The 53,530-nt window shown below is 70.2% G+C and carries 52 protein-coding genes; 26 read left to right on the forward strand and 26 right to left on the reverse strand.

The window, feature by feature from the left end:
• Window positions 1-59: 59 nt before the first annotated feature.
• From ACN6LB_RS05680 to ACN6LB_RS05695, 4 genes are all read right to left on the reverse strand, one after another.
• On the reverse strand, window positions 60-536 hold the full coding sequence (locus ACN6LB_RS05680; protein WP_356145412.1) for a MarR family winged helix-turn-helix transcriptional regulator: 477 nt from the start codon (window positions 534-536) through the stop codon (window positions 60-62).
• A gap of 92 nt (window positions 537-628) precedes the next feature.
• Window positions 629-1,429, reverse strand: coding sequence for an AIM24 family protein (locus ACN6LB_RS05685; RefSeq protein ID WP_356145410.1), 801 nt, complete (start codon window positions 1,427-1,429; stop codon window positions 629-631).
• A complete protein-coding gene (locus tag ACN6LB_RS05690) occupies window positions 1,426-2,076 on the reverse strand; it encodes an AIM24 family protein (RefSeq protein WP_445024811.1) in 651 nt (216 codons plus the stop codon). Before ACN6LB_RS05690 ends, ACN6LB_RS05685 begins: the two co-directional genes overlap by 4 nt.
• A gap of 1 nt (window position 2,077) precedes the next feature.
• Complete coding sequence (locus ACN6LB_RS05695) at window positions 2,078-2,710, reverse strand: AIM24 family protein (RefSeq protein WP_445024848.1); 633 nt, start codon at window positions 2,708-2,710, stop codon at window positions 2,078-2,080.
• A 188-nt stretch (window positions 2,711-2,898) separates the two neighbouring features.
• Here ACN6LB_RS05695 and ACN6LB_RS05700 point away from each other — a divergent pair, with 188 nt between their 5' ends.
• From ACN6LB_RS05700 to glxA, 4 genes are all read left to right on the forward strand, one after another.
• Window positions 2,899-3,243: a DUF3817 domain-containing protein gene (locus ACN6LB_RS05700; protein WP_445024812.1), complete on the forward strand. Its 345-nt coding sequence runs from the start codon at window positions 2,899-2,901 to the stop codon at window positions 3,241-3,243.
• Window positions 3,240-3,533, forward strand: coding sequence for an MTH1187 family thiamine-binding protein (locus ACN6LB_RS05705; protein WP_356145402.1), 294 nt, complete (start codon window positions 3,240-3,242; stop codon window positions 3,531-3,533). Before ACN6LB_RS05700 ends, ACN6LB_RS05705 begins: the two co-directional genes overlap by 4 nt.
• Window positions 3,534-3,737: 204 nt before the next feature.
• Window positions 3,738-5,522 (forward strand): glycosyltransferase family 2 protein, encoded by a 1,785-nt coding sequence (locus ACN6LB_RS05710; RefSeq protein WP_445024813.1) that lies wholly within the window; start codon window positions 3,738-3,740, stop codon window positions 5,520-5,522.
• 3 nt (window positions 5,523-5,525) lie between these two features.
• Window positions 5,526-7,481, forward strand: a complete 1,956-nt coding sequence (gene glxA / locus ACN6LB_RS05715; RefSeq protein WP_445024814.1) for a radical copper oxidase GlxA — start codon at window positions 5,526-5,528, stop codon at window positions 7,479-7,481.
• Window positions 7,482-7,558: 77 nt separating this feature from the next.
• Here glxA and ACN6LB_RS05720 read toward each other — a convergent pair whose 3' ends face one another.
• Together ACN6LB_RS05720 and ACN6LB_RS05725 are read right to left on the reverse strand one after the other, a co-directional pair.
• Window positions 7,559-8,566 carry a glycoside hydrolase family 6 protein gene (locus ACN6LB_RS05720; protein ID WP_445024815.1) on the reverse strand — a complete coding sequence of 336 codons (1,008 nt, stop codon included), beginning with the start codon at window positions 8,564-8,566 and terminating at the stop codon, window positions 7,559-7,561.
• 135 nt (window positions 8,567-8,701) lie between these two features.
• Window positions 8,702-9,685, reverse strand: a complete 984-nt coding sequence (locus ACN6LB_RS05725; RefSeq protein ID WP_445024816.1) for a DUF5937 family protein — start codon at window positions 9,683-9,685, stop codon at window positions 8,702-8,704.
• 81 nt (window positions 9,686-9,766) lie between these two features.
• On the opposite strand from ACN6LB_RS05725, the gene ACN6LB_RS05730 reads away from it, so the two are divergent.
• The 4 genes from ACN6LB_RS05730 to ACN6LB_RS05745 all read left to right on the forward strand — a co-directional run bounded on the left by ACN6LB_RS05730 (window position 9,767) and on the right by ACN6LB_RS05745 (window position 13,811).
• Window positions 9,767-11,035 carry an MFS transporter gene (locus tag ACN6LB_RS05730; RefSeq protein WP_445024817.1) on the forward strand — a complete coding sequence of 423 codons (1,269 nt, stop codon included), beginning with the start codon at window positions 9,767-9,769 and terminating at the stop codon, window positions 11,033-11,035.
• A 43-nt stretch (window positions 11,036-11,078) separates the two neighbouring features.
• Window positions 11,079-11,588, forward strand: coding sequence for a MarR family winged helix-turn-helix transcriptional regulator (locus tag ACN6LB_RS05735; RefSeq protein ID WP_445024818.1), 510 nt, complete (start codon window positions 11,079-11,081; stop codon window positions 11,586-11,588).
• Between the two features lie 43 nt (window positions 11,589-11,631).
• Window positions 11,632-11,970, forward strand: coding sequence for a DUF3817 domain-containing protein (locus ACN6LB_RS05740; protein WP_356145388.1), 339 nt, complete (start codon window positions 11,632-11,634; stop codon window positions 11,968-11,970).
• 140 nt (window positions 11,971-12,110) lie between these two features.
• The gene (locus ACN6LB_RS05745) at window positions 12,111-13,811 is read left to right on the forward strand and encodes an acyl-CoA mutase large subunit family protein (protein ID WP_356145386.1); all 1,701 of its coding nucleotides are present in this window, start codon (window positions 12,111-12,113) and stop codon (window positions 13,809-13,811) included.
• 116 nt (window positions 13,812-13,927) lie between these two features.
• On the opposite strand, the gene ACN6LB_RS05750 is transcribed toward ACN6LB_RS05745, so the two are convergent.
• Window positions 13,928-14,572, reverse strand: a complete 645-nt coding sequence (locus ACN6LB_RS05750) for a TetR/AcrR family transcriptional regulator (protein ID WP_445024819.1) — start codon at window positions 14,570-14,572, stop codon at window positions 13,928-13,930.
• Between the two features lie 251 nt (window positions 14,573-14,823).
• On the opposite strand from ACN6LB_RS05750, the gene ACN6LB_RS05755 reads away from it, so the two are divergent.
• From ACN6LB_RS05755 to ACN6LB_RS05770, 4 genes are all read left to right on the forward strand, one after another.
• Window positions 14,824-15,801: a tetratricopeptide repeat protein gene (locus ACN6LB_RS05755; protein WP_356145381.1), complete on the forward strand. Its 978-nt coding sequence runs from the start codon at window positions 14,824-14,826 to the stop codon at window positions 15,799-15,801.
• A gap of 634 nt (window positions 15,802-16,435) precedes the next feature.
• Window positions 16,436-17,068 carry a DUF6230 family protein gene (locus ACN6LB_RS05760; RefSeq protein WP_356145379.1) on the forward strand — a complete coding sequence of 211 codons (633 nt, stop codon included), beginning with the start codon at window positions 16,436-16,438 and terminating at the stop codon, window positions 17,066-17,068.
• Window positions 17,069-17,172: 104 nt separating this feature from the next.
• A complete protein-coding gene (locus ACN6LB_RS05765; protein WP_445024820.1) occupies window positions 17,173-17,835 on the forward strand; it encodes a DUF6114 domain-containing protein in 663 nt (220 codons plus the stop codon).
• A complete protein-coding gene (locus tag ACN6LB_RS05770; RefSeq protein WP_445024821.1) occupies window positions 17,825-19,183 on the forward strand; it encodes a hypothetical protein in 1,359 nt (452 codons plus the stop codon). Before ACN6LB_RS05765 ends, ACN6LB_RS05770 begins: the two co-directional genes overlap by 11 nt.
• 97 nt (window positions 19,184-19,280) lie before the next feature.
• Here ACN6LB_RS05770 and pyk read toward each other — a convergent pair whose 3' ends face one another.
• From pyk to pta, 3 genes are all read right to left on the reverse strand, one after another.
• A complete protein-coding gene (pyk, locus tag ACN6LB_RS05775) occupies window positions 19,281-20,711 on the reverse strand; it encodes a pyruvate kinase (RefSeq protein ID WP_445024822.1) in 1,431 nt (476 codons plus the stop codon).
• Between the two features lie 73 nt (window positions 20,712-20,784).
• Window positions 20,785-22,002 carry an acetate kinase gene (locus tag ACN6LB_RS05780; protein WP_445024823.1) on the reverse strand — a complete coding sequence of 406 codons (1,218 nt, stop codon included), beginning with the start codon at window positions 22,000-22,002 and terminating at the stop codon, window positions 20,785-20,787.
• Window positions 21,999-24,089, reverse strand: coding sequence for a phosphate acetyltransferase (pta, locus tag ACN6LB_RS05785; RefSeq protein WP_445024824.1), 2,091 nt, complete (start codon window positions 24,087-24,089; stop codon window positions 21,999-22,001). The genes ACN6LB_RS05780 and pta overlap by 4 nt, the downstream gene beginning before the upstream one ends.
• A 249-nt stretch (window positions 24,090-24,338) precedes the next feature.
• On the opposite strand from pta, the gene ACN6LB_RS05790 reads away from it, so the two are divergent.
• Window positions 24,339-25,364, forward strand: a complete 1,026-nt coding sequence (locus ACN6LB_RS05790) for an ATP-dependent 6-phosphofructokinase (protein ID WP_356142410.1) — start codon at window positions 24,339-24,341, stop codon at window positions 25,362-25,364.
• A gap of 53 nt (window positions 25,365-25,417) precedes the next feature.
• Here the strand turns inward: ACN6LB_RS05790 and ACN6LB_RS05795 are convergent, their stop codons facing one another.
• Complete coding sequence (locus tag ACN6LB_RS05795; protein WP_445024849.1) at window positions 25,418-26,047, reverse strand: XRE family transcriptional regulator; 630 nt, start codon at window positions 26,045-26,047, stop codon at window positions 25,418-25,420.
• 273 nt (window positions 26,048-26,320) lie between these two features.
• Here ACN6LB_RS05795 and ACN6LB_RS05800 point away from each other — a divergent pair, with 273 nt between their 5' ends.
• Both ACN6LB_RS05800 and ACN6LB_RS05805 read left to right on the forward strand, forming a co-directional pair.
• The gene (locus ACN6LB_RS05800) at window positions 26,321-26,839 is read left to right on the forward strand and encodes a PPOX class F420-dependent oxidoreductase (RefSeq protein WP_445024825.1); all 519 of its coding nucleotides are present in this window, start codon (window positions 26,321-26,323) and stop codon (window positions 26,837-26,839) included.
• Window positions 26,722-27,384, forward strand: a complete 663-nt coding sequence (locus ACN6LB_RS05805; RefSeq protein ID WP_445024826.1) for a VanZ family protein — start codon at window positions 26,722-26,724, stop codon at window positions 27,382-27,384. Before ACN6LB_RS05800 ends, ACN6LB_RS05805 begins: the two co-directional genes overlap by 118 nt.
• 12 nt (window positions 27,385-27,396) lie before the next feature.
• Here the strand turns inward: ACN6LB_RS05805 and ACN6LB_RS05810 are convergent, their stop codons facing one another.
• Both ACN6LB_RS05810 and ACN6LB_RS05815 read right to left on the reverse strand, forming a co-directional pair.
• The gene (locus ACN6LB_RS05810; RefSeq protein ID WP_445024827.1) at window positions 27,397-28,503 is read right to left on the reverse strand and encodes a sensor histidine kinase; all 1,107 of its coding nucleotides are present in this window, start codon (window positions 28,501-28,503) and stop codon (window positions 27,397-27,399) included.
• Window positions 28,496-29,191, reverse strand: a complete 696-nt coding sequence (locus ACN6LB_RS05815; protein WP_445024828.1) for a response regulator transcription factor — start codon at window positions 29,189-29,191, stop codon at window positions 28,496-28,498. The genes ACN6LB_RS05810 and ACN6LB_RS05815 overlap by 8 nt, the downstream gene beginning before the upstream one ends.
• An 87-nt stretch (window positions 29,192-29,278) precedes the next feature.
• On the opposite strand from ACN6LB_RS05815, the gene ACN6LB_RS05820 reads away from it, so the two are divergent.
• Complete coding sequence (locus tag ACN6LB_RS05820) at window positions 29,279-29,938, forward strand: M15 family metallopeptidase (protein WP_445024829.1); 660 nt, start codon at window positions 29,279-29,281, stop codon at window positions 29,936-29,938.
• Window positions 29,939-30,005: 67 nt separating this feature from the next.
• Here ACN6LB_RS05820 and ACN6LB_RS05825 read toward each other — a convergent pair whose 3' ends face one another.
• Both ACN6LB_RS05825 and ACN6LB_RS05830 read right to left on the reverse strand, forming a co-directional pair.
• Window positions 30,006-31,940, reverse strand: a complete 1,935-nt coding sequence (locus ACN6LB_RS05825) for a tetratricopeptide repeat protein (RefSeq protein ID WP_445024850.1) — start codon at window positions 31,938-31,940, stop codon at window positions 30,006-30,008.
• A 163-nt stretch (window positions 31,941-32,103) separates the two neighbouring features.
• A complete protein-coding gene (locus tag ACN6LB_RS05830; RefSeq protein ID WP_445024830.1) occupies window positions 32,104-32,985 on the reverse strand; it encodes a 5'-methylthioadenosine/S-adenosylhomocysteine nucleosidase family protein in 882 nt (293 codons plus the stop codon).
• 108 nt (window positions 32,986-33,093) lie between these two features.
• On the opposite strand from ACN6LB_RS05830, the gene ACN6LB_RS05835 reads away from it, so the two are divergent.
• Window positions 33,094-35,421 carry a tetratricopeptide repeat protein gene (locus ACN6LB_RS05835; RefSeq protein WP_445024831.1) on the forward strand — a complete coding sequence of 776 codons (2,328 nt, stop codon included), beginning with the start codon at window positions 33,094-33,096 and terminating at the stop codon, window positions 35,419-35,421.
• A 34-nt stretch (window positions 35,422-35,455) separates the two neighbouring features.
• Here ACN6LB_RS05835 and ACN6LB_RS05840 read toward each other — a convergent pair whose 3' ends face one another.
• From ACN6LB_RS05840 to ACN6LB_RS05850, 3 genes are read right to left on the reverse strand one after another with little or no spacing between them, the layout of a single operon-like run.
• Entirely contained in the window at window positions 35,456-36,295 is an 840-nt protein-coding gene (locus tag ACN6LB_RS05840; RefSeq protein WP_356142424.1) for a carbohydrate ABC transporter permease, read from the reverse strand.
• Between the two features lie 5 nt (window positions 36,296-36,300).
• Window positions 36,301-37,200, reverse strand: a complete 900-nt coding sequence (locus ACN6LB_RS05845) for a carbohydrate ABC transporter permease (RefSeq protein ID WP_445024851.1) — start codon at window positions 37,198-37,200, stop codon at window positions 36,301-36,303.
• A 29-nt stretch (window positions 37,201-37,229) separates the two neighbouring features.
• A complete protein-coding gene (locus tag ACN6LB_RS05850; protein WP_445024832.1) occupies window positions 37,230-38,603 on the reverse strand; it encodes an extracellular solute-binding protein in 1,374 nt (457 codons plus the stop codon).
• A gap of 166 nt (window positions 38,604-38,769) precedes the next feature.
• Here ACN6LB_RS05850 and ACN6LB_RS05855 point away from each other — a divergent pair, with 166 nt between their 5' ends.
• Window positions 38,770-39,348 carry a hypothetical protein gene (locus tag ACN6LB_RS05855; RefSeq protein ID WP_445024833.1) on the forward strand — a complete coding sequence of 193 codons (579 nt, stop codon included), beginning with the start codon at window positions 38,770-38,772 and terminating at the stop codon, window positions 39,346-39,348.
• A gap of 47 nt (window positions 39,349-39,395) precedes the next feature.
• The gene (locus ACN6LB_RS05860; RefSeq protein ID WP_356142432.1) at window positions 39,396-39,809 is read left to right on the forward strand and encodes a hypothetical protein; all 414 of its coding nucleotides are present in this window, start codon (window positions 39,396-39,398) and stop codon (window positions 39,807-39,809) included.
• Window positions 39,810-39,839: 30 nt separating this feature from the next.
• On the opposite strand, the gene ACN6LB_RS05865 is transcribed toward ACN6LB_RS05860, so the two are convergent.
• Window positions 39,840-40,532, reverse strand: coding sequence for a response regulator (locus ACN6LB_RS05865; RefSeq protein ID WP_356142434.1), 693 nt, complete (start codon window positions 40,530-40,532; stop codon window positions 39,840-39,842).
• Window positions 40,529-42,235 carry a sensor histidine kinase gene (locus tag ACN6LB_RS05870; RefSeq protein WP_445024834.1) on the reverse strand — a complete coding sequence of 569 codons (1,707 nt, stop codon included), beginning with the start codon at window positions 42,233-42,235 and terminating at the stop codon, window positions 40,529-40,531. The genes ACN6LB_RS05865 and ACN6LB_RS05870 overlap by 4 nt, the downstream gene beginning before the upstream one ends.
• A 226-nt stretch (window positions 42,236-42,461) precedes the next feature.
• Between ACN6LB_RS05870 and ACN6LB_RS05875 the strand changes: the two genes are divergently transcribed.
• Window positions 42,462-43,847: a cation:dicarboxylate symporter family transporter gene (locus ACN6LB_RS05875; protein WP_356142438.1), complete on the forward strand. Its 1,386-nt coding sequence runs from the start codon at window positions 42,462-42,464 to the stop codon at window positions 43,845-43,847.
• A gap of 86 nt (window positions 43,848-43,933) precedes the next feature.
• Here the strand turns inward: ACN6LB_RS05875 and ACN6LB_RS05880 are convergent, their stop codons facing one another.
• Window positions 43,934-44,551, reverse strand: coding sequence for a TetR/AcrR family transcriptional regulator (locus ACN6LB_RS05880; protein WP_356142440.1), 618 nt, complete (start codon window positions 44,549-44,551; stop codon window positions 43,934-43,936).
• Between the two features lie 204 nt (window positions 44,552-44,755).
• Here ACN6LB_RS05880 and ACN6LB_RS05885 point away from each other — a divergent pair, with 204 nt between their 5' ends.
• Window positions 44,756-45,520, forward strand: coding sequence for a DUF2127 domain-containing protein (locus ACN6LB_RS05885; RefSeq protein ID WP_356142442.1), 765 nt, complete (start codon window positions 44,756-44,758; stop codon window positions 45,518-45,520).
• Window positions 45,521-45,560: 40 nt separating this feature from the next.
• On the opposite strand, the gene ACN6LB_RS05890 is transcribed toward ACN6LB_RS05885, so the two are convergent.
• The gene (locus ACN6LB_RS05890; protein WP_445024835.1) at window positions 45,561-46,001 is read right to left on the reverse strand and encodes a MarR family winged helix-turn-helix transcriptional regulator; all 441 of its coding nucleotides are present in this window, start codon (window positions 45,999-46,001) and stop codon (window positions 45,561-45,563) included.
• Between the two features lie 102 nt (window positions 46,002-46,103).
• Between ACN6LB_RS05890 and ACN6LB_RS05895 the strand changes: the two genes are divergently transcribed.
• Window positions 46,104-46,817, forward strand: a complete 714-nt coding sequence (locus ACN6LB_RS05895) for a maleylpyruvate isomerase family mycothiol-dependent enzyme (protein ID WP_445024836.1) — start codon at window positions 46,104-46,106, stop codon at window positions 46,815-46,817.
• Between the two features lie 222 nt (window positions 46,818-47,039).
• Here ACN6LB_RS05895 and ACN6LB_RS05900 read toward each other — a convergent pair whose 3' ends face one another.
• From ACN6LB_RS05900 to ACN6LB_RS05910, 3 genes are all read right to left on the reverse strand, one after another.
• Entirely contained in the window at window positions 47,040-47,405 is a 366-nt protein-coding gene (locus ACN6LB_RS05900) for an Lrp/AsnC family transcriptional regulator (protein ID WP_445024837.1), read from the reverse strand.
• A gap of 141 nt (window positions 47,406-47,546) precedes the next feature.
• Complete coding sequence (locus tag ACN6LB_RS05905; RefSeq protein WP_445024838.1) at window positions 47,547-48,437, reverse strand: aldo/keto reductase; 891 nt, start codon at window positions 48,435-48,437, stop codon at window positions 47,547-47,549.
• Window position 48,438: 1 nt separating this feature from the next.
• Window positions 48,439-49,341, reverse strand: a complete 903-nt coding sequence (locus ACN6LB_RS05910; protein ID WP_445024839.1) for an NAD-dependent epimerase/dehydratase family protein — start codon at window positions 49,339-49,341, stop codon at window positions 48,439-48,441.
• 87 nt (window positions 49,342-49,428) lie between these two features.
• On the opposite strand from ACN6LB_RS05910, the gene ACN6LB_RS05915 reads away from it, so the two are divergent.
• From ACN6LB_RS05915 to ACN6LB_RS05930, 4 genes are all read left to right on the forward strand, one after another.
• On the forward strand, window positions 49,429-49,947 hold the full coding sequence (locus tag ACN6LB_RS05915; RefSeq protein WP_356142450.1) for an Lrp/AsnC family transcriptional regulator: 519 nt from the start codon (window positions 49,429-49,431) through the stop codon (window positions 49,945-49,947).
• A gap of 28 nt (window positions 49,948-49,975) precedes the next feature.
• Window positions 49,976-50,404, forward strand: a complete 429-nt coding sequence (locus ACN6LB_RS05920; protein ID WP_445024840.1) for a MerR family transcriptional regulator — start codon at window positions 49,976-49,978, stop codon at window positions 50,402-50,404.
• Complete coding sequence (locus ACN6LB_RS05925; RefSeq protein WP_356142454.1) at window positions 50,377-50,733, forward strand: thioredoxin family protein; 357 nt, start codon at window positions 50,377-50,379, stop codon at window positions 50,731-50,733. The genes ACN6LB_RS05920 and ACN6LB_RS05925 overlap by 28 nt, the downstream gene beginning before the upstream one ends.
• A gap of 171 nt (window positions 50,734-50,904) precedes the next feature.
• A complete protein-coding gene (locus tag ACN6LB_RS05930) occupies window positions 50,905-53,124 on the forward strand; it encodes a HelD family protein (RefSeq protein ID WP_445024841.1) in 2,220 nt (739 codons plus the stop codon).
• Window positions 53,125-53,253: 129 nt separating this feature from the next.
• Here ACN6LB_RS05930 and ACN6LB_RS05935 read toward each other — a convergent pair.
• A partial coding sequence (locus tag ACN6LB_RS05935; RefSeq protein ID WP_445024842.1) for an alpha amylase C-terminal domain-containing protein occupies window positions 53,254-53,530 on the reverse strand: 277 nt, incomplete at its 5' end.

The raw sequence follows: 53,530 nt of genomic DNA on the forward strand, positions 1-53,530 counted from the left end.
CCCCCCCCCCCCCCCCCCCCCCCCCCCCCCCCCGCGCCCTCCCGCGACGGGAGAAGGGGTTACGGCCTGCCCCGCTGCCCGCGCAGGTGTTCCGCGATCGGGCGCAGCGACTTGTGGAGGTCTTCCATGGCCTCGGGTGAGAGCAGGTCGATGAAGTGCCTGCGGACGGACGCCACGTGGTGCGGGGCGACCTTCTGCATCGTCTCCAGGCCGTGCTCGGTGAGGACCGCGTACAGCCCTCGGCGGTCGGACTCGCAGTTCTCGCGACGGACCAGATCCGCGTTCTCCATACGGGTGATCTGGTGCGAGAGCCGGCTCTTGGACTGGAGGGTGGCGGACGCGAGGTCGCTCATCCGCATCCGTACGCCCTCCGACTCGGAGAGATTCACCAGGATCTCGTAGTCGTTCATCGTCAGTCCGAAGGGTTGCAAGTCCCTCTCGAGCTGGTGCGTCAACAGCCTGTTGACCTCCAGGTGGGTGCGCCAGGCGCACTGCTCCGCATCGGTCAGCCAGCGCGTGGCCGTCTCGGTCTCCATGAATGAAGTCTACCTAAAAGGTTGAAAGGCGAACTAGTGAGGGTTGTGTGACGGTGCGCACGCGTTCGATGTCACACTCCGCAGATTACCGCTCACAGCCCGAAGCGACGCTGGAGGTCCCCCAGCTGTCCGGGAAGGCGCGGTGCGCCCGCCTGCTGTCCCTGCTGACCCGGCACCCCGCCGCCGCCCGGTACTCCGGCCTGCTGCGGGACCGCCCCCGTGGCCTGCTCGGCCATGAGGGTCTCGGTCGACTGGAGCAGCACGGTACCCGCTCCCACGAACTCGAACTGGTGCTCCTCCCCGGAGGCCCCGCCGAGGCCCGTCATTGCACGTAGACCGCCCATTACGCCCGTCAGATACCCGTGGTCGTAGTGGTGGCACGGCGAGGGGCAGTCGGCCCAGCCGACCAGTGCCTGCGGGTCCACCCGGATCGGCGGCTCCATGAACACCACCGGCCCGTTAGATGCCGCTACGAACTTGCCGGTTCCGATCAGTGTCAGAAAGCCCGGCACGATCGACTGCTTGAGTGCGAGAGTTGGCTGAAAAGCGAGCAAGTTGCCCGAGCGAATGGTCAGGTTGCCGTCTTCGAGGTCGTACGAATTCACATCGAAGGCCCGGTCGGCGAGGAGCATCTTGCCCGAGCCCTCCGCGACGACCCAGTCGCTCGCGTGCAGAGGCGAATGGAACGACGTGCGCACCAAACCGTCGAGCCGGCCGTACCCGATGCCGTTGAAATCCATCGAGCCGTAGTACGCGATCATCTTGCCCTTCTGCAGGAACCACTGGCTCCCCTTGAGCTCCACGCAGAAGGTGTACTTGTTGACATTGTCGTCGACCGGCAGCGTCATCGGGTCATGGATCACCGGGCCGCCCGGGGTCCCGTACGCGCTCACAGCTTCTCCTCCGAGGCCTGGACGTACACCGCACCGCTGCCGCTCAGCTCCAGCTGGAACGCCTCGCCGGAGCCGCGGCCCACCATGTCGCGCCAACCGAGCGCCGTCGACAGCTTGTTGCGCACGTCGCCGTGATGCGCGACGTACGCCTGCGGGTCGACGTGCACCGGGCGCTGCGGGGTGATCGGGATCTCGAAGACGCCCCCGTGCGCCATGACGGCGACCGCGCCGTGGCCCTTGAGGGTGGTCGTGAACAGTCCCTGGCCGCTGACCTGGCCGCGGACCATGCCCATGACGCCGCCCTGCGAGCCCAGGAACATCGTGCCCTGCTCCAGCGTGCCGTCGAAGGCGAGCAGCCGGTCCGCCTCGACGTACAGGGTGTCGCCGCTCAGGTTGATCACCTCGATGTGGTGGCCGCCGTGCCCGAAGAACACCGTGCCGCTGCCCTCCACCGTCATCAGGGGCGTCGACTCGTTCGCCAGCCGGCGGCCGATCATCGACATGACCCCGCCCTGGCCGCCCTGGACGTTGGGCGTGAAGGACACCTCGCCCTTGTAGGCGAGCATCGCGCCGCGCTGACTGAACAGGCGCTGACCGGGGGCGACGGTCGCCTCGATCATCTTGGAGTTGATCTCACGGAAGGGCATGTCACACATCCCCCGCGATCGTGTTCCGCTCACTCGGCTGCACGTACACCAGCCCGTCCCCCTCGAACCGCATCTGGAAGGCCTCGCCGCCGCCCTCTCCCATGAACGTGCGGAACGTCACACCGGACTGGAGGGACTGGCGCACATTGCCCTGGTGCGCGATGTACGCGCCCGGGTCGACGGTCAGCGGGTACTGCGCACTGACGCGCAGCACCACCGCCGGGCCGTCGGACATGATCGCCGCCTGGCCGTGGCCCTCGACCGTGGTCGTGAACAGCCCGTTGCCCTGGGAGGCGCCGCGCAGTCCGGTGAAGGACGTGCCCGTGCGCAGTCCGGCGTCCGCCGCGAGGAGGTTGCTGGACTCGACGTACAGCTTGTCCCCCTGGAGGCTCACGAGGTTGATCTCGGACGCCCTGTCAGCGAACCAGCAGGTCCCCTGTCCCTTCACCTCCATCATGATCATCTGTTCGCCGGTGAGCCGCCGGGTCACCATTCCCCGGATCCCCTCGCCGCCGCCGCTGAGCTTCTTGAAGGCCATCTGCCCGTCGTACGCGACCATCGAGCCGTTCTTCGCCTTCACGGCGTCCCCGGTCATGTCGACGGCCAGGACCTTGCTGCCTTGGAGTCGGAACATCGCCACGTTGCGAAGGTAGCCGCAGGTCGGGTGGAGCCGACAGAGGTCCGGGGGTGGATCCCGACCCTGAGCGCACCCCTAGGGGCGTCGGATGCCACAATGGGATCCGCTTGTGCTTGCGTTCACAAAGCGCCGCCGAAGCACCGCCCCCGCCGAAAGCGAATCTCCCACCGAAGGTGACCCGTTCCGTGGACATAAAGACCGCCACCGCCCTCCGCCGCCTGCGCCTGGTCTCCGCCCCCGAGGCCGTCTCGTTCCTGCTCCTGCTCCTGTGCTCGGTGCTGAAGCGGACCACGGACTTCAACGCGGTGCCCGTGATGGGCGCGGTCCACGGCGTCCTCTTCATCCTGTACGTGATCTTCTGGGCGGACGCCTGGAACCGCACCAAGTGGGCCCCGAGGACGGCGGCCCTCTACTTCGTCCTCTCCGTCCTGCCCACCGGCGGCTTCTTCGCCGAGCGCAAGCTCAAGCGCGAGGCCGAGGACGCCGTCATCGCCTCCCGCGCCCGCCGCGAGGGCGTGGTGGCGTCGTGATCGTCGCCTTCTCCGTGACACCGCTGGGGGTCGGCGAGGACGTGGGGGAGTACGTCGCCGACGCCGTCCGGGTCGTGCGTGAATCGGGTCTGCCGAACCGCACGGACGCGATGTTCACCTCGATCGAGGGGGAGTGGGACGAGGTGATGGCGGTGGTCAAGCGTGCCGTCGCCGTCGTCGAGGAGCGGGCGCCGCGTGTCTCGGTGGTCCTCAAGGCGGACATCCGCCCCGGCGTGACGGACGGTCTCACCTCCAAGGTGGCGACGGTGGAGCGGCACCTCTCCGAGTAGGCCCGCGGCCGAGCCCGCCCCCTGCACCCCGCCCCCGACATCCCGGCCCCAACACCTGGGCCCCACACGCAAACCCCGGCCCGCGCAGGCCGGGGTTTCGTCGTTCCGCAACTCCTTCGGACGCGCCCAGTTCGACATGCCCATAAAACTCCATTTGTGTGTGGGTATAGACCATGTTCGGTCGGTTCGACCACTGGAGGCGCTGTGCGGCCGGAGGGCTACGACTACGACACCTACAGCCGACTCGCCGGACCGCTGACGCAGCCGTCCGGCGCGGCCTACCGGGTGCAGTACACCCAGCTCCTCTCGCGAGAGCCGCACCGAATACGCGCGGTCCTGCTGATGACGCTCGCCCCGATCCTCACCGGCGTACTCCTCGTCTACCTGGTGTGGCCGACCCACTGGGTGGAGCGCGAGGGCGGCGAACGCTGGCTGGTCGTGCTCGACATCACGATGCTCATAGCCATCGGCCTCATCGAGCTGTTCATGGTCGTCAACGTCATGAGCATCGCCCACGCCACCATGGTCGCCCGCGACCCCGTCCCGGTGACCCCGCAGCCCGGCACCCGCGTCGCCTTCCTCACCACGTACGTCCCCGGCAAGGAACCCCTCTCCATGGTCCGCGCCACCCTGGAGGGCGCGGTCGAGGTCACCCACACCGGCCCGCTGGACGTCTGGCTCCTCGACGAGGGCGACGACGCCCAGGCGAAGGCGCTCTGCGCGGAACTCGGCGTACACCACTTCACCCGGCTCGGCGTCCCGGAGTGGAACCGCCCCAAGGGCGTCCACAAGACCCGTACGAAGCACGGGAACTACAACGCGTGGCTGGCGATGCACGGCGACCGCTACGAGTTCTTCGCCTCCGTCGACACCGACCACGTCCCGCTCCCGAACTTCCTGGAGCGGATGATGGGCTACTTCCGCGACCCCGACATCGCGTTCGTCGTCGGCCCGCAGGTCTACGGCAACTACGAGAGCCCCGTCACCAAGGCGGCCGAGTCCCAGCAGTTCCTCTTCCACGCGCTGATCCAGCGTGCCGGCAACCGCTACCGCGCCCCCATGTTCGTCGGCACCAACAACGTCGTACGGATCTCCGCCCTCAAGCAGATCGGCGGGCTGTACGACTCGATCACCGAGGACATGGCCACCGGCTTCGAACTGCACCGCCACCGCAACCCGAGGACCAGGAAGCACTGGCGTTCCGTCTACACCCCCGACGTCCTCGCCGTCGGAGAGGGCCCGGCCTCCTGGACGGACTTCTTCACCCAGCAGATGCGCTGGTCGCGCGGCACGTACGAGACGCTCTTCAAGCAGTACTGGAAGGCGCCGTTCACCATGCCGCCCGGGCGTCTCTTCTCGTACACGTTGATGCTGGTCTACTACCCGATGACCGCGGTCAACTGGCTGCTGGGCATCCTCAGTTGCTTCCTCTTCCTCTGGTTCGGCGCGTCCGGCACGCAGGTCGCCGCCTCCGTCTGGCTGATGCTCTACAGCGACGCCGCGGCCCTCCAGATCGGGCTGTACCTGTGGAACCGGCGGCACAACGTCTCCCCGCACGAACCCGAGGGCTCCGGCGGGCTCGCCGGCATGGCGATGTCCGCGCTCTCGGCGCCCATCTACCTGAAGTCGCTGGGCGCCGCCCTGACCCGCAGGCCCAGCCGGTTCGTGGTCACCCCCAAGGGCGGCGACGCCAGCCCCGACCGTCTGATGACCTTCCGCATCCACCTGTTCTGGGCGGCTCTGCTCGCGGTCTCCCTCGGCGCGTCCTTCCACCTCGGCCACACGCACGCGGCCATGCGCACCTGGACGGTCCTGGCGATGGCGATCTCCCTGGCACCGGTCGCCGTGTGGATCGTGACGGTGGTCAGGGACCGCAGGGCCCAGGCGACGCTGCGCACCCCGGTACGCGTCACCGAGCCCGCGGAACCGGCGCTCGCGACCGGCGGCACCACGACCACGGTCACCAGCTCCCCGACAGGAGGCAACTAGGCGATGGCCTACCAGCCCTCGAAGAAGACCAAGAAGACCGTGCTCGGCATCGGCGGCATCGCGATACTCGCCGGCCTCAACGCCCCGGCCGTGGTGGGCTTCGCCGGCGAGCAGTACCACGAGTACAAGATCGCCCAACCCGGCTACATGGCGAAGTACGGCTCCTGGAGCAGCGTCGACATCCCCAGGAAGTACCGCACCAACGCCATCCACGCTGCCCTGCTGCACACCGGCAAGGTGCTGATTGTCGCGGGCTCCGGCAACGAGCAGAAGAAGTTCGACAAGGGGTCGTTCGACACCGTCCTGTGGGACCCGAGGGCCGACACCTTCAAGAAGATCCCCACCCCCGACGACTTCTTCTGCTCCGGGCACGCCCAACTCCCCAGCGGACGAATGCTGGTGGCCGGCGGCACCGCCCGCTACGAACTCCTCGACGGCGAGGTCAAACGCGCCGGCGGCGGCATGCGCGTGAAGAACGAGAACCCCGACAAGGCCATGGTGCTGAAGAAGGGCACCCGCTTCCGCTCGCCGGCCGGCGTCGAGTACGTCAGCCGCTTCGATGTGAAGATCCCCAAGGCCAAGCGCACCCAGTCGATCACGTACAACAGCCGGGGCGTCATGCAGCCCTGGAAGACCAAGGTCACCGCGAGCGAGGCCCGCGTCTTCGTCGAGGCCACCGAGGACGGCCCGCTGTCGGTCACCGACAAGCAGGCGCAGTACGAGATCGTCGGCCTGAAGGGCAAGGACGCCGACAACACCTACGGCCTCTCCGAGAAGATCACCCTGGACAAGCAGGACTTCCAAGGGATCAGGGCGGCCTACGAGTTCGACCCCGTCGCCGAGAAGTACATCCCCGTCGACCCCATGGAGAAGGCCCGCTGGTACCCGACCCTGGTCGGCCTCGACGACGGCCGCGTCCTCGCGGTCTCCGGCCTCGACGACGTCGGCATGATCGACCCCGGCGACAACGAGATCTACGACCCGAGCACCAAGAAGTGGACGCCCGGCCCCAAGCGCTACTTCCCCACCTACCCCGCCCTCTTCCTCACCCGCGGCGGCAAGCTCTTCTACCCGGCCTCCAACGCCGGTTACGGGCCCGCCGACCAGGGCCGTGAGGCGGGTCTGTGGGACCTGAAGACGAACAAGTTCGAGAAGGTCCCCGGACTGCGCGACGCGGACGAGACGGAGACCTCGGCCTCCCTCCTGCTCCCCCCGGCCCAGGACCAGAAGGTGATGATCCTCGGCGGCGGTGGTGTCGGCGAGTCCAAGAAGGCGACCCCGCGCACGGCCGTGGTCGACCTGAAGAAGGACAACCCCACCTTCGAGGACGGCCCCAACCTCCCCCAGGGCACGCGCTACCTGAACAGCGTGATCATGCCGGACGACTCCGTCTTCACCACCAACGGCTCCGCCGACTACCGCGGCCGCAGCGCCAGCAACATCCTCAAGGCGCAGTTCTACGACCCCAGATCCAACGCGTTCCACTCCGCAGCCTCACCCCGGGTGGGCCGCAACTACCACTCCGAGGCGCTGCTGCTGCCCGACGGACGCGTCGCCACCTTCGGCTCCGACCCGCTCTTCGACGACCAGCAGAACACCAAGCTGGGCCACTTCGAGCAGCGGATGGAGATCTTCACCCCGCCGGCCCTCCACAAGAACGGCAAGAACCGCCCGGTCCTGGGCAGCGGTCCGCAGGAACTCGACGCCCACCACCGCGCGACCTTCGCCACCGAGCATCCGGAACGGGTCGTCAAGGCCCGCCTGATGCGGCCCAGCGCGGTCACGCACACGACGGACGTCGAGCAGCGCTCCATCGAACTCGGTCTCACCAAGGCCGGGAACTCGGTCACCGTCGACGTACCGACGGACGGGGCACTGGTGCCGCCGGGCTGGTACATGCTCTTCGTGACCGACGGGCAGGGCACGCCGTCCGAGGCGAAGTGGATCCAGGTCAAGTGAGTCCGGGACCGATCGATCCGGGGCCGATCGATCCGGGGCCGATCGATCCGAGGCAGACGCCTCGCTGAACTCGTCGGTCACGCCTTGGAGTTGCGCGCCAGCCCCAGGGCGTAGTCCGGCCACCACTGGCCCGCCGCCGGTCCGCCCCGGCACTGTCCGTCCGACTCGCCGGGCCGCTTGATCCACAGGTAGGCGTCGAGGGAGGGTTCGCCGGTGGCCGTCGTCGGGCGGGTGCCGAGGGCCCGGCCCGGCGGGTTGCACCAGGCCTGGCTGCGGTCGCCGCGCAGGGGGCCGTTGCCGTTGCGGCTGGTGTCCACGACGAAGTGCTTGCCCCCGAGGTCCTGGGAGAGGTGGACGCCGTACTTCTTCGTGGCCGTGTCCGTCTGGAAGTTGGAGACGTTCAGCGAGAAGCCGTCGGCCTGCTCGACGCCCGCGCGCTTGAGGGGGTCGACGAGCTTCCAGGGGTCCTGGATCCAGGCGGGGTTGCCCGCGTCCAGGTACACCTTGGTGTGCGGCTGCCGCTTCAGCCGGACGATCGCGTCGGCGAGCAACTGCTCGCGCTCCTCGTGGTATTCGCCCGGGGTGCAGCCGTCCACCATGTGCGCGACGGCGTCGGGTTCGAGGACGACGAGGGCCTTGCTGTCACCTAGCGCGCTCGCGAACTTTCCGATCCAGTCAAGGTAGTTCGCGGCGTCGTACGCCCCGCCCGCCGAGTGCTGGCCGCAGTCCCGGTGCGGGATGTTGTAGGCGACGAACAGCGCCGTCCGCCCCTGCTGGGCCGCCGCCGCGGTCGCCGCCGTGATGGTCGGGGCGGGGTCGTCGCCGGCGGGCCACAGCGCGGCCGGCTGGTCCGCGATCCGCTTGAGGAACCGGGCGTCCTTAGTACGGCCCTGCCGCTGCCACATCTGGATCTGCTGGGCGGCGGAACTCGACGGGTCGACCCAGAAGGGCGACGGCCCGGCGGGCGTCGTCCTTCGTGCGCTGTCCCGGACGACGGAGGCCTCGTCGACGCCGGGCGCGGACGAGCAGCCCGCCGCGAGCCCGAGCGCCGCGAGCGTCGCGAAGGTACGGATCAGCCGGGACATCCTGCCCCCTTGGGCGAAGGTGACGGTTGTGACGGTTCGCCGTCAATCGTGACATAGCGCACTTAACGGGCGTCGGTACGACACCGGACGGCTGAGGGCCTGTGACGCAAGCTCGGGGTGACGGGTGAGGGGCCGTCAGCCGCCGCCCGAGGCCAGCGCGATGCCGAGCGGGGTCCGCTCGTACAGCACCTGGTGGCCGTACCGCCGTGAGGTGAGCAGGCCCGCGTCGCGCAGGGCCGCAAGGTGCGCCGACACCGACGAGGGTGCCAGCCGCAGCCGGTGCGCCAGGGCTGTGGTGCCGGCGGGTTCGTCGAGCGCCGTCAGCACGGCGGCCCGGCCGCGGCCCAGCAGCCGTACGAGTGCGTCGGGGGTGCGGTCGCCCGGCTCGGCCCACAGGCCGCCGATGCCGCGCGCCGGGTAGGCGACCGTGGGCTGCCACGGGGGCTCGAAGCCGCTGATCACGTCCGGCCAGGAGAAGACGCTCGGCATCAGGACCAGCCCCTGCCCGCCGAGGTGCCGCTCGTGCTCGCCGTTGCGCTCGACCGTCAGCGTCCGGGCGTTCCAGCCGAACCGCCGGTCGATCTCCGGCAGCAGCCCGCCTAGACCGACCTCGGCCAGCCGCCGCGAGTGGAAGGCGATGTCCGCCTCCAGCAGGGCGCGCAGCCGCGGCCAGTCCGGTTCGATCAGGGTGTGCCAGGCCTCCTCCATCAGGTCGGCCAGCTCCCTGATCATGCGTGGCGGGTCCGCGAGAAGGGCCCGGCCCTCAGGTGACTCGAGCGCTCCCGGGGTGTCCGCGAGGGAGAGCGCGGTGTCCTCGCGGGCGGCCTCCGGGTCGGCGGAGCGGACGGCCTGGATCTCCTCCTCGAACGTCGCCGCGGGGCCGATCGGGGGCGGGCCGAGCCAGTCGGGGGTGTGGCCCCGCTGCGGCATCAGCAGCCACAGGGGCGCGAGGTCGAGTCCGGCGGCCGCCGCGCGGATACGGCGCAGCCAGTGCGCGTGGTACCCGTGCCGCGCCGGGCGGTTGAGCGTGCGCACCGCCTCCTGGGTCTCCCACAGGGGCGACACCGCGAAGCGGCACTTGAGGAGGTCCTCCTCGCCGAAGTGCAGATGCGTGGGCAAGGGACCTCCTCGGCGGGCACAAGATTCGGCTGACGCCGAAACTCTACGGCGACCGGTACCCGCGCGTGCACGCTGCTGCGTATGCAGGAAACAAAGAAGGAACCGGGTACCTCGGGCACCCCGGACGCTCCGGGCATCCCGGCCGAGGAAGCCGGCTACGGCCGTGTCTTCGCCGTCCGCGAGTTCCGGGCCGTCTTCGCCGCGCACGCGTTCTCGCTGCTCGGGCTGATGATCAGTGAGATCGCGCTGTCGGTGCTCGTGTACCGCCTCACCGGCTCGCCGCTGATGAGTGCGCTGACGTTCGCCGTCGGATTCCTGCCCTACCTGATCGGCGGGACCCTGCTCTCGGGCATCGCCGACCGGTTCCCGGCCCGCCGGGTGCTGGTGGTGTGCGACCTGGTGTGCGCGGGGTTCGTGGCCGTGATGGTGCTGCCGGGCGCGGGCATCGCCGTACTGCTCGCCATGCGCTGCGCCCTTGCCGTGGTCGCACCCCTCTTCCAGGGGGCGCGGATGGCGACGCTCACCGATGTCCTCGGGGACGGCGACCTGTTCGTGCTGGGCCGCTCGCTGCTGCGCATCGTGTCGCAGAGCGCGCTGCTCGTCGGGTTCGGACTCGGCGGCCTGCTGCTGAGCGTCGTGTCGCCGCGCGGGGCGCTGCTCATCACCGTCGCCACGTTCCTGACCTCGGCCGCGCTGCTGCGGTTCGGTACCCGGCGGCGGCCCGCGCGCTCGGGGGCGCGGGCGCCGCTGGTGAAGGACTCGCTGAGCGGGGCCCGGCAGGTGCTCGCCGACCGGCGCGTGCGCGTGCTGCTCCTGCTGTTCTGGGTGCCGCCGATGTTCTCCGTCGCACCGGAGGCGCTGGCGGCGCCGTACGCGGACGGACTGGGCGTCGGGTCGGCCGGCCTCGGCCTGCTGATGTGCGCGCTGCCCGTCGGCACCATCGCGGGCGAGCTGTACGCGGGTTCGCGGCTGCGGCCGGAGGCGCGCGCCCGGCTCGCGCTGCCGCTGGTGTGCTGCACGCTGCTGCCCTACATCGGCTACGTCCTGCACCCCGGCCTCCTCTGGTCGCTGCTCCTGCTGACGCTGTCCGGCGCCGGATCCGCGTACTCCCTCGGCCTCGACCAGTGGTTCGTGCGAGCCGTGCCCCAGGAGCTGCGGGGCCGGGCGATGACGCTGAACACGGCGGGACTGATGACCGTCCAGGGCGTCGGCATGGCCCTGGCGGGCGTGGTCGCGGAGTTCGTCGGGGTGGCCGCGACGGTCACCGGGGCGGGGGTGCTGGGCACGGTGTGCTGCCTGCTCCTGGCGGTGGAGGCGCGGCGTACCGAGGGGTCCGCGGCCGAAAAGTGAGACGGGGCTGACCACGATGTGACCGGCCGGTAAGGTCTTTGCCGTGCCGAAGCCCCTCAGCCTTGCCTTCGATCCCATCGCGCGTGCCGACGAACTCTGGAAGCGACGCTGGGGGTCCGTGCCGTCCATGGCCGCGATCACCTCGATCATGCGGGCCCACCAGATCCTGCTGGCCGAGGTCGACGCGGTGGTCAAGCCCTACGGGCTGACGTTCGCCCGCTACGAGGCGCTGGTGCTGCTCACCTTCTCCAAGGAGGGCGAGCTGACGATGTCCAAGATCGGCGAGCGGCTGATGGTGCACCCCACGTCGGTCACCAACACCGTGGACCGTCTGGTGAGGTCCGGCCTCGTCGACAAGCGCCCCAACCCCAACGACGGCCGCGGCACCCTCGCCTCCATCACCGAGAAGGGCCGTGAGGTCTGCGACGCGGCCACCCGCGACCTGATGACCATGGACTTCGGCCTCGGTGCCTACGATGCCGAGGAGTGCGCGGAGATCTTCGCGATGCTGCGGCCGCTGCGGATCGCGGCGCACGACTTCGAGGAGCAGTAACCCCGGGCAAGATCCCCCGGAACGGGCGGTTACGCTCGACAGCATGAAAAAGAGCGTGCTGACCCGCTACCGCGTGATGGCCTACGTCACCGGTGTGCTGCTGGTCCTGCTGACCCTCGGCTGCCTCGCCAAGTACGGCTTCGAGATGGACGGGGCGGACAGCTTCGTCAAGGTCGTCGGCATCGCGCACGGCTGGCTGTACGTCGTCTACCTCGTCTTCGCCTTCGACCTGGGCTCCAAGGCGAAGTGGCCGGTCGGCAAGCAGCTGTGGGTGCTGCTGGCGGGCACGATCCCGACGGCCGCCTTCTTCGTGGAGCGCAAGGTCACCCACGAACTCGACGCCCAGGTCGCGGACGACGCGCCCGCGGTCGCCAAGGCCTAGGCCCGGTCCCCTTTACCCGGCTCGGGACCTGTCCGCGCTCTCGCGCGGCACTCGATCCGTACTCGTTTTCACGGCCGTGAGGGTGGCTCGCGGCCGTGGGGCATCGACATTTACTAGGACGTCCTAGTAAATTTGAGAGCATGGACGCTGACGCCATCGAGGAAGGCCGCCGACGCTGGCAGGCCCGCTACGACGCTTCGCGCAAGCGCGACGCCGACTTCACCACACTCTCCGGTGACCCCGTGGAGCCGGTGTACGGGCCGCGGCCCGGAGACACCTACGAGGGGTTCGAGCGGATCGGATGGCCCGGTGAGTACCCCTTCACCCGTGGGCTCCACGCGACCGGATACCGCGGGCGTACGTGGACCATCCGGCAGTTCGCCGGGTTCGGGAACGCCGAGCAGACCAACGAGCGCTACAAGATGATCCTCGCCAACGGCGGGGGCGGGCTCTCCGTGGCCTTCGACATGCCCACGCTCATGGGGCGCGACTCCGACGACCCGCGCGCGCTCGGGGAGGTAGGGCACTGCGGGGTCGCCATCGACTCGGCCGCCGACATGGAGGTGCTGTTCAAGGACATCCCGCTGGGCGATGTGACGACCTCCATGACCATCAGCGGGCCGGCCGTTCCCGTGTTCTGCATGTACCTCGTCGCCGCCGAGCGGCAGGGCGTCGACCCGGCCGTGCTCAACGGCACGCTCCAGACCGACATCTTCAAGGAGTACATCGCGCAGAAGGAGTGGCTCTTCCAGCCCGAGCCGCACCTGCGCCTCATCGGCGACCTGATGGAGCACTGCGCCGCCGAGATCCCCGCCTACAAGCCGCTGTCCGTCTCCGGCTACCACATCCGTGAGGCCGGCTCGACGGCCGCGCAGGAGCTGGCGTACACCCTCGCCGACGGCTTCGGGTACGTCGAGCTGGGCCTCTCGCGCGGACTGGACGTCGACGTCTTCGCGCCGGGCCTCTCCTTCTTCTTCGACGCGCACCTCGACTTCTTCGAGGAGATCGCCAAGTTCCGCGCGGCGCGCCGCATCTGGGCCCGCTGGATGCGGGACGTGTACGGGGCGCGGACCGACAAGGCCCAGTGGCTGCGGTTCCACACCCAGACCGCCGGTGTCTCGCTGACCGCGCAGCAGCCGTACAACAACGTCGTCCGTACGGCGGTGGAGGCGCTCGCCGCGGTCCTCGGCGGGACGAACTCGCTGCACACCAACGCGCTCGACGAGACCCTCGCGCTGCCGAGCGAGCAGGCGGCGGAGATCGCGCTGCGCACCCAGCAGGTGCTCATGGAGGAGACCGGGGTCGCCAACGTCGCCGACCCGCTGGGCGGTTCCTGGTACATCGAGCAGCTCACCGACCGTATCGAGGCCGACGCCGAGAAGATCTTCGAGCAGATCAAGGAGCGGGGGCTGCGGGCGCACCCCGACGGGCAGCACCCGATCGGGCCGGTCACGTCCGGCATTCTGCGGGGGATCGAGGACGGGTGGTTCACCGGCGAGATCGCCGAGTCGGCCTTCCAGTACCAGCGCTCCCTGGAGAAGGGCGACAAGCGGGTCGTGGGCGTCAATGTGCACCACGGGTCCGTGACGGGGGATCTGGAGATCCTGCGGGTCAGTCACGAGGTGGAGCGGGAGCAGGTGCGGGAGCTGGGTGCCCGGAGGACGGGGCGCGACGAAGCGCGGGTGCGCGGGGCGCTCGATGCGATGCTCGCTGCCGCGCGGGACGGCTCCAACATGATTGCGCCCATGCTGGACGCGGTGCGGGCGGAGGCCACGCTCGGGGAGATCTGCGGGGTGCTGCGGGACGAGTGGGGGGTCTACACGGAGCCGGCCGGGTTCTGAGGCGTGGGTGCGGCGGGGGCGGGCTCCAGGGTTCTCGCCCCCTCCGCCCCTGCCCTTCCCGTTGTCCTGGGGGCTGCGCCCCCTTTCCCCCCGCTTTCGGCCTGACGGCCTCGTCCTCAAACGCCGGACGGGCCGGAACCCTCACCCGCCGCGCCTGCCAGGCCCAGCAGCAACACCCGCGTGAAGCTGCGCGCCCACTCCTCGTCCGCCGGTTCCGCGCTCACCAGGGTGCGGTGGACGACCGCGCCGGCGACGATGTCGAAGATCAGGTCGACGGTGCGGGCCGCCGAGGCGGGGTCGGACTCCGGGGGGAGTTCGCCGCGGGCCGTCGCGCGGGCCCGGCCCTCCAGGACCAGGCGCTTTTGCCGGTCGACGATCGAGGCGCGGATGCGTTCGCGCAGGGCGTCGTCGTGGGTCGACTCCGCCACGACGGCCATCAGGCCGTTCTTCGCCTCGGGGAGCGTGAGGATCGTCGCGAACTGGAGGACCACGCCCTCGATGTCGGCGGCGAGGCTGCCGCGGTCGGGGAGCTCCAGTTCGTCGAAGAGGGCCGCCACCGCGTCGACGACCAGTTCGTTCTTGCCGGGCCAGCGGCGGTAGAGGGTCGTCTTGGCGACCCCGGCGCGCGTCGCCACGTCCCCCATCGTGAGTTTGGAACAGCCCAGTTCGACCAGAGCGGTGCGCGTCGCGGCCAGGATCGCGGCGTCCGCGGCGACGCTGCGCGGGCGACCCGTGCGAGCGGCGGGGGTGCGGCTGTCCATGTCGGCGACCATATCCGGTCGTTCTGTATCCGGCCGTTCTGTGAAGCCGTGAGGGAGATCACCGGGAGAGGGTTCACGGGGACTCGCCGGGACAGTTACGCTACGACTCGTAGCGAAAGCGCCTGGACGGTGTCCCTGCGCGAGCGACGACCACTGGCGCCAGGTGGGGACCCGGCGCCCAACACCACACAGCACGACCGACTTTCACAGGCCTTTTCACACGTGCGCGGATAACGGGGGAGGATAGACGCATGCAGCCACGGAACATGTCCATGAGCGGAGTCGTCGACCTCGCCGCGGTGAAGGCGGCCCAGGAGGCCAAGGCGAAGGCGGAGCAGGCGCGCGCCGAAGCGGCCAGGCAGGGCGGCGGAGGCGGAGCCGTATCTCCGTCGAGTCTCGTCATCGACGTCGACGAGGCGGGATTCGAGCGGGACGTCCTGCAGCGGTCCACCGAGGTGCCGGTCGTCATCGACTTCTGGGCCGAGTGGTGCGAGCCGTGCAAGCAGCTCAGCCCGATCCTGGAGCGGCTGGCCCACGAGTACAGCGGACGCTTCGTCCTCGCCAAGGTCGACGTCGACGCCAACCAGATGCTGATGCAGCAGTTCGGGATCCAGGGGATCCCGGCGGTGTTCGCGGTGGTCGCCGGGCAGGCGCTGCCGCTCTTCCAGGGCGCCGCGGGCGAGCAGCAGATCCGCGGGACCCTCGACCAGCTCGTCCAGGTCGCCGAGCAGCGCTTCGGCCTCACCGGTCTCGCGGTCGACCCGGACGCCGAGCCCGCCGCCGCCCCCGCGGCGCCCGAGATCCCGGTCGGCCCGTACGACGCGCTGCTCGAAGCCGCCGTGCAGGCTCTGGACGCGGGTGACTTCGGCGGAGCGGTGCAGGCGTACAAGAACGTGCTGGGCGACGACCCGGGCAACATGGAGGCCAAGCTCGGCCTCGCCCAGGCGGAGTTGCTGCAGCGCGTGCAGAACGCCGATCCGCAGCAGGTGCGCAGGGACGCCGCCGAGAAGCCGGCCGATGCGCAGGCGCAGATCGCCGCCGCCGACCTCGACCTCGTGGGCGGCCATGTCGAGGACGCTTTCGGTCGGCTCATCGACACGGTGGCGCGCACAGCGGGTGACGACCGCGATGCCGTACGAGTACGGCTGCTGGAGCTCTTCGAGGTCGTCGGAGCCGATGATCCGCGGGTGATCGCGGCCCGTCGCGCACTGGCCAGAGCCCTGTTCTGACAGGTCCGTTGACCTGTTCCTAAACGCCGGGGCTTGTGATGCCCGAGTGAAAGATTTGCCGACAGGGCGACAAGTGGCCGCGCTTTACCAAATCTTGGTAAACGCGGCCGCTGTTACTTGGAGTAAGTCTGAGGCGTTGATCTGTCGGATTCTGTCCAAGTGTCAACCGGTCTGTGACCACCCCCGACGCCACCCTGCGTCGTCGACCGATACCGGCGGGTCGTTGTTCGGTTATCCGCCCGTTACTAGCCAGTAACGAACCCCCTTGTGCGGGCGGCGAGAATGCACCACGATCGGCGACGCTCGGTCCATTCCCCCCAGTCCCGACAGCCAATCGGGTCAGGGGGTTTCTGGGTCCCCACCGAGCAGGGACGGCAGCAGTGGTGCCGCCCCTTGGACAGGGGGGTCTTCGCCAACCGGCGGAGCCTGTCCGGCAGGTTGTGCGTGATGTGTGTCAGGCGCGACCAGTGGTTGTCGCTCGGGGGTGATCGCCGGTGATCGGTGCGCAAGCTAGCGCCTCCGAGTACAGGCGCTCTCCTTCCCGAGGACGTAGCACTTCTCCCATCCCTGCCCGGTCGAGCCGCCCACATGGGGCAGCCAGGGCCAGGAGATGTACGTCCGAGAAGGAGGAAATATGATGTCCCAGGTGCGTGGCGGGACCAGATGGAAGCGGTTCGCCGTCGTAATGGTGCCCAGTGTGGCCGCCACGGCAGCGATAGGTGTCGCCCTCGCGCAGGGTGCTCTCGCCGCGTCGTTCAGCGTTTCCGGTCAGTCGTTCAAGGTGACGGCGGACAAGCTCGACGGTACGGGCTTCGTCCAGTACGGGGCGATTGACTCGGGTTACAACCTCGACGGCAGCAAGACGGCTCACCCCGTCGCTGTCTCGGGCTTCAAGACCGCGTCGCTGACCAACATGTGTCAGTCGGTGGTCACCCCGAACATCCCGTTGCTCGGTTCCGTCAGCCTGACGCTGAAGGCCGGCGGCGGCGGTACGCCGGTCCAGGCCGAGAACCTCTACGTCGACGTCGAGGACCTCGAAGCCGACGCGGTGTTCCACGGCATCGACATCGGTGTTGCCGCGAAGGACGCCAGCAAGGGTCCGGGTATCGCCAAGGGCGACCAGGCGAACCCCTACGGGTTCGCGCAGCAGGCCGACTCGGCCACGCTGACGGACGTGAAGCAGACGGCGTGGGCCACCACCGCCGGAACCTTCAAGCTCAGCGGTCTCAAGATGTCGCTGTCCAAGGGCGTCAAGGAGTGCTACTAGGCACTCCGTGACCGGGTGGGGGGAGCCGACGGCGCCCCCCACCCGTGCACCACCGCCCGCAGAACCACTCTCCACAGCAACGCCGTTCCAGGGAGCTGTTTTCCATGAGCGCCGAGTCGTCCCGTCAGGATGAGCACTACCTCACAGTCTTCCGACGGGTTTTCCGCGTCTGGAGGGGGCAGCGGCCGTTCTGGGCCGGTCTGTTCGTCATGCTGGGCGGATTCCCCATCGCCTACTTCCCCTACGCGCACCTCCAGATCGGTCACCTGACGCTGGCGATGGCGACCACCGCGGGCGCCGGGTCCCTGATCATCGGGGTCCTGCTCGTCGTGCTCGGGTTGAGCCTCTGGTTCCAGAAGCACGTACGGACCTTCGCCGGTGTCGCCGCGATCCTGCTGGCCCTGGTGTCCATCCCGGTGGCCAACCTCGGCGGCTTCCTCATCGGCTTCCTGTTCGCCCTGATCGGCGGCGCCATGGCCGTCTCCTGGATGCCGGGCGAGCCCGAGGCCGAGCCGGCCGCGACCGCGACGCGCGACGCGGACGACACCCCGGGCGGCCCGCCCGCCGACACCCCGGGCGGCCCGGACGGGCTGACCAAGTCCGACGAGTTCGGGCACGACCACGGACACGGGCCCATCGAGTCCGGCCGTCCCGGCGAGGCCCGCGGACTGGACGGTCAAAACGGGCTGCACCACCTGAGCGCGCCGCACGATCTGTCAGGAACGATCCCGGCGAACGGGGCGAACGGGAGGCACAGTGCCGGCTGACGAGGTGATCCACGGGACGGATGTGGACGAGTCCCGTGTGAGATCCGGGCCGCGCCACGCGGCCCCCAGGAAGCCGCTGTTCACCAGGTTCCACATGCCTGCCGGCAAGGCGATAGCCCTCGCCGCGATGCCGACCGCGGTCCTCATGGGAATGGGGCTGACGCCGACGCTCGCATCCGCCGACGACCACTCCTCCTCGAAGAGCCTCACGGCCGACGAGTACAAGGACTGCGTGGCGGCCGTGACCGGCTCCGACGCGAGCGCGAGCGCCTCGGCCACGCCGTCGCCCTCCGCCTCGACGAGCAGCTCCACGGACAAGTCGACGGACAAGTCCACCGACGACTCCAAGGACGAGCCGAGCCCGTCCGCGTCGAAGTCGTCGGACGCGTCGGACACGGACACCTCTTCGTCGGATTCAGGTTCCGACGACAAGGCCGAGCCCACGCCGACCCCCTCCGCCACGGCGGGCAAGTCCACGTCGACGTCGAGCGACTCCACGGCGACCCCGTCGGCGTCCGCGAGCGACGACAACGTGCTGAAGGACATCGGCGACGCGATCACCGGCATCTTCACGGGCGGCGACGACTCCTCGTCGAGCAGCACCGCCTCGCCGTCCGCCTCGCCCTCGCCGTCGGCGTCGGCGACCAAGGACTCCTCGGACTCCGCGGGCTCCTCCACGAGCGCCTCCGACACCGTCAAGGACACGACCGACAAGGTCACCGACACGGTCAAGGGCGCCACGGAGAAGACCGAGAAGACGGTCGAGGACACCACGAAGAAGGCCACGGACACCGCTGAGGCCGCGGCCGAGAAGGCCAAGGACGCCGCCGCGTCGGCGACCCCCAGCCCGTCCGCGAGCTCCACCACGAACCCGGACGACTGCCCGGTCGCCACGGACGACGTGGGCGGTGTCGACAACCCCGTCACCCTCCCTGACGACCCCTGGTACCTGAACGCCAGTTCGCTGCTCCTCAAGGGCGCGGACTACCAGGGCATCGTCAAGGTGCGGACGGCCAACGGCAGCGTCAAGAAGGTCCTGAAGTACGTCATCTCCGACGGCACCGACATCGGTGACCTGCACCAGACCGTCAAGGACAAGCAGTCGGGCAAGACGTACCACGTGCAGGCGGCCGCCGGTTCGACGTCGACCATCCGCAACGGCAAGACGGTCATGTACACCGAGAGCATCTCCGGCAATCTGCTCGGTCTGATCCCGGTGACGTTCAGCCCGGACAGCCCTCCGCCGCTGAACATCCCGCTGATCTACTTCACCAAGGTGAAGGTCGTCCAGGCCGGCCAGTTCGGCGGCGACCTCTCCATTCCGGGGCTGCACTCCTACCAGGACTGAGCCCCCCTCCGGAGCCCGTCCGGGAGCCGCACGAACCGAGGGCGCCCCCCGCATCAGCGGGGGGCGCCCTCGGCGTCGTACGACCGTGTGCGGCGGGTCAGTCGCGCTCGGCGCCGCCCAGGTGGTGCACCCGGACCATGTTGGTGGTGCCGGCCACGCCGGGGGGCGAACCGGCGGTGATGATCAGGGTGTCGCCCTGGTGGAAGCGGCCGAGCTTGAGGACCTCGCCGTCGACCAGGTCGACCATCTCGTCGGTGCTGTTGACGAACGGCACCACGTGCGGCTCCACGCCCCAGCTGAGCGTCAGCTGGTTGCGGGTGCTCTCCTCGGTGGTGAAGGCCAGGATCGGCTGGGCCGCGCGATAGCGGGACAGCCGGCGGGCGGTGTCACCGGACTTGGTGAAGGCCACCAGCCCCTTGCCGCCGAGGAAGTCGGCGATCTCGCAGGCGGCGCGGGCGACCGAACCACCCTGCGTACGAGGCTTCTTGCCCGGGACGAGCGGCTGGAGCCCCTTCGACAGCAGCTCCTCCTCGGCGGCCTGGACGATCTTCGACATCGTCTTGACCGTCTCGATCGGGTACGCGCCCACGCTCGACTCGGCGGACAGCATGACCGCGTCGGCGCCGTCGAGGATCGCGTTGGCGACGTCGGAGGCCTCGGCGCGCGTCGGGCGGGAGTTGGTGATCATCGACTCCATCATCTGGGTCGCGACGATCACCGGCTTGGCGTTGCGGCGGCACAGCTCCACGAGGCGCTTCTGCACCATCGGGACCTTCTCGAGCGGGTACTCCACGGCGAGGTCGCCGCGGGCCACCATGACCGCGTCGAACGCCGCGACGACGCCCTCCATGTGCTCGACCGCCTGCGGCTTCTCCACCTTGGCGATGACGGGGACCCGGCGGCCCTCCTCGTCCATCACCTTGTGGACGTCGTTGACGTCGTTGGCGTCGCGCACGAAGGAGAGGGCGACCATGTCGCAGCCCATCCGCAGGGCGAAGCGCAGGTCCTCGACGTCCTTCTCGGACAGTGCGGGCACGTTCACGGCCGCGCCGGGCAGGTTGATGCCCTTGTGGTCCGAGATGACGCCGCCCTCGATGACGACCGTCTTCACCCGGGGGCCCTCGACCGCGAGGACCTTCAGCTCGACGTTGCCGTCGTTGATCAGGATCGGGTCGCCCTCGGAGACGTCACCGGGCAGGCCCTTGTAGGTCGTGCCGCAGATCGTCTTGTCACCGGGGACGTCCTCGGCGGTGATGGTGAACTCGTCACCCCGCACCAGCTCGACGGGACCCTCGGCGAAGGTCTCCAGGCGGATCTTCGGGCCCTGGAGGTCGGCGAGCACACCGATGGGCTTGCCGGTCTCGGCGGCGGCGGCACGGACGCGGTCGTACCGGCCCTGGTGCTCTTCGTGCGAGCCGTGGCTGAAGTTGAAGCGGGCCACGTTCATGCCGGCCTCGATCAGCGCGACGAGCTGCTCATGGGAGTCGACCGCGGGGCCGAGAGTACAGACGATTTTCGAACGGCGCATGGGGCGATCCTATCGGTTTGTTTCGCTGCGGAATATTCCGTCTGGCGGAAGATACAAAAGGGCGGGATGCCGCTCAGGTGAGGTCGTGGGACGCGCCCACGAGTGCGTACGTCTGCGTGGCGATCTCCAGTTCCTCGTCGGTCGGCACCACGGCCACCGCGACCCGCGCGTACTCGGGCGAGATGAGCCTAGGCCCGTCGCCTCGTGCCGCGTTCAGGTCTCCGTCGACCGTCAGGCCCAGCTCCTCCAGACCGGCGACCGCGGCCTCGCGCACCGGGGCGGCGTTCTCGCCGACTCCGGCGGTGAAGGCGACCGCGTCCACGCGGCCGAGCACCGCGTAGTAGGCGCCGATGTACTTCTTCAGGCGGTGGATGTAGATGTCGAAGGCGAGCCGCGCCCGCTCGTCGCCCTCGTCGACACGGCGGCGGATCTCCCGCATGTCGTTGTCGCCGCACAGACCGATCAGGCCGCTCCTCTTGTTGAGAAGAGTGTCGATCTCGTCCGTGGACATCCCGCCAACGCGCTCCAAATGGAAGATGACGGCCGGGTCCATGTCACCGGAGCGCGTACCCATCACGAGCCCCTCCAAGGGCGTCAGCCCCATGGAGGTGTCCACGCACCTCCCGCCCCGTACGGCGGACGCGGACGCCCCGTTGCCGAGGTGCAGCACGATGACGTTCACGTCCTCGGGCGCCCTGCCCAGCAGCTTCGCCGTCTCGCGGGACACATACGCGTGGGAGGTGCCGTGGAAGCCGTAGCGCCGGATGCGGTGGGCGTCCGCCGTCTCCACGTCGATCGCGTAGCGCGCCGCCGACTCCGGCATCGTCGTGTGGAACGCGGTGTCGAAGACGGCCACCTGGGGGAGGTCCGGGCGCAGCGCCTGAGCCGTACGGATGCCGGTCAGGTTCGCCGGGTTGTGCAGTGGCGCCACCGGGATCAGGCGCTCGATCTCGGCGAGTACGGCGTCGTCGATGACCGTCGGCTCGGTGAAGGCCAGGCCGCCGTGCACCACCCGGTGGCCGATCGCGGCGAGCTCGGGGGAGTCCAGGCCGAGCCCGTCCCTGGCCAGCTCCTCGGCGACGGCCTTCAGGGCGGCCTCGTGGTCGGCGACGGGGCCGGTCGTCTCGCGCGCCCCGCCCCCGAGCAGGGGCGTGTGCCTGAGCCGTGAGGTCTCCTCGCCGATCCGCTCGACGAGGCCCACGGCGAGCCGGCTGCTGTCGCGCATGTCGAGCAGCTGGTACTTCACCGACGACGAGCCGGAGTTGAGAACGAGGACGCGGGACGCGGTCACTGCTGGAAAGCCTTCTGGTCGGAGGTCTGGGCCTGGATCGCCGTGATGGCGACGGTGTTGACGATGTCCTGGACGAGGGCGCCGCGGGACAGGTCGTTGACGGGCTTGCGCAGGCCCTGCAGGACCGGGCCGACGGCGATCGCGCCGGCCGAGCGCTGCACGGCCTTGTAGGTGTTGTTGCCGGTGTTGAGGTCCGGGAAGATCAGCACGGAGGCCTGCCCGGCGACGTCCGACTCCGGCAGCTTGGTCGCCGCGACGGACGGTTCGACCGCGGCGTCGTACTGGATCGGCCCCTCGATCTTCAGGTCGTCACGGCGCAGTCGTACGAGATCGGTCGCCTCCCGCACCTTGTCGACGTCCGCGCCCGTGCCGGAGGTTCCCGTCGAGTACGACAGCATCGCGATCCGCGGCTCGACGCCGAACTGCCGGGCGGTGGCGGCCGACTGGATGGCGATGTCGCAGAGCTGCTCGGCGTTCGGGTCGGGGTTCACGGCGCAGTCGCCGTAGACGAGGACCTTGTCGGCGAGGCACATGAAGAAGACGGACGACACGATCTTCGTGTCCGGCTTGGTCTTGATGATCTCGAAGGCGGGCCGGATGGTGGCGGCCGTGGAGTGCACGGACCCGGAGACCATCCCGTCGGCCAGGCCCTCCTGGACCATGAGGGTGCCGAAGTAGTTGACGTCCGCGACGACGTCATGGGCGAGTTCCACGGTCACACCCTTGTGAGCCCGCAGCTGTGCGTACTTCTCGGCGAACCGGTCGCGCAGCTCGGAGGTGGCCGGGTCGATCAACTGGCAGCCGACGAGGTCGATGCCGAGGTCGGCGGCCTTCTTGCGGATCTGGTCGACAGGACCGAGCAGCGTCAGCTCGCAGACGCCCCGGCGCAGCAGCACCTCGGCGGCGTGCAGCACGCGGGCCTCGGTGCCCTCGGGCAGCACGACGCGGCGCTTGTCGGTGCGGGCCTGCTCCAGGAGCTTGTGCTCGAACATCATCGGGGTCAGGCGGTCGCTGTTGGGGGCGGACACCCGCTTCAGCAGGTCGCCCGTGTCGACGCACCGCTCGAAGAGGCCGAGCGCGGTCTCCGCCTTGCGGGGCGTGGCCGCGTTCAACTTGCCTTCCAGGGCGAAGAGTTCGGCCGCGGTGGGGAAGCTGGTGCCGGGGACCGAGAGCACCGGGGTGCCGGGCGCGAGGCGCGCCGCGAGGGTGAGGACCTCGTCCGTGGGCCGCTCGTCGAGCGTGAGCAGCACGCCGGCTATCGGGGGAGTGCCGGCGCTGTGCGCGGCCAGCGCGCCCACCACCAGGTCGGCGCGGTCGCCAGGGGTCACCACCAGGCAGCCGGGGGTCAGCGCGGTCAGGAAGTTCGGCAGCATCGCACCGCCGAAGACGAAGTCGAGCGCGTCACGGGCCAGGCCCGCGTCGTCGCCGAGCAGTACCTTCGCGCCGAGGGCGTGGGTGATCTGCGAGACCGTCGGCGCGGAGAGCGCGGGCTCGTCCGGCAGCACGTAACAGGGCACCGGCAGGCGGGAGTCGAGCCGCTGGTGGATCTCGGCGCGGTCCTCGCGGGCCACCCGGTTCACGACCATGGCGAGCACGTCGCAGCCGAGCCCGTCGTAGGCGCGGTAGGCGTTGCGGGTCTCGGCGCGCACCGATTCCGAGGTCTGGCCGCGGCCGCCCACCACCGGGATGACGGAGGCGCCGAACTCGTTCGCCAGCCGGGCGTTGAGGGCCAGCTCGTCCGGCAGCTGGGTGGCGGCGAAGTCCGTACCGAGGACGAGGACGACGTCGTAGTCGTCCGCGACCCGGTGGAACCGCTCGACGAGGGTGGAGACCAGCTCGTCCGTGCCCTGCTCGGCCTGGAGGGCGGACGCCTCGTGGTAGTCCATGCCGTACACCGTCGCCGGGTCCTGCGCCAGCCGGTAGCGGGCGCGCAGCAGCTCGAAGAGCCGGTCCGGGCCGTCGTGGACGAGCGGGCGAAACACCCCCACCCGGTCGACCTGTCGGGTCAGGAGTTCCATGACTCCCAGCTCGACGACCTGACGGCCGTCGCCGCGGTCGATCCCGGTCACGTACACGCTGCGCGTCACGCGTGCTCTCCGTTTCCTCGTCTTCGTCTTTGTCGTCTTCTTCGTCGCCCGGATTCTCTGTCGTTCCTGGTGGCCCGGAACTCGCCCGCCGGGGTGACGAGAATCCTCTTGACAATACCTCCGGGGCTGGATAAGGCGCCCGTCAGCAGGTGGGAGGGGGTCGGGCGGGTGGAAGCGGCGGCGCTCCCCGTGCCGTGAAACAATCGGACCGGCTCATACGAACCAGCAGCGAGCAGGAGACACAGCGCGATGCGTATCGGAGTTCTCACCGCAGGCGGCGACTGCCCCGGCCTGAACGCAGTGATCCGGTCGGTCGTGCACCGGGCGGTCGACCATTTCGAGGACGAGGTCATCGGCTTCGAGGACGGCTTCGGCGGTCTGCTCGACGGCCGCTACCGCTCCCTCGACCTCAACGCGGTCAGCGGCATCCTGGCCCGCGGCGGCACCATCCTCGGCTCCTCCCGCCTGGAACGCACCCGGCTGCGCGAGGCCTGCGAGAACGCGCCCGACATCGCCCGCGAGTTCGGCATCGACGCGCTGATCCCGATCGGCGGCGAGGGCACGCTGACCGCGGCCCGCATGCTCTCGGACGCGGGCCTTCCCGTCGTCGGCGTCCCGAAGACGATCGACAACGACATCTCCGCGACGGACCGCACCTTCGGCTTCGACACGGCGGTCGGCGTGGCCACGGAGGCCATGGACCGTCTCAAGACCACCGCCGAGTCCCACCAGCGCGTGATGGTCGTCGAGGTCATGGGCCGGCACGCCGGCTGGATCGCCCTGGAGTCCGGCATGGCCGGCGGCGCCCACGGCATCTGCCTGCCCGAGCGCCCCTTCGACCCCGCCGACCTGGTCGCGATGGTCGAGGAGCGCTTCGCCCGCGGCAAGAAGTTCGCCGTCATCTGCGTGGCCGAGGGCGCCCACCCCATCGAGGGCACCATGGACTACGGCAAGGGTGACATCGACCAGTTCGGCCACGAGCGCTTCCAGGGCATCGGCACGGCCCTCGCGTACGAGCTGGAGCGCCGCCTCGGCAAGGAGGCGAAGCCGGTCATCCTCGGCCACGTCCAGCGCGGCGGCACGCCGACCGCGTACGACCGTGTGCTGGCCACCCGCTTCGGCTGGCACGCGGTGGAGGCCGCGCACCGCGGCGACTTCGGCCGCATGACCGCGCTGCGCGGCACCGACATCGTGATGGCGCCGCTCGCGGAGGCGGTCACGGAGCTGAAGACGGTGCCGAAGGACCGGATGGACGAGGCGGAGTCGGTTTTCTAGTCACCAGTCACCGGTTGCTGGTCACTGGTCAACGGGCCGGTCGATGCGTTTGCTCAGTACGTGTTCCTCTGGATCATCGACCAGAAGTGGTCGACGACCTGGTCCAGGAAGTCGCGTCCCGAGTCGCTGGAGTCGGCGGCGGCCGAGCCTCCGCCCCAGCTGAGGGTGGCCACCATCAGCCCGTGGTACTCCGTGTGCATCTCCAGGAGGGCGGCCTCCAGGAGCCGCCGGTCCAGGGGCACCATCTTCGCGACCGGTTTGACGTACGCCTGCCAGCGTGTCGTCATCGCGCTGCGCAGCAGCTCGGCGAGCTTGTCGTCGCGGCCGGTGACCGTGATGAAGTCGGGCAGCGAGAGCTCCAGTACGTCGGCGAGGGCGGCCGACTGCCGCTCGTTGCCGCGCCACTCGTCGGTCTCCTCCATCCGCTGGTAGGCGAGGAGTTCGAGGCCGACGGTACGGGCGACGTCCTCCGGGGCGAGGCCGCGCGAGATCCGGTGCTCGCGCAAGGTCCGCGGCGCGCCGATGAGTTCGCCCGGCGCACACCACAACACGCCCGCGAGCGCGGTCAGTTCGGGGCTGCTCGGCGTCATGGTGCCGCGCTCCCACGCGGTGACGAGATCGGGCGTGACGTACGGCATCCCGTACGAGGCGCGCATCCCGTACGCGACATGCTCGGGCCCCATGCCGAGCGCCGCCCTCAGTTTGCGCGCGGCCGGAGCGTTGAAGGGCGGGGTGGGCTGCTGGGCTTTCGGTCGGTGCACGCGCACAAGCTATGGGCGCGGGGCTGCGATGACTACGGTCTGTTCGGCCACAATCACGGATTGTAGGAACATACGGTTTCGGCCGGGGGTTGGGGCGGGGCGCGTGTGGCCGAAGATCGTCCGGCGATACGCGGGGCGCGGCGCCCAGCATGACGCGCGTGCGGCCCGAGCGGGCGGCCGGAAAGCGAGGACGCGGTGAATGGCAAGGTAGAGGGGCATATTCGCGCACGGCTACCGGCCCCGAACTTCTGGCACCTCGCCACGGTCGGCCCCGACGGCGCGCCCCAGGTCTCGCCCATGTGGGCGGACATCGAAGGTGAGTACGTCATGGTCAACACGTCGATCGGCCGCGTGAAGGAGGAGAACCTCCGGCGCAATCCGAACGTTTCGCTCTCGCACCACGACCCCGAGAACCCTTACGACCGTGCGGAGATCCGGGGGCGGGTGGTCCGCTTCCTGGAGGGCGAGGAGGCGAAGCGGTCCATGGACCGGCTCGCGCAGAAGCAGGTTGGCGCGGCTTGCGGCGATTGCGTGTATGGCGGGCGTATCGCAAACCGGATACGCCCGCGATACGGCCTTCCGCCTTCAATGCAGGCATGGATCACAGCGCATCACTGTCAGCCCCGGCCCGTCGTACGCGCAGGATCGTGCTCGTCGCTCTGGCGATCCTCAGTGCGGCGATCGCCGCGTTCGGCCCGCTCGACACGCCACTGAGGATGCTGGCCATGCCGCTGCACAGGCCGGGGTGGTACGTCTGGTTCTGCACGTTCAACGGGGTGGCGCTCATCACGGTGCTCGCACTGCCGCCGGCCGCACTGGCCGTGTGGGTTCTGGCGCGCCGTCGCAGGGCCGGCGGCGTCACGTCGCCGTGGCGGAGGTCGGTGGCCGAGGTCGGCATCGTCTACGGGACGATGCCGTGGGTCTGGATCATCCTGCTGCCGGGCGACGAGTCCGGCGCCGTCGTGAGCCTGGTACCGCTGCGCGACCTGCACACGATGGACACGGGCCAGGTCGTCGGCAACCTGCTGGTCTTCGCGGCGCTGGGGTTCCTCGTTCCGCTGCGGTACGCGTCGCTGGCGTCGATGCCCCGGGTCCTGGCGCTCGCGGCGGGCTGCTCGGTCCTGGTCGAGACCGCGCAGTACGTCCTGCGGCTGGACCGGGTGTCCTCGGTGGACGACGTACTGCTCAACACCGTCGGCGCCGGGCTGGCCGCACTGGCATCGCGCCCCTGGTGGCACGCCACGGCCGAAGCGGCGTAGCGACGGTGCCTGCTAGGAGGGTTCGGGGCTCGTGGGCAGTTCCACGGTGACGCGGATCCCGCCGGCGGGGCGCGGGGCGAGGGTGAGCGTGCCGTCGTGTGCCTGGGTGATGGTTTTTACGATGGCCAGGCCGAGGCCGACGCCTGCCTGGTCGGCGTGGATGCGCTCGGTGCCACGCCTGAACGGTTCGGTGAGGGTCGACACCAGCTGGGGGGTGAGCTTCTCGCCGGTGTTTTCGACAGTGAGCACCACCGCCGCGGGGCGGACGCCGGTATGCACCCGGACGGTGCCCTGTTCGGGCAGGTTGTGGACGATCGCGTTGTGCACGAGGTTCGTGGTCAGCTGCAGCAGAAGCGCCTGCGATCCGATCGTGGGGGTGATGCCGCCGGAGGTTTCGAGGGTGACGCCACGCTTCTCGGCGAGGGGGAGGAGCGTTTCGGTGGCCTCTTCCGCCAGCAGGGACAGGTCGACCTGTTCTCGGGTGAACGACCGCTGGTCGGCGCGGCTGAGCAGGAGCAGCGCTTCGACGAGGCCGATCGCGCGGGTGTTGACGGTGTGGAGGCGGTCGATGACTTCGCCGGTGTCGTGGGTCGGATCGGCGCGGGCCATGTCGAGCAGTGCCTTCGAGACCGCCAGCGGGGTGCGCAACTCGTGCGAGGCGTTGGCTGCGAATCTCCGCTGCTCGGCGACATGCGCTTCGAGCCGTACGAGCATCGCGTCGAAGGCGTCGGCGAGTTCGCGGAACTCGTCCTTGCGGCCCGGCAGTCGGATCCGGTGGGAGAGCGATCCGTTGGCGGCGGTGCGTGTGGCGTGGGTGATCCGGGTCAGCGGGGCGAGCATCCGGCCGGCCAGGATCCACCCTCCCACGAGGCCGAACACCAGCAGGAACGCCAGTACGGCGGCCGCTCTCGGAGCGAAAACGTCCAGGAGGGCGGACCGGACGGGAAAAACACTGTGCGTGGAGTTGTCGTCGCGGCTGATGAGCGTCGCTCGGTTGGGGACGTAGCGCAGGAGGAACACCCACACCGCCGTGAGCAGCAGAACACCGGCGATCATGAGGAATCCGGCGTAGCTGAGCGTGAGTTTGAGGCGAACGCTCAACCCGGGCTCCCTATCCACGGTCTCCTCCCTCGGTTCCGGCCTCTGGTTGCGTGTCGATGCGGTAGCCGACGCCTGGCACCGTGGCGATGATCCAGGGTTCGCCGAGACGCTTGCGCAGTGCCGAGACGGTGATGCGCACGGCGTTGGTGAACGGGTCGGCGTTCTCGTCCCACGCCCGTTCCAGTAGCTCTTCGGCGCTGACGACCCCGCCCTCGGCGGCGACGAGGACTTCGAGCACGGCGAACTGCTTCCGTGTCAGCGCGACATAGCGGTCGTCCCGGAAGACCTCTCTGCGGAACGGATCCAGCCGCAGCCCCGCGATCTCCTGCACCGGTGGCCTGTTGTGGGCACGCCTTCGGTCGAGTGCTCTGAGCCTGAGCGCGAGTTCTCGCAGTTCGAAGGGTTTCGTGAGGTAGTCGTCGGCCCCGAGTCCGAACCCGGAGGCCTTGTCGTCCAGGTGGTCGGCCGCGGTGAGCATGAGGATCGGCATGCCACTGCCGGAGGCGACGATGCGTTTGGCGACCTCGTCACCGGAAGGGCCGGGGATGTCGCGGTCGAGGACGGCGATGTCGTAGGCGTTGATGCTCAGCAGTTCCAGAGCGGTGTCGCCGTCACCGGCGAGGTCGACCGCGATCGCTTCCAGGCGCAGGCCGTCGCGGATGGCCTCTGCCAGAAAGGGCTCGTCCTCGACAATCAGCACACGCATGGTCCCGATGCTACGAGTCGCCACATATCGTCGGTATACCGAAAACCGCAGACGCACCGGCAACACCACGCTGCCTTGACTGGCGACATGACCCGAAACCCGCCATCAGCGCGAACCGCGTCCCGCCGGATTCACCGGCTCCTCGCCGTCGGCCTGGCAGCCGTCGTAGCGGCGATCGCGGCAGCCCTCGGCTACGAGTCGCAGAATGCCGCGTCCTCCTTCTCGGCCGACCCGCCGTCCTCCTCGGCCGCGCTTGTCCCGAACGCTCCGCGCACTGAGCACCCGGGTGCGCTCGGCGAGGCCGGCGGCGCCGTGCCCGAGGGCGTCACGGTCTTCGACGACGGCTATCCCGCCTTGACCAACCTCGACCCGGAGCTGCTCCAGGCCCTTCGCACAGCGGCGAAGGCCGCCGAGGGCGACGGCGTCACGTTCTACGTCAACAGCGGCTGGCGTTCCCCGGAGCGCCAGACCCAGCTTCTTCGTGAGGCGGTCTCGAAGTACGGCTCGGAAGACGAAGCCGCCCGATGGGTGGCCACCGCGGACACGTCCCCTCATGTGTCGGGGGACGCGATCGACATCGGACACTCCGACGCCACGGCATGGCTGTCCGAACACGGTGCCGAGTACGGCCTGTGCCGGATCTACCGCAACGAACCCTGGCACTACGAACTGCGCACCCCTGCGCCCGACCGCGGCTGCCCGCGCATGTATGCCGACCCCACCCAGGACCCGAGGATGCGGCAGTGACGGGCGGTGCTGTGCCTTTGGACTCAGGGGGTGGGTGTGCCACTCGGGCGGGGGTGAGGTGCGGGGCCTACGGCTGGTCCTGGGCTTCTGCGGTTTGTGTTTCTTGCGCCCGGGCGCGGGCCTCGGCGGCTTCTTCGGTGGCGCCGGCTTGCGTGAAGGCGTCGGCGGACTGGAGCCAGGCGGCGCGGGCCTCGGCGGGGCGGTAGGCGGCCTGGTGGGCGAGGGCGAGGTTGCCGACGATCTGGCCCGCCCCGTACCAGTCCTCGAATTCCCGACAGATCGTCAGGCCCTTGCTGTATGCCTTGATCGCCTCTTCCACCCGGCCCGCCTTCCGCAGGGTGCTGCCGAGGGAGTTCCACGACAGGCCCTCGCGGTGGCGGTCCCCCACGGCCTGAAGCAAGTCGCGGGCGCGGTTGTGGGCGTCGATTGCCTCCCCCGCCCGCCCTGCGTCCCGCAGGGCGACACCGAGGTTGTCCCACGCCACGCCCTCGCCCTGGCGATCCCCAGCCGCCTGGTACAGGTCGCGGGCCCGGGTGTGGGCGCCGATCGCCTCCTCCACCTGCCCCCCTCTCGCCAGGCCGATGCCGAGGTAGGCCCACGCCACGCCCTCGCGGTGGCGATTCCCGGCCGCCTGGTACAGGTCGCGGGCCCGGGTGTGGGCGCCGATCGCTTCCTCCAACTGCCCCGCGTTCTGCAGGGCGCTGCCGAGGCTGAGCAACGCCACTCCCTCGGCGTCGGGGTCCTCCCCACGGCGGGCCGCCTCACAGGCGGCCCGAGCGACGGCGACCCAGTCATCGAAGTACCGTCGCCACTCCAGATACACACCCAGACACATGGCCAGCCCCACCGCAGCACCCGCGTACCGCTCCTCCTCCGCCCACTGCACCGCCGCCACCAACCCCGCGCGCTCCCCGTCCAGCCACGCCAAAGCCTCCCCCCGCCCTGCGAACAGCTCCGGCCCCGGCCCATCCGGCAACCATCGCAACCAGTCATCAGCCGCATCCGCCCACCGCCAGTAGAACTCCAGCACCCGCCCCCGAGCGGCCGCCCCCTCCTCCACCAGCCCCGGCTCCCCAGCCACCACGCCGGCCCCATACGCGCACACCAAGTCATGCAACCGCCACCGCGGAACGGAACCCGGACCACCCACACCAGGAACCGCAGTAACCAGATGAGTTGCCGCCAGTTCCTCCAGGAGATCCAGGGCGGAGTCGGCATCGAGGTCGGTCAGGGCCGCCACCGCGTCCGTGCCGATCTCCGGAGCCGGGGCGAGGGCGAGCAGGCGCAGCATCCGGGCCTGGTCGGCCGGTAGGCGGCGGTAGGAGGCGTCCAGGACCGGGCGGAGGGCGAGGGAGCGGCCGTACTGGTCTGTCCCCAGGTTGCTGCGGTCGAACGCCGCCGTCGGGTCCTCCGCCTCCTTGATCTCGGTCACCAGTGAGCCGATGCCGCGATGGCGGCGCCTGCGCAGCATCGCCGCCGCGATCTGGAGAGCGAGGGGCAAATGGCAGCAGAGGGCGGCGAGTTCACTTAGCGCATCCGACTCGCGGGCCGGGCGGTCATCGCGTTCGTCGGCGTCGTGGAGGGCGCGGGTGATGAGGGCGACGGACTCGGCGGGGGCCAGCGCTTCGAGGTCGATGAGGCGCACCGGGAGCGCGTCCGGGCGGTCCCGGGAGGTGATCACGACCCGGTGGTGGTCCGTGCCCGGGAGGAGGGGGAGGAACTGGGCCGGGTCCGAGGCGTTGTCGAGGATCAGCAGCATCCGGTCCCGGCGCTCGGCGAGGAGCCGGCGGTACGCGTCGTACTGGCGTGCCGGAGTAAGTGGCAGATTCGGGCCGCGTACGCCGAGCGCGTCGAGGAGGGCGAGGACCGCCTGATCGGCGGTGACCGGGTTGTCGTCGTAGCCTCGCAGGTCGACGAAGAGTGTGCCACCGGGGAAGCAGCCCTTGGAAACCGCCTGGTGAGCGGCCTCCAGGGCCAGTGCCGTCTTGCCGATGCCGCCCATGCCGGTGACGGCGAAGATGAGGAGCGGGGGTGCGGCCGTACCGTTCGGAGCGGGTTCGAGGTGGGGCAGCAGGCGGCCCAGATCTGCCACTCGTCCCGTGAAACCGGCGGGGCGGGGCGGCAGGGCGGCGGTCGCTACCGGGACCGGGCCGTGGCTGCCGTGGCTACCGGTCGTCGTCCCGGCGTCCGTCGACCGACTTGGCCGTGAAGGGGCCGCTGAAGGTGCTGCCCCGGAAGTCGAGGTGGTCGCCGCCGTACGTGGAGGGGCGAAGGGGGCCCTCCTGGGAGTCGTCGGAGGCGGCCGGTGCGGGGGTCCCGCCCCTGGCAGCCCTGGTCGGCCGGTGTTTGCGGAGGATCGCGACCGCCGCCGCGGCTGCCGCGTCGGCCGCCTTCGGCTGGGACCCGGACGCGTCGGCCCTCGACTTCCCGGCGTCGGCGTAGTCGCTGATGCCCCGGATGACGAGGGCGTCCAACTGGCCGCTCAGCTGCGCCGCGTGGACGACTCCGGAGCCCTCCATCTCGATCGCGACGGCGTCGTTGTAGTGCTTCCGGAGGTGCTCGGCGATCTCCGACTTCGCGTCGGCCAGGACGATGTCGCCGACGGCGATCGGCTTGAAGTGGACCTGGCCCCGCAGGGCGAAGCGGGCGGCCTGCTCCAGGCGGTGCGAGGAGTGCCAGGCCTCCGGGCGGACCTGGAAGCCGTCAGGGGTCTGCTTGCCGCCGTGGATGCCGTACACCTTCGTACCCACCACGACGTCGCCGATCCTGATGTCCTTCTTCTTCAGGCTGCCCGCCACTCCGACGAACAACAGGACGTCAGGGCGCAGCCAGTTGACGATTCGCTCGGTGAGCACGGCGGCGTTCAGGGCGCCCGGACCGAGTTCGGCGACGGCGACGTGCCAGGGGGTGTCGGGGAGACGGCCCCATTCCACGTACGTCCCCTCGTCGTGCACGCGCTCCTCCGCGTCCGGGATGTGGGCCCGTACGGCGTCGTACTCCGACGGAAGCGCGGTCAGGATGACGACGGTGGGTTCTGTTTCCGGCACACCATTACGGTAGCGCCAAGTGGCCTGTCCAGAGCATGTGTTGGGTGTGCGACGGCGGCGTACTGTGAGGGCAGGCGAGGGTTCGCAGGCGGTACGGGGGACGACGCCATGGCCGAGGAGTACGACGGGGATCATCTCGATTTCCGGGGCGGTAGGTTCACGGGGTCCTTCACGGCGAAGGCCGAATACCACGAGCACGGGCCGGCGCCCACCGCGCTGGACGCGCTGCCGATGCGGGTCGGCGGGTTCACCGGCAGGGACGATGAACTGCGCATGCTGCTCGACGTTCTGGAGCCGTCCGCGTCCGGCGGTCCGGAGGCGGTGCTCGTCACGGCCGTGTCGGGGCTCGGCGGCATCGGCAAGACGGCGCTCGCGGTGGAGGCGGCGCACAGGGCGTGCGCACGGGGCTGGTTTCCCGGCGGGGTGCTCTTCGTCGACCTGCACGGATACGACTACAACGAGGACTCGGTCAGCGCGGAGCAGGCTCTGGAGGCCCTGCTGCGGGCCTTGGGTACCGCGTCCCAACACATCCCGACCAGAGTGGACGACCGGGCCGCGCTGTACCGCTCGACGCTCGCCCAGCGGGCCGGGGAGCGAGGCCCGATGCTGATCCTGGCCGACAACGTCGGACTGTCGGAGCAGGTGCGGTTCCTGCTTCCCGGCGGCGGCGCGAACCACCGCCTCCTGGTGACGTCCCGCGAACGACTGCCCCAATACGGCGCCAGGCTCCTGCCGTTGGACGAGCTGACGCCGAGATCCTCCTACGACCTCCTCGACCGGGCCCTGCGGCTCGCGAATCCGTACGACGACCGGATCCGGCAGGAGACCACAGCGGCCGAGGAACTGGCCGACCTCTGCGGGCATCTCCCTCTCGCCCTCCAGCTCGCGGCTGCCCGGCTGGCTCTGGACCGGACGAAGCCGGTCGCCGAACTCACCGCCGAACTGGCCGAGTTCCGGGATCGCCTCGACCACCTCGACGACGGCGAGCGCAGTGTCCGCGCCGCACTCGACCTCTCCTACCGCCGGCTGCCTCCCGAGCAGACCCGCCTGCTCGGGCTGCTCGCCCTCGCCCCCGGACCCGAGCTGACGCCGCAGGTGATCAACGCGCTGACCGGTGCGGAAACACCACCGGTCCGGAGCCTGGACGCATTGGCTCGCGCGCATCTCATCGAGCAGGGCACCAGGCGAGGACGGTGGCGGCTGCACGACCTCGTGAAGGCGTTCGGGATCGGTGTGGTCAAGCGGGACACGTTGCTGGCGGAGGAAGGGGAGGCGGCCCGTGCGCGGGTGCTGCGGTTCTACTGCCGTTGGGCGGGGGCGGCGGATGCCCGGTTGCGTTGGCTGGCGGGCATGCCGGAACCCGAGCTGTTCGACGACCGGGCGGCCGCGCTGGCCTGGCTGGACGAGGAGCGGGCCGGGCTGGTGGCAGCCGTTCAGTGGGCGCAGGAGGAGCGGTACGGCGCGGCGGCGGTGACGCTGGCCGAACTTCTGGCCGTGTACCTGGACTGGCGGCGCTACTTCGACGACCTGATCGTGGTCAGCAGCGCGGCCCAGCAGGCCGCGGAACGCGCGCTGGAGTACCGCAGCGAGGCCGCCGCGTGGAGCAACCTCGGCAATGCCCTGGCCGGAGCGGGCCGGGTGCCGGACGCCATCGACGCTCTCACCAGCGCCCGTGAACGCTACCGGCGGGCCGGGGACCGCCACGGCGAGGCCATCGCGCTGAGCAGTCTCGGCGCGGCCCTGCGCGACGCGGGCCGGGCGCCGGAGGCGATCGACGCCCTCAACCGGGCCCTTGAGCTGTATCACCTCACCACTGGGGACCGGCATCGCGAGGCGATCGCCTGGACCACCCTCGGCCTCGCTCTGGCGCACGAGGGCCGGGTGGAGGCGGCCATCAACGCCCACACCCGCAGCCAGGAACTGTTCCGGGCCGCCGGGGACCGCCACCGCGAGGGCATCGCGTGCAACAACCTGGGCAGTGCGCTGATGCAGGTGGGGAGGGGGGAGGGAGCGATCGAGTCGTACCGCAGGGCGCTGGAGATCTACCAGGAGTTCGAGGACTGGTACCGGACCGGACGGACCCTGGAGAACCTCGCCCGGGCCCACACGGCTGCCGGTTCCCCGAACCTGTCCCGCGACTGCTGGCTACGGGCCGCCGAAGCCTTCACCCGGGCCGACGCTCCCGACCGCGCGGACGAAGCCCGCGGAGAGGCGGACGCATCCGACCGCGCCGCCGCGGCCGCCCGCGCCGAGACCGGCTGGGGCTACCCCCACAGCGCTCTCTCCTCGCCCTCCGAAGAGCCCCGGATGAGCTATGGCCTGCCGTTTGCCCTGCCCTCCGCCTGGCCCGGCACACCTCTGGACCCGACCACCGAGCGCGAACCGTCCCCTCAGCCGTGGGGCGATCAGCAGGCACAGGACGAGCAGCGCCGTTGACGGAGAAGCGGGCGGCCGGGTCCCGGCCTCGCCCTCACCCCTTGACCGCCCCACCCAAAGCAAACCCTCCACCCAACCGCCTGGCCACCAGCACATAAAGCACCAGCACCGGCGTCGAATAGATCACCGAAAACGCCGCCAGCTGCCCGTAGACAACCATCCCCCGATTCCCGAAGAACTCGTTGATGCTCACGGACGCAGGCATCTGATCCGGTGTCAGCAGCAGCATGAACGGGACGAAGAAGTTGCCCCACATCATCACGAACGAGAAGACGGTCACGACCGCGACCCCCGGTCCCATCAGCGGGAGCACGATCCGGAGCAGCGACTGGAGGGACGACGCGCCGTCCGTCCATGCCGCCTCCTCCAGCTCCTTCGGTACGCCGTCCATGAAGTTCTTCATCAGCCAGATGGCGAACGGCAGTTGGGAGGCGGCGAAGAAGAAGATGGTCCCCTGGACCGTGTCGATCAGGTTCACCTGTACGAACAACGCGTACACCGGCACCATGATCGCCGTGATCGGCAGGCTCGTCGCGAACAGGATCGTCAGCAGGAAAGGCCGGTTCAGCCGCGACCGGAAACGCGACAGCGGGTACGCCGCGAGCGTCGCGCTCACCACCGTCAGGAGCGTGCCGCCGCCGCACAGGATCAGACTGTTGAGCAGGGGCGTGAACGTGATGTCCTGCGTGAGGATCGCGTCGAAGTTGTCCAGGGTCATACCGTCCGGGGCCTTCACGCGCAGGTCGGCGTGGGCGTCCAGGGAGGACAGGATCACCCAGGCCAGGGGGAGCGCGAAGGCCGCCGCCACGGCGAGCAGACCGGCGTCCGCCGCCAGGCGGCGGGACGTGCGGCGGGAGGCGAGCGTAGGCCGCATGACCGTCACACCTCCGTTCGCAGCAGGCGCATGTAGACCACCGAGAACAGCGAACCGACCACCAGCAGCAACAGCGCCACAGCCGTGCCGTAACCGATCATGCTCTTCTGGAAGGCCTGCTCGTACATGAAGAGGGGGAGGGTCTGGCTCTTGCCGCCGGGGCCGCCCCTTGTCATCACCCAGATCAGCCCGAAGACGGACAGGGTCTGGAGCGTGTTCAGCATCAGGTTCGTGCCGATCGAGCGGCGGATCATCGGCAGCGTGATGTACCACATCCGGCGCCAGCCACCCGCCCCGTCGACCTCCGCAGCCTCCGTGATCTCCTTCGGGATCTCGTTCAGGGCCGCCGAATAGACGAGCATCGAGAACGCCGTGCCCCGCCAGACGTTGGCGAACGACACCGCCAGGATGGGGAGGGTGAACAGCCAGTTCTGGGACGGGAGATGGAGCCAGTCGAGGATGGCGTTCAGCGTTCCCTCCCGGCGGAAGAAGGCGTACAGCAGGAAGCCCGCCACCACCTCCGGCAGCACCCACGCCGTGATGACGATCCCGCCCACCAACGTCCGGACAGGCTTCGACGCCCGCTGCATCAGCGCGGCCAGCGCCAGGCCCAGCGTGTTCTGGCCGACCAGTGACGACAGCAGCGTGAACACCAGCGTCAGCCACACCGCGTTCAGGAACGCCTCGTCCTTGAACGCGGCCCGGAAGTTCTCGAACCCCACGAAGGACGAGTGGGCCTGGCCCGTCAACTGCAGGTCCGTGAAGGCGATGTAGGCGCAGTAGCCGATCGGTCCCGCCAGGAACAGGACCAGCAGGATCACGGCCGGGGTGACCGGGAGCGCGCGGGTCAGTGAGCGGCGCACGCCTCCCCGACGTGGTGACGGGGAGGCGGACTTCGAGCCCACCGGGTGCCGCACGGGTTGCGTACCGACGCTCACTTCTTGACCACTTGGTCGTCGGTCGCCGACTTCAGCTCCTCGTCATAGCCGCTCGCCGCCTTGTCCGCCGAGCTGTCGCCCGTCGTGACGGCTTCCATCGCCTCCTGGATGGCCGTGGAGACCTTCGGATACGCCGGATACGCCGGCCGGTAGTGCGTGCTCGCCACCAGGTCGGTGAAGAACTTGATGCCGGGCTGCGCCTTCACGTACGCGGGATCGGACGCCACGTCCTGGCGTACCGCGATACCGGAGTTGGCGATGTACCACTTCTGGGCGTTCGCCTTCGTCTGCATCGTCTCGATGAACTTGAACGCCAGGTCGGGGTTGGACGCCTTCGCCGGGATCGCCCACGTCCAGCCGCCGGACATGCTCACCTTGCCGGGCGCCTGGCCGTGCTGCGTAGGCATAGGGGCCAGCCCCAACTCCTGTGACCACTCGGGCCATTCATGGCCGCCCCCCTTCAGCCAGTCCTGCGGGAGCCAGGAGCCGTCCAGGTCGATGGCGAGCTTGCCCTTGGGCAGCAGGTCACCGCGGACGATGGTCTGGATGTTGGGGTCCAGGGCGATGTCGGGGGAGGGGCCCAGTTTCTCCTTGTAGACCGTCTCCACGAACTTCAGGGAATCCTTGAAACCCTGGCCGCCTGCGATCCACTTCTTCGACGCCGTGTCGTACAGGGGATCCGATTTCCCGGCGTCCGTACCCGTCCCGTACAGCAGCATCTCGAAGCCCTGCATCGTCGCGGCCTCGCCCGCCGGCTTGCCCGTGTACACGTTCAACGGCGTGACGCCCGGGACCTTCTCCTTCACCGTGCGGGCGGCGGCGAGGACGTCGTCCCAGGTCTTCGGCTGCCAGTTCGCGGGCAGACCGGCCTTCTTGAAGATGTCCTTGTCGAACCAGAGTCCGCGCGTGTCCGTCCCGTCCGGGACGCCGTACGTCTTCCCGTCCTGCGCCTTGGCCGCCGCCTTCGCCGTGTCGATGAACTGGTCCCAGTCCTTCCACTTGGCGAGGTACGGGTCGAGCGGCTTCAAGTACCCGCTGGTGATATCGGAGTTGATGAGGAACGTGTCCTCGTAGACCAGGTCGGGAGCCGTCTTCGGGGAGCGCAGCATCTGCTGCAGTTTCGTGTAGTACTCCGAGTCCGGTGCCTTGATCGGGACCAGCTCGACCTTCTTGCCGGGGTTGGCCTTCTCGAACTGCTTCTTGATGTCGGCCAGGTAGGTGTCCATGACCTTGACCGAGTTGTCCGTCGACTGCTTGAAGGAGATCTTGACGGTGTCCGGATCGCTTCCGGAACCCGAGCTGCACGCGGTGAGGGACGCGGCGGCGATCAGCGTTGCGAGGAGAAGTGGAGTGGCGGCGGTGGGGCGCACGGGCACGACCTCCTACTGGCCTACGTCGTTGTGGCCGGGATGGCTGCCCCGCGAACGTAAGAGGAGTGGTCTAGTCAGGTCAATGACCGTGCAGGAGCCGGGATCTTTTAAGGTGCAGGCAAGTTGCCTGCACAGTCGGTGCGTTGGGCGCCGGAACGGGGGACGCATGTCGGAACGGGACATCACCGAGGGGCAGTTGTTGCTCGCCGAGTACCAGAGCGTCAAGGACGAGCAGAAGGCGCGGATCGGGTTCCGGGACAACCTGCTCTATGTGACCCTCGCCGTGGTGGCCGCGGTCGTGGCCGCGGCCGCACAGGCCGAGCAGACGTCCATGCTGCTGGCGCTGCCGCCCGTGTGCGTCGTGCTCGGCTGGACGTACCTCGTCAACGACGAGAAGATCTCGGCGATCGGCACCTATGTCAGGAGTGACCTGGCGCCGCGCCTGGCCGGACTCGCGCAGACGGAGGTCGCGTTCCGGTGGGAGACCGCGCACCGGGGCGACCGGCGCAGGGCCTCGCGCAAGGTCATCCAGTGCGGCATCGACCTGCTCGCCTTCTGCGTCGTGCCGCTCGCGGGGCTCGCCGTCTACTGGGGCGGCGGCCAAGTCGGGGCCGGACTCCTGGCGTTGTCGATCGTCGAGGCGCTGGCGGCGGTCGGCCTCGGGGCGCAGGTCGTGTCGTACGCCCGCCGACCGGTGGCCGTACAACCTCCGGCCGTCACCGGTGGTCCACCTCAAGGGAGTTGAGAGCGGAGGCGCCTGCCTCCGGCCAACCTGACACCCCGGGGGGCGACATGACGTCGGACGGCAGCGAGCGCGGCTTCGTCGAGGGAGTGCGGCGGTTCTTCCGGCTTCCCGGGCAGGCCGCCGGGGATCCCGCACCGGTCGTCCCGCTGGCCCAGGCCTGGCTCTTCTGCCTCGCCTTCGGGGCGTTCATGGCCGCGATCGGCTGGGGTGATCAGGTGCTCGTAATGGCCCTCGTCACCGTCTTGGCGCTGCTCGACGACGTGACCAAGGGCGTACGGTACCGCCACCCGGCGTTCGGCGGCGGGCTGCTGGTCGGGTGGGCCGCCGGTCGCCTTGCGCACGCCGCGATTCCCGCTCCTGACGACCCCGACTGGGCCGACTACCCCGGCCTCGCGGTCGGGACCCTGGCCGCCTTCGTCACCTTCGCGGCGATCACCCGCCTCCGGCCGCGCGGCCGTTGACCGACTCCGGCCCCCGCGTCACCGTCACCGTCACCCCGTCACCTTCAGCCACCGGTACTGCAACTCAGGCCGCCCCACCTGCCCGTACTGCGGACTGCGGCCCGCCCGCCCCGCGTCCACCAGATGCTCCAGGTAACGCCGGGCCGTGATCCGGGAGATGCCGACCTCCTCCGCGACCCCCGCTGCCGTGAGGCCCTCGGCGGAGTCCCGCAGGGTGCGCGTGACGCGTTCAAGCGTCGGGGCGCTGAGGCCCTTCGGCAGCGCGGCCGGGCCGGGGGCGCGCAGGGTGGCCAGCGCGCGGTCCACCTCGTCCTGACCGCTGGCCTCGCCCGCCGCCGCGTGGAACTCGGCGTACCGGATGAGACGGTCGCGGAGCGTGGCGAAGGTGAACGGCTTCAGGACGTACTGCACCACCCCGAGCGAGACCCCTTCCCGTACGACCGTCAGGTCCCGCGCCGACGTCACCGCTATCACGTCCGCGTGGTACCCGGCCGCGCGCAGCGAACGGGCCAGCTGCAGGCCGTGCACATCGGGCAGGTGCAGGTCCAGGAGCAGCAGGTCCACCGGGGTGCGGTCCAGGGCACGGCGCGCCTCCGCGCCCGTGTGCGCCTTGCCCACCGCCGTGAAGCCGGGGACGCGGCCCACGTACATGACGTGCGCGTCGGCGGCGACGGGGTCGTCCTCGACGACGAGGACGCGGATGGGACGGTCGGGCGTCGTCATACGTCGCCTCCAGGCAAGGCGGGCTGGGCGGGCAGGGGGTCCTGAACGGGGCCGGGCGCGGCGGTGGCCCCGTCGCCGGAGGGCGGCACCGGCGGCCGGCCGGCACCCACCGTAGACAACGGCAGCCGCACCGCGAACTCCGCCCCGCCCCCGGCCGCCTCGGCCACCGTCAGCGTTCCGTCGTGCCGGGCCACGGCCTGGCGGACCAGGGCGAGTCCGAGGCCGCGTCCGCCGGGGCCCGCCGGTTTCGTGGACCAGCCGCGCTGGAAGACGGCCTCGGCGTGGGCCGGGTCGACACCGGCGCCGGTGTCGGCGACCCGCAGGACGAGCCCGTCGTCGTCCGTGAACGCCGTGACCGTGACCCGGGCGCCCACCGTGCCCTGCGCCGCGTCCACCGCGTTGTCGATCAGGTTGCCGAGGACGGTGACCAGGTCGCGGGCGGGCAGCGTGTCGGGCAGGAGCCCGTCGTCGATGCCGCTGTCCTGCGACACCACCAGCTCCACACCCCGCTCGTTGGCCTGGGCCGCCTTGCCCAGCAGCAGCGCGGCGAGGACCGGTTCGCTGACCGCCGCGACGACCTGGTCGGTGAGGGTCTGGGCCAGTTCCAGTTCGGCGGTGGCGAAGTCGACCGCCTCCTCCGCGCGGTCCAGCTCGATGAGCGACACCACCGTGTGAAGCCGGTTCGCGGCCTCGTGCGCCTGCGAGCGCAGTGCCTGCGTGAAGCCCCGCTCGGAGTCCAACTCGCCCATCAGCGACTGGAGTTCGGTCACATCGCGCAGCGTCACGACCGTGCCCCGGCGCTCGCCGCCCGACACCGGCGAGGTGTTGACGACCAGCACCCGCGCCTCGGTCAGATGAACCTCGTCCACCCGCGGCTCCGCCGACAGCAGCGCGCCGGTCAGCGGGGCGGGCAGGCCCAGTTCCGCCACCGAGCGGCCCACCACGTCGCCGCTCACCCCGAGCAGCTCCCGTCCGCCGTCGTTGATCAGCGCCACCCGGTACTGCCCGTCCAGCATCAGCAGCCCCTCGCGTACGGCGTGCAGCGCGGCCTGGTGGTAGTCGTGCATGTGGCTGAGCTCGGCCGCGTTCATGCCGTGCGTCGAGCGGCGCAGCCGGGCGTTGATGACGTAGGTGCCGAGACCGCCCAGGGCCAGGGCGCCCGCCGCGACCCCGATCAGTGCGGTGACCTGGTCCTGCACCCGAGAGGTGATCACCTCGACCTTGATGCCCGCGCTGACCAGGCCGACGATCACACCGTCGTCGTAGACCGGGGTGACGGCGCGCACGGACGCGCCGAGGCTGCCCGTGTACGTCTCCGTGAAGGAGACGCCCTTCAGCGCGGGGCCGATGTGGCCCAGGAAGTGCTTGCCTATCAGCCTCTTGTCGGGGTGGGTCCAGCGGATGCCCTGCGGATTCATGATCGTCACGAAGTCGACCCCGGTGTGCCGCTGCACCTGGAGGGCGTACGGCTGGAGGTCCTTCGTGGGGTTCGCGGTGCGGATGGCCGCCCGTACGGACGGGGCGTCCGCCACAGAGCGGGCTACGGCCGTGGCCTGGCGGGCCGCCGCGTCCTCGGCCTGGCTGCGGTCGCTGACGTAGGTGAACAGCGCGTACCCGGCGACGAGGACCGCGATCAGCACGGCCTGCATGCCGAAGAGCTGACCGGCCAGGCTGCGAGGTCGGGGGACGCGGGGGAGGCGCATGCCATCAGTGTGCCCCCGCGCTCATGCGTGAACTAAATGAACGGAAGGGTGACCGCCCTCACAGGCCGGGAGATAGTCACCGCATCCCGGGATCGATTTTCCCGGCCCGACACGGGATTCAGGTTCCCGTTCGGATCCCCTCCCGGAAGCGATCCGCACTCCGGGTTCCGCCGGACGTGAGCCGCACGCCGGAATGATGCCGACGTCGTCGTCAAGGAGGCCAGCCGTGGCCAGCACCGCCCGAACGGCACCTGCCGCACCCGCTGGGAAGCGGGACCGCACCCACTACCTCTACATCGCCGTGATCATCGCGGTGCTTCTCGGTATCGCCGTCGGCTTCGCCGCGCCGGACTTCGCCAAGGAGCTCAAGCCGATCGGCGCGGGCTTCGTCTCACTGATCAAGATGATGATCTCGCCGATCATCTTCTGCACGATCGTGCTCGGCGTCGGTTCCGTACGCAAGGCCGCCCAGGTCGGCAAGGTCGGCGGGCTCGCGCTCGGCTACTTCATCGCCATGTCCTTCGTGGCGCTCGCCATCGGCCTGGTGGTCGGCAACATCATCCACCCGGGCAGCGGGATGCATCTGACCGAGGCCGTCAAGGGCGTCGGGCACGAGCAGGCGGCGAAGGCCGCCGAGGGGCCCGTCGACTTCCTGCTCGGGATCATCCCGACCACGTTCGTCTCGGCCTTCACCTCGGAGACGGTGCTCCAGACCCTCCTCGTGGCGCTGCTCGTCGGGTTCGCGCTGCAGGCCATGGGGCGCTCCGGTGAGCCGATCCTGCGCGGGGTCGAGCACATCCAGAAGCTGGTCTTCCGGGTCCTCGGCATGATCATGTGGGCCGCGCCCATCGGCGCCTTCGGCGCGATGGCCGCCGTGATCGGCGAGACCGGGATGGACGCGCTGAAGGCGCTCGTCACGATCATGCTCGGCTTCTACGTCACCTGTCTCCTGTTCGTCGTCGTCGTGCTCGGCACGCTGACGAAGCTCGTGGCCAAGGTGAGCATCTTCCAGCTGCTGAAGTACCTCGGCCGGGAGTTCCTGCTGATCGTCTCCACCTCGTCGTCCGAGTCCGCGCTGCCGCGGCTCATCGCGAAGATGGAGCACCTGGGAGTCGGCCGTCCGGTCGTCGGCATCACCGTGCCGACCGGCTACTCCTTCAACCTCGACGGCACGATGATCTACCTGACCATGGCCTCGCTGTTCATCGCCGACGCGATGGACCAGCCGATGGGCATCGGCCAGCAGATCGGGCTGCTGCTCTTCATGATGGTCGCCTCGAAGGGCGCGGCCGGTGTCTCAGGATCCGGTATCGCCGTCCTGGCCAGTGGTCTGCAGTCGCACAAGCCCGCCCTGGTGGACGGCGTCGGCCTGATCATCGGCATCGACCGCTTCATGAGCGAGGCCCGCGCCGTCACCAACTTCGCGGGCAACGCGGTGGCCACCCTTCTCATCGGCACCTGGACCGGCGAGGTCGACAAGGACCGTGTGAACCGTGTCCTCGCCGGCGAACTGCCCTTCGACGAGAAGACCCTGCTGGACAACGACGAGGACGACGTCGTCCCGGTGGAGGTGCCCGAGCAGGGCGGCGAGAAGGAACTCGCCAAGGCGTAGCCCGCCGGGGGCGCCGCCCCAGGAAACTCCGAGCGGCTGGGTCACTCCCCCGTAGGCCCGGCCGCTCGGTCCGGACTCGGCGGCGATCAGTCGCTCAGCTCGGCCACCAGTTCGGTGGCGCGTGAGGCGGGTACGCCCGCCGTGGTCAGCATGGTGACCGCGGCGGAGCGGCCCGCCTCTTCCGCTGCCAGCAGCCCGTCGTTCACCGCCTCCATCAGCGCGAACAGCGACTGCTCGTGCACGTAGGCCAGCGCGTCCGGCGGCAGCGGCGACTCGAAGACGTGTTGGTCCAGGCCGCGCCGGATGGTCTCGGCGCAGGCCTCGCGGACGGGGGTGAGACGGTCGCGGATGCCTTGCACGGTGACGCTGCGCTGGGCGAGCGCGACCAGCAGCCGGTAGCGGTCGGCGATCTCCCAGACGGCGAGCGTGGAGCGGGCGAGTGACTCCGCCGGGTCCGCGACGCCGTCGCGGCCGGCCGCGTGCGCCTCCGTCACCGTTTCCACCGCCTCGTCGACCAGGGCGCCGACCAGGGCCTCACGGGTGTGGAAGTGCCCGTACACCGTGCGTCGTACGACTCCCGCGGCCCGCGCGATCTGGTCCATCGACGCATCGGGGTCGCGCAGCAGCTCGGCGAGGGCGAGGTCGAGGATGCGGCGGCGGTTCACATCCGCCCGGCTGGGGCTGCCCGTGGTCATGACAGCCATTCTGCACAGCTGTTGCCGACCCGACGCCCGCGTCCACAAGGCCTCCACCGCATCCTTTTACGCGGACGGTCCAGGCGCGCGGGCCGCTTCGGGAACCCCGACCCCCGAGCCCGTCGTCTCGTGGAACATGCACTACCGTGCCGTGCCGGACCGACGGGTGCGGCACGGCACGTTCTGCGGAGTTCTGCGAAGGGCAGCGGGGATATGAAGATCGACTGGGACCGGCGGACATGCGCGCGGCGCGGCCATGTGACGTACGCACCCGACGACCCCCGCCTGCGGGTGCGGCTGCACGCCGACACCGCGCTCGGTGAGGTCTGGCGGTGCCTGCGCTGCGGCGACTTCGCGCTCGGCGAGCCGCACGGCTCGGGGCCGGCCGCCGACGCGCCGCTCGTCCCGCGCGGCAAGGTGCTGCGCGACCTGTTCATCCTGCGCTTCTTGGCGATCGAGCGGGCCGTGCGCGGCGTGTTCATCGTGCTGGTCGCGGTCGCAGTCTGGAAGTTCAGCAACAGCCAGGACTCGGTGCGCCGGCTCTTCGACGAGTACCTGGACGTCTTCCGGCCGGTCTTCAGGCACTTCCACTACGACCTCGACCACGCGCCCGTGGTCGGCACCATCCAGAAGACCTTCGACTACAAGCACTCCACCCTGATGCTGGTGGCCGCGCTGCTTCTCGCGTACGCCGTCATCGAACTCGTCGAAGCCGTCGGCCTCTGGTACGCCAAGCGCTGGGCGGAGTACCTGACGGTGGTTGCCACCGCCGCGTTCCTCCCGCTGGAGATCTACGAACTCACCGAGCACGTCAGCTACTTGAAGATCGCCACGCTGGTCCTCAACATCCTCGCCGTGCTCTACATCGCCCTGGCCAAGCGGCTGTTCGGGCTGCGGGGCGGGCGCAGGGCCTTCGAGGAGGAGCGGCACAGCGCGTCGCTGCTGGAGGTGGAGGAATCGGCGGGCGTCCTGGTCTAGGACGCGGCCGGCGCGATGCGGCGGGGTCCGTGGGCCGCGGTCAGGCCCACGGGTCCGTGACCTCCCGCAGCAGCGTCAACGCCTGCCGCAGCTGCGTCATACGGCGCTTGCCGAGGTGGTCCTCCCACTCCTTCTCGACCTCGGCGACCACCTCGTCGGCGACCTCCTTGGCCGCCCAGGCGCGCTCCGCCCCGCACACCAGCCGGGCCCGCTTGTCCGTCGGGTCCGGCATCCGTCGTACGTAGCCCGCCTTCTCCAGCTGGTCGACCAGGAAGCCCGCGGTCTGCTTGGTGACCTGGGCCTGTTCGGCCAGCTCCGTCAGGCGCGTGCCGTCCGGGCCGATCCGCTGCAGGACCCGGGCCTGGGCGGGGGTGAAATCGTCGAAACCCGCGGCGGCGAGAGCGGCGAAGACGCGGTTCTCCAGGGCCCGGTACGGGAGGAACAGGAGCACGCCCGTGTTGAGCTCGCTCTCCGCCACCATCGTCGAAGCACTCCCTCTTCGGCTGTGCGCCGGTCCTTGACACTGGTCAGGATCTCTGACTAATTTGGTCAGAGAAGCTTACCACTTGAGTGGGTGATTCCCATGGGTGTCGTACTCGGGACGGACGAGCGCTGGCGGATCGTCGACCGCGAACGGGCAGGTCTGGCCGAGCTGCTGGAGGGGCTGAGCCCCGAGGAGTGGGCGACGCCCACGCGGTGCGGCGACTGGCGGGTGCGGGACGTCGCCGCACATCTGACCGTCGCCGCGCGCTACTCCCACCGGGCTGTCATACGCGAGTTCCTGCGCGCCCGCGGGAGCGTCGACCGCATGATCCACGACTCGGCGGTCCGCGAGGCCGAGCTGCCCGTCGCGGAGATCGTCGCCAACCTCCGCTCGATCGTCGGCTCCCGCCGCCTCGCGCCCGGCACCACCCCGCGCGAACCGCTGCTCGACCTCCTCGTCCACGGCCAGGACATCGCGCTGGCGCTCGACCGGGACCGCGTCATGCCCGCCGCCGCGGCCCGCGACGCCGCGGACCGGGTCTGGACGATGCGCCTCCCGCCCCGCCCCTGGCCGCTCCCGCACGCCCGGCTCGTCGCCACCGACATCGAGTGGGCCCGCGGCGAGGGCGAGGAGATCAGCGGCCCGATCTCGGCGCTGCTCCTGCTGCTCACCGGGCGCACACAGGCGGCACAGCCGCACCTCGTCCGGGGCTGCGCCGCCGGCGGATCGAGCGGACAGTGCTGGCTGGGCGGCGAACCGTCCGCGGCCGAGTCCGCGGGAGCGCCCGGCGCAGTGGCCGACGGAAGCGGCTGAGCGGGCGGGGGCAGGGGGGACCGATGCGGCCGGGTTCGACTCGACGGCATCCCAACGGAGTCGAGCCATGGTCAGGCCCGCCTCGGCGGGTCGTGCGGCGGGTGGGGGACGCGCCGCGAACGGTCGGGGCGGTGGGTCGCAGGGGGCCCGCCGCCCCGACCGTGCGCAGCCCGGGTGCGCTCTCCACGGCCCGGATCGCATCCAGGGAGCCCAGTCGCAGGGTCAGGCAGTCGTGCAGCGCGGCCGGGTCCGGGCACAGGGCCTGGGCGACGAGGTTGGTCGGCCCGGTGGTCGCGGCGACGAAGGCCGGCTCGTCGTGGCCGGCGTCCGCGCCACCGTGTCGAGGTGCGCCGGGGCGACCGACATCCACAGCAGGGCCTGGGCGGTGGCACCCAGCAGGGTGTCGTCCAGGTCCACGTCGAAGAACAGGGCTCCCGACGACTGGAGTTCGTCCGGTCTGCGGCCGACCGTCGCCGGGGACCAGCCGGTCGCCGCGGCCGGCTCGGCATGGCTCGCCCGGCCGTCCTGCTGCAGGGCGGCCAGAAGGGCGAGACCGGTGTCGTGCCCTTCTTCACCACGGCACTGCACCGGGTCCGCCCGCACGAGGCCGGCCGGGCGGCCGGGCTGCTCGCCGTCACGGGGCGCCCGTGGCGGGGATGGCCGGGCCGCTTTGCCGTACGGCCACTCCTGTCGGCGCGGGAGGCGCGGGCGGCGGTGGGCGCGGCTGATTCAGGGGCGGTCGGCCGCGGCGTTCAGGCGGTGGATTTCGTGGGCCTCCAGTGCCAGGTCCGCCGCCCGCGCGGAGTCCCGGATGGTCTCCGGGCGGCTGGCGCCCGGAATCGGGACGACCGTGGGTGAGAGCGTCAACAGCCAGGCCAGGCAGACCTGTTGGGGGCTCACGCCGTGCGCGCGGGCCACCGTGTGGAAAGCACCGAAGCCTTCCGGCTCCAGCTGCGAGGGGCCGTCCAGCGAGCTTCGGGAGATCCCGCCCAGCGGGCTCCACGGCAGAAAGGCGATGCCGAGCTCGGCGCAGAGCCGCAGTTCGGCCTCGCTGTCCCGGGCGGCGGGCGAGTACTGGTTCTGGACCGAGACCAGCCGGTCGCCGAGGATCGCGCGGGCCCGGCGGATCTGATCGGTGTCCGTGTTGGAGATGCCGGCGAAACGGATCTTGCCCTCGTCGAGGAGATCGCGCAGGGCACCCACCGACTCCTCGAAGGGGACGGCCGGGTCCGGCTTGTGCAGCTGGTAGAGGCCGATCGCCTCGACGCCGAGCCGCTTGAGGGAAGCCTCCGCCGCGGCCTTCAGGTGCCGCGCCGAACCCGTCACGGTCCAGCTGCCGTCGGCCGGTCTGCCGCGGCCGCCCTTCGTGGTCACCAGCACGTCACCGGTGTCGCCGCCGTACGTCGCCAGGGCGCGGGCCACGAGCCGCTCGTTGTGACCGGGCTCGTCGCCGGGCAGGTGGTACGAGTCCGCCGTGTCCAGCAGCGTCACACCCGCATCCAGTGCGGCGTGCACCGTGGCCATGGCCCGCTTCTCCTCCGGGCGTCCCTCGATGGACAGCGGCATCGCGCCGAGCCCGATCGCGCCGACCCGAAAGTCCCCAAGAGTGCGGTAACGCATGTCAGTTGCCCTTTCCCAGCGTCTCGGCGACGGCGCGCGGCAGCCAGTGCCGCGCCTCGCCGAAGGTGAAACCGAGCCGCCTGGCCCGGGAGTTGTCCATCCCGTAGGCGCGGGTGAAGGAGAACGGTGAGACCTCCCCGACCTCGACGCTGCGGAACACGGTCTTGCCCTCCGGTACCTGCGCGGCCACCGCCTCGCACAATTCGTCGGTGGAGAGCAGCCCGTGGGACGCCGCGTTGACCGGTCCGGTGAACTCCGCCCCCGCCGCCCACACCAGGAAGTCCGCGATCTCCTCGACGTGGATGTACGTCGCCGGGTGGTTCACGGCGGGCACGGCGATGGGCTCGCCGGAGCGGATGCGGGACGCGTAGTGGTCGAGGCGGCCGGTGAAGTCGTCGCCCCCGCCCAGCACATGGGCGACGCGCACGGCGACGTACGGGAAGGCGGGGTCGGCCGCGAGGACCGCCTCGGCCTGCCGCTTGCCCTCGCCGTAGTGGGCGTCCAGGAACTCCGTGTCCTGCCAGGGGAGTTCGAGGTCCACGGTGACCGTGCGGGGATCCACGGCGTCCTCGCGCACGAGGCCGGCCGTGTTCTCGTACTCGTACACCTCGACGGTGGAGGTCATGACGTACCGCCCGGTGCGGCCCGCGAAGACCCGCCGTGCGATCTCCGCCTGGCGCGGTGTGTAGCAGACCTGGTCGACGACGACGTCGAACGTCCGTGAACCCAGCGCCTTTCCGAGGGAATTCTCGTCATTCCGGTCCGCGACGAGATGGACGGCCCCGGCAGGCGGCGCGGACGAGCCGCGATTGAGGACGGTGACCCGGTCCCCGGCCGCGATCAGGCGCGTTATCAGCCGCTTTCCGAAATACCTGTTTCCGCCGATGACCAATATGTCGCGCACGACGTCCTCCCCGTAATCCGATGCACCGCGCCGCGGCCCTGTGGTGATAATTCTCCCGAGAGACGCGTGAGGTCTGAAGGGGGAGTCATGGGAGATCCGGCCGCGGCACCGAAAGAACCACGGCAGCTGCGAGCCGCCGCCAACGAAACGTCGGTGGCCTTCGACGCGCTGGACCGGCAGATCCTGGAACTGCTGCAGAGCGACGGCCGGATCAGGCTGAGCGAGCTGGGCCGCCGGGTCCGGCTCTCCCCGGCGGCCGTCGCCGAACGGGTGCGCCGCCTGGAGTCCGCCGGCGCGGTCACGGGCTACGGCGCCCATGTCGCGCCCTCCCGCCTCGGGTACGGCATCCAGGCCTTCATCCGCGTCAACCCGCACGGCGGCTACACCTTCAAGCACCCGCGCACCCTGGAGCTGCTGGCCCGCCCCGAGGTCATCGAGGCCCACCACGTCGTCGGCGAGGACTGCTGGATCCTCAAGGTCGCGGTCACGGACACGATCCACCTGGAGGACGTCCTGGAACAGACCTCCGCCCTGGGCCGTACGACGACCTCGATCGTCCTGTCGTCCCCGGTGAGCCGGAAGCCGCTGCTGCCGCCCTTGCCTTGACGTCGGCGTCAAGGACTACCGTCGGCTCATGCGAATCGGCGAGCTGGCGGAACGTGCCGGGACCACCACGCGGACGCTGCGGTACTACGAGTCGCGGGGGCTGCTGCCCGCGCGGCGCGGCGAGAACGGGTACCGCACGTACGACGAGGACGACGTGCGGCTGCTGCGGCAGATCAGGACCCTGCAGGACTTCGGGTTCGACCTGGAGGAGACGCGCCCCTTCGTGGAGTGCCTGCGGGCCGGGCACCCGGAGGGCGACTCCTGCCCGGCCTCGCTCGCGGTCTACCGGCGCAAGCTCGGCGAACTCGACGCGGTGATCGACGAGTTGCGGTCGGTGCGGGCGCAGGTCGGCGAGCAGCTGACGCGGGCGGAGCAGGCCCGGGACGAGCTGGCGGCCGGCGCGGAGGTTCCGGGCGGCCCGGAACCCGTATGCGAACTGGGAGGGCGGACGCGGTGATCAAGGCGGCAGGCGTGGCGGAAGTGACGGACGGGGACTTCGAGGCGGAGGTGATCGCGGCGGACCTGCCCGTGCTGGTGGAGTTCACGGCCGACTGGTGCCCGCCGTGCCGGCAGATGGGGCCGGTGCTGAGGGATCTCGCCGCCGAGGAGGGCGAGAGGATCAAGGTCGTCCAGCTCGACGTGGACACCAACCCGGGGACCACGCTCGCCTACGGCGTCCTGTCGATGCCCACCTTCATGGTGTTCCGCGGCGGCGAGCCCGTGCGGTCGATGGTGGGCGCCCGGTCCAAGCGGCGGCTGCTGGAGGAGCTCGCCGACGTGATGTGAAGCGGGCGGTCCGGAACGAAGAAATCCCCCGAGCAATTGCGCTCGGGGGATTTCTTTGCGTATATTGAATGGTTCGCGACTTCAAGGTTATTGGGCCGCGAAGAAGTTCAGTAGGCACAGTATATCCGGGCGGGAGCGGAAGTGTCAAACACCGAATTTACCGATGGTGAATTGCGGCTTGAGCAGGAATTCATTGACGGGCTGTACGCGCGCGTCGACGCCCTGCGCGGCGGCACCGAGGACTCCGTGGCCGACGCGCTGGCCCAGGGCAACACACCGATGCAGGCCAGGCTGGAGCGGGACGTCCTCGTCGCCGAACGCTCCGGGCTGCTGGCCGCGCTGAACGCCGTCGACGGTTCGCTCTGCTTCGGCAGGATCGACCTGACCACCGGCACGACCCACCACATCGGCCGTATCGGCGTCCGTGCCGAGGACACCGAGCACACCCCGATCCTCATCGACTGGCGGGCCCCGGTCGCCCGCCCCTTCTACCTCGCCACCGGCCACACACCGATGGGGCTGCGCCGCCGCCGGCACATCACCACCGACGGCCGCCGGGTCACCGACCTGCACGACGAGATCCTCGACCTGGGCGACCAGGAACGCACCGGCCACGAGGACCCGACCGGCGACGCCGTACTGCTCGCCGCGCTCAACTCGGCGCGCACCGGCCGGATGAGCGACATCGTGCAGACCATCCAGGCCGAGCAGGACCGGATCATCCGCGCCCCGCACCGGGGTGTCATGGTCGTCGAGGGCGGCCCCGGCACCGGAAAGACCGCCGTCGCGCTGCACCGGGCGGCCTTCCTCCTCTACGAGCACCGCGAACTGCTCGCCAAGCGTGCCGTCCTCATCGTCGGCCCGAACCCCGCCTTCCTCGGCTACATCGGCGAGGTGCTGCCCTCGCTCGGCGAGACGGGCGTGCTCCTCGCGACGGTCGGCGAGCTGTTCCCCGGCGTGAAGGCGAAGGCCGCCGACACACCCCGGGCGGCCGCCGTGAAGGGCCGCGCGGAGATGGCCGAGGTGCTCGCCGCAGTCGTACGCGACCGGCAGGCGCTCCCCGATCCGGTGATCGCCATCGAGCACGACCGGGAGATCCTGATGCTCGACGCCGGGCTCGTCCAGGTGGCCCGCGAGCGCACCCGCGAGGCGGGGCTGCCGCACAACGTGGCGCGCGAGTACTTCGAGGGGCACATCCTCAACGCGCTCACGGACATGGTCGCCGAACGCATCGGCACCGACCCGTTCGACGGCTCCAACCTGCTCGACGCCAGTGACATCACGCAGATCCGCGACGAGTTGGCCGAGAACCCCGAAGTCTGGTCGGCGATCGACCGGTTGTGGCCGCGGATCACCCCGCAGCGGATCGTCGCGGACTTCCTCGCCGAGCCCGAGGGGTATCTCCCCGAGGAGGACGCGGCCGCCATCCGCCGTCCCGTCACCCGGGCCTGGACCACGGCCGACGTACCGCTCCTCGACGAGGCCGCCGAACTCCTGGGGGAGGACGACCGGCTCACCAGGGCGCGTGCCGACCGGGAGCGCCACAGCCAGATCGCCTACGCCCAGGGCGTGCTGGACGTCTCCTACGCCTCCCGTACCTACGAGTTCGACGACAAGGACGAGGAGGACTCCGAAGTACTGTCCGCGCACCACATCATCGACGCCGAGCGGTTCGCCGAGCGGCACGAGGAGGACGACCACCGCAGCGCCGCCGAGCGTGCGGCGGCCGACCGTACCTGGGCGTTCGGGCACATCATCGTCGACGAGGCGCAGGAACTGTCGCCGATGGCCTGGCGGTTGCTCATGCGGCGCTCGCCGACCCGGTCGATGACGCTCGTCGGCGACCCCGCGCAGACGGCCGAGGCGGCGGGTGTCGGCTCCTGGGCCGACATTCTCGCCCCCTACGTCGAGGACCGCTGGGAGCACACCCGCCTCGTCGTCAACTACCGCACCCCGTCCGAGGTCATGGACCTCGCGGCCGCCGTGCTGCGCGCCGAGCGGCCCGATTTCGAGCCGCCGAGTTCCGTGCGGTCGACGGGGGTGCGGCCGTGGGTGCGGGACGCCGGGGGCGATCTGCCGGGGGCGGTGGCCAAGGCCGTCGCCGAGCTGACCCCCGCCGAGGGGCGGCTTGCGGTGATCGCTCCGCGTGAGCTTCACGCCGAGCTGGCCGCGCGGTTGGACGGGGTTTCGGCGGGGGAGGAGCCCGACCTCACCCGGTCGGTCGTGCTGCTCGACCCTCGGCAGGCCAAGGGGCTGGAGTTCGACTCGGTGCTGGTCGTGGAGCCTGCTCTGTACGGGACCAGCGACCTGTACGTCGCGCTGACCCGGGCGACGCAGGCGTTGGGGGTTGTGCACACCGGGGCGTTGCCGGTGGGGCTGGTCGAAGCCTGACGTTTATCGCCCCCTCCGCCCCTGCCCGTCCCGTCTCCCGGGGCTCCGCCCCCGGACCCCCGCTCCTCAGACGCCGGAGGGGCTGATTCTCAGCCCGTCCGGCGTCTGAGGACGAGCGCGAAGCGCGATCTACGCCGGGCGCAGCCAGACCGTGGCCAGTGGCGGCAAGGCCAGCCGGATGCTGGCGCCGCGGCCGTGCCAGGGCTGGGCTTCCGGTTTGACCGGGTCGGGGTTGGTGACGTCGCTGCCGCCGTAGCGGGCGAGGTCGGTGTTGAGGACCTCGTGCCAGGCGGGAACGTCGTCGGGCACCCCGAGGCGGTATTCGTGCCGCACGACCGGGGAGAAGTTGGAGACGGCGAGCAGCGGGGAGCCGTCGGCGTCGTAGCGCAGGAACGCGAAGACGTTG

Source organism: Streptomyces sp. SAS_270 (assembly GCF_052543295.1).

Excerpts from the sequence above, each read along its gene's own strand:
- ACN6LB_RS05680 (WP_356145412.1), bottom strand. The coding sequence starts at position 536 with ATGGAGACCGAGACGGCCACGCGCTGGCTGACCGATGCGGAGCAGTGC.
- ACN6LB_RS05690 (WP_445024811.1), bottom strand. The coding sequence starts at position 2,076 with ATGCCCTTCCGTGAGATCAACTCCAAGATGATCGAGGCGACCGTCGCC.
- ACN6LB_RS05695 (WP_445024848.1), bottom strand. The coding sequence starts at position 2,710 with ATGTTCCGACTCCAAGGCAGCAAGGTCCTGGCCGTCGACATGACCGGG.
- glxA (WP_445024814.1), top strand. The coding sequence starts at position 5,526 with ATGGCCTACCAGCCCTCGAAGAAGACCAAGAAGACCGTGCTCGGCATC.
- ACN6LB_RS05720 (WP_445024815.1), bottom strand. The coding sequence starts at position 8,566 with ATGTCCCGGCTGATCCGTACCTTCGCGACGCTCGCGGCGCTCGGGCTC.
- ACN6LB_RS05730 (WP_445024817.1), top strand. The coding sequence starts at position 9,767 with ATGCAGGAAACAAAGAAGGAACCGGGTACCTCGGGCACCCCGGACGCT.
- ACN6LB_RS05740 (WP_356145388.1), top strand. The coding sequence starts at position 11,632 with ATGAAAAAGAGCGTGCTGACCCGCTACCGCGTGATGGCCTACGTCACC.
- ACN6LB_RS05745 (WP_356145386.1), top strand. The coding sequence starts at position 12,111 with ATGGACGCTGACGCCATCGAGGAAGGCCGCCGACGCTGGCAGGCCCGC.
- ACN6LB_RS05750 (WP_445024819.1), bottom strand. The coding sequence starts at position 14,572 with ATGGACAGCCGCACCCCCGCCGCTCGCACGGGTCGCCCGCGCAGCGTC.
- ACN6LB_RS05755 (WP_356145381.1), top strand. The coding sequence starts at position 14,824 with ATGCAGCCACGGAACATGTCCATGAGCGGAGTCGTCGACCTCGCCGCG.
- ACN6LB_RS05760 (WP_356145379.1), top strand. The coding sequence starts at position 16,436 with ATGATGTCCCAGGTGCGTGGCGGGACCAGATGGAAGCGGTTCGCCGTC.
- ACN6LB_RS05765 (WP_445024820.1), top strand. The coding sequence starts at position 17,173 with ATGAGCGCCGAGTCGTCCCGTCAGGATGAGCACTACCTCACAGTCTTC.
- pyk (WP_445024822.1), bottom strand. The coding sequence starts at position 20,711 with ATGCGCCGTTCGAAAATCGTCTGTACTCTCGGCCCCGCGGTCGACTCC.
- ACN6LB_RS05790 (WP_356142410.1), top strand. The coding sequence starts at position 24,339 with ATGCGTATCGGAGTTCTCACCGCAGGCGGCGACTGCCCCGGCCTGAAC.
- ACN6LB_RS05795 (WP_445024849.1), bottom strand. The coding sequence starts at position 26,047 with ATGGGGCCCGAGCATGTCGCGTACGGGATGCGCGCCTCGTACGGGATG.
- ACN6LB_RS05805 (WP_445024826.1), top strand. The coding sequence starts at position 26,722 with ATGGATCACAGCGCATCACTGTCAGCCCCGGCCCGTCGTACGCGCAGG.
- ACN6LB_RS05815 (WP_445024828.1), bottom strand. The coding sequence starts at position 29,191 with ATGCGTGTGCTGATTGTCGAGGACGAGCCCTTTCTGGCAGAGGCCATC.
- ACN6LB_RS05820 (WP_445024829.1), top strand. The coding sequence starts at position 29,279 with ATGACCCGAAACCCGCCATCAGCGCGAACCGCGTCCCGCCGGATTCAC.
- ACN6LB_RS05825 (WP_445024850.1), bottom strand. The coding sequence starts at position 31,940 with ATGGGCGGCATCGGCAAGACGGCACTGGCCCTGGAGGCCGCTCACCAG.
- ACN6LB_RS05835 (WP_445024831.1), top strand. The coding sequence starts at position 33,094 with ATGGCCGAGGAGTACGACGGGGATCATCTCGATTTCCGGGGCGGTAGG.
- ACN6LB_RS05840 (WP_356142424.1), bottom strand. The coding sequence starts at position 36,295 with ATGCGGCCTACGCTCGCCTCCCGCCGCACGTCCCGCCGCCTGGCGGCG.
- ACN6LB_RS05855 (WP_445024833.1), top strand. The coding sequence starts at position 38,770 with ATGTCGGAACGGGACATCACCGAGGGGCAGTTGTTGCTCGCCGAGTAC.
- ACN6LB_RS05860 (WP_356142432.1), top strand. The coding sequence starts at position 39,396 with ATGACGTCGGACGGCAGCGAGCGCGGCTTCGTCGAGGGAGTGCGGCGG.
- ACN6LB_RS05865 (WP_356142434.1), bottom strand. The coding sequence starts at position 40,532 with ATGACGACGCCCGACCGTCCCATCCGCGTCCTCGTCGTCGAGGACGAC.
- ACN6LB_RS05870 (WP_445024834.1), bottom strand. The coding sequence starts at position 42,235 with ATGCGCCTCCCCCGCGTCCCCCGACCTCGCAGCCTGGCCGGTCAGCTC.
- ACN6LB_RS05880 (WP_356142440.1), bottom strand. The coding sequence starts at position 44,551 with ATGGCTGTCATGACCACGGGCAGCCCCAGCCGGGCGGATGTGAACCGC.
- ACN6LB_RS05885 (WP_356142442.1), top strand. The coding sequence starts at position 44,756 with ATGAAGATCGACTGGGACCGGCGGACATGCGCGCGGCGCGGCCATGTG.
- ACN6LB_RS05890 (WP_445024835.1), bottom strand. The coding sequence starts at position 46,001 with ATGGTGGCGGAGAGCGAGCTCAACACGGGCGTGCTCCTGTTCCTCCCG.
- ACN6LB_RS05895 (WP_445024836.1), top strand. The coding sequence starts at position 46,104 with ATGGGTGTCGTACTCGGGACGGACGAGCGCTGGCGGATCGTCGACCGC.
- ACN6LB_RS05905 (WP_445024838.1), bottom strand. The coding sequence starts at position 48,437 with ATGCGTTACCGCACTCTTGGGGACTTTCGGGTCGGCGCGATCGGGCTC.
- ACN6LB_RS05915 (WP_356142450.1), top strand. The coding sequence starts at position 49,429 with ATGGGAGATCCGGCCGCGGCACCGAAAGAACCACGGCAGCTGCGAGCC.
- ACN6LB_RS05920 (WP_445024840.1), top strand. The coding sequence starts at position 49,976 with ATGCGAATCGGCGAGCTGGCGGAACGTGCCGGGACCACCACGCGGACG.
- ACN6LB_RS05925 (WP_356142454.1), top strand. The coding sequence starts at position 50,377 with ATGCGAACTGGGAGGGCGGACGCGGTGATCAAGGCGGCAGGCGTGGCG.